The organism is Rhodovulum sp. DZ06 (assembly GCF_050586345.1).
Taxonomy (GTDB): domain Bacteria; phylum Pseudomonadota; class Alphaproteobacteria; order Rhodobacterales; family Rhodobacteraceae; genus JBOCEF01.
Genome location: NZ_JBOCEF010000026.1, coordinates 1 through 56389, shown reverse-complemented (window position 1 = coordinate 56389; position 56389 = coordinate 1). Strand labels below are relative to the sequence as shown.

At 72.8% G+C, this 56389-nt stretch carries 46 protein-coding genes (1 of these 46 cut by a window edge); 18 read left to right on the top strand and 28 right to left on the bottom strand.

What is annotated here, in order from left to right:
- A protein-coding gene (locus ACQ5SO_RS12745) for a lysine--tRNA ligase (RefSeq protein ID WP_430941986.1) crosses the window boundary here: on the bottom strand, positions 1-503 show its 5' portion. 1096 nt of this gene lie to the left of the window's left edge; 503 of the gene's 1599 nt are visible here — the first part of the coding sequence; the start codon lies at positions 501-503; its stop codon lies off the left edge, out of view.
- Between the two features lie 283 nt (positions 504-786).
- Here ACQ5SO_RS12745 and ACQ5SO_RS12740 point away from each other — a divergent pair, with 283 nt between their 5' ends.
- Complete coding sequence (locus tag ACQ5SO_RS12740; RefSeq protein ID WP_430941985.1) at positions 787-1221, top strand: tellurite resistance TerB family protein; 435 nt, start codon at positions 787-789, stop codon at positions 1219-1221.
- 123 nt (positions 1222-1344) lie between these two features.
- On the opposite strand, the gene ACQ5SO_RS12735 is transcribed toward ACQ5SO_RS12740, so the two are convergent.
- The 4 genes from ACQ5SO_RS12735 to ACQ5SO_RS12720 all read right to left on the bottom strand — a co-directional run bounded on the left by ACQ5SO_RS12735 (position 1345) and on the right by ACQ5SO_RS12720 (position 6902).
- On the bottom strand, positions 1345-2043 hold the full coding sequence (locus ACQ5SO_RS12735; protein WP_430941984.1) for a DUF6629 family protein: 699 nt from the start codon (positions 2041-2043) through the stop codon (positions 1345-1347).
- A 254-nt stretch (positions 2044-2297) separates the two neighbouring features.
- Positions 2298-4133, bottom strand: coding sequence for a D-alanyl-D-alanine carboxypeptidase/D-alanyl-D-alanine endopeptidase (gene dacB / locus ACQ5SO_RS12730; RefSeq protein ID WP_430941983.1), 1836 nt, complete (start codon positions 4131-4133; stop codon positions 2298-2300).
- 239 nt (positions 4134-4372) lie between these two features.
- The gene (locus tag ACQ5SO_RS12725; RefSeq protein WP_430941989.1) at positions 4373-5011 is read right to left on the bottom strand and encodes a nicotinate-nucleotide adenylyltransferase; all 639 of its coding nucleotides are present in this window, start codon (positions 5009-5011) and stop codon (positions 4373-4375) included.
- 352 nt (positions 5012-5363) lie between these two features.
- The gene (locus ACQ5SO_RS12720; protein WP_430941982.1) at positions 5364-6902 is read right to left on the bottom strand and encodes a hypothetical protein; all 1539 of its coding nucleotides are present in this window, start codon (positions 6900-6902) and stop codon (positions 5364-5366) included.
- Between the two features lie 237 nt (positions 6903-7139).
- On the opposite strand from ACQ5SO_RS12720, the gene ettA reads away from it, so the two are divergent.
- Entirely contained in the window at positions 7140-8807 is a 1668-nt protein-coding gene (gene ettA / locus ACQ5SO_RS12715) for an energy-dependent translational throttle protein EttA (protein ID WP_430941981.1), read from the top strand.
- Positions 8808-9581: 774 nt separating this feature from the next.
- Here the strand turns inward: ettA and betC are convergent.
- Both betC and betI read right to left on the bottom strand, forming a co-directional pair.
- Entirely contained in the window at positions 9582-11090 is a 1509-nt protein-coding gene (gene betC / locus ACQ5SO_RS12710; RefSeq protein WP_430941980.1) for a choline-sulfatase, read from the bottom strand.
- Positions 11087-11677, bottom strand: coding sequence for a transcriptional regulator BetI (gene betI / locus ACQ5SO_RS12705; protein ID WP_430941979.1), 591 nt, complete (start codon positions 11675-11677; stop codon positions 11087-11089). Before betI ends, betC begins: the two co-directional genes overlap by 4 nt.
- Positions 11678-11863: 186 nt before the next feature.
- Between betI and ACQ5SO_RS12700 the strand changes: the two genes are divergently transcribed.
- The 5 genes from ACQ5SO_RS12700 to ACQ5SO_RS12680 all read left to right on the top strand — a co-directional run bounded on the left by ACQ5SO_RS12700 (position 11864) and on the right by ACQ5SO_RS12680 (position 17128).
- Positions 11864-12829 (top strand): glycine betaine ABC transporter substrate-binding protein, encoded by a 966-nt coding sequence (locus ACQ5SO_RS12700; RefSeq protein ID WP_430941978.1) that lies wholly within the window; start codon positions 11864-11866, stop codon positions 12827-12829.
- Positions 12830-13034: 205 nt separating this feature from the next.
- The gene (locus tag ACQ5SO_RS12695; protein WP_430941977.1) at positions 13035-14090 is read left to right on the top strand and encodes an ABC transporter permease; all 1056 of its coding nucleotides are present in this window, start codon (positions 13035-13037) and stop codon (positions 14088-14090) included.
- A 13-nt stretch (positions 14091-14103) separates the two neighbouring features.
- Entirely contained in the window at positions 14104-15162 is a 1059-nt protein-coding gene (locus ACQ5SO_RS12690) for a quaternary amine ABC transporter ATP-binding protein (RefSeq protein WP_430941976.1), read from the top strand.
- Positions 15163-15175: 13 nt separating this feature from the next.
- The gene (locus ACQ5SO_RS12685; protein WP_430941975.1) at positions 15176-16204 is read left to right on the top strand and encodes an alpha/beta hydrolase fold domain-containing protein; all 1029 of its coding nucleotides are present in this window, start codon (positions 15176-15178) and stop codon (positions 16202-16204) included.
- A gap of 96 nt (positions 16205-16300) precedes the next feature.
- Positions 16301-17128, top strand: a complete 828-nt coding sequence (locus ACQ5SO_RS12680; RefSeq protein ID WP_430941974.1) for a GNAT family N-acetyltransferase — start codon at positions 16301-16303, stop codon at positions 17126-17128.
- A 119-nt stretch (positions 17129-17247) separates the two neighbouring features.
- On the opposite strand, the gene ACQ5SO_RS12675 is transcribed toward ACQ5SO_RS12680, so the two are convergent.
- Entirely contained in the window at positions 17248-18180 is a 933-nt protein-coding gene (locus ACQ5SO_RS12675; RefSeq protein ID WP_430941973.1) for a 3-keto-5-aminohexanoate cleavage protein, read from the bottom strand.
- Positions 18181-18793: 613 nt separating this feature from the next.
- On the opposite strand from ACQ5SO_RS12675, the gene ACQ5SO_RS12670 reads away from it, so the two are divergent.
- From ACQ5SO_RS12670 to ACQ5SO_RS12630, 9 genes are all read left to right on the top strand, one after another.
- On the top strand, positions 18794-19555 hold the full coding sequence (locus tag ACQ5SO_RS12670) for a phosphate/phosphite/phosphonate ABC transporter substrate-binding protein (RefSeq protein WP_430941972.1): 762 nt from the start codon (positions 18794-18796) through the stop codon (positions 19553-19555).
- Positions 19540-21642 (top strand): putative bifunctional diguanylate cyclase/phosphodiesterase, encoded by a 2103-nt coding sequence (locus tag ACQ5SO_RS12665; protein WP_430941971.1) that lies wholly within the window; start codon positions 19540-19542, stop codon positions 21640-21642. The genes ACQ5SO_RS12670 and ACQ5SO_RS12665 overlap by 16 nt, the downstream gene beginning before the upstream one ends.
- Before the next feature lie 364 nt (positions 21643-22006).
- Positions 22007-23317, top strand: coding sequence for a histidinol dehydrogenase (gene hisD / locus ACQ5SO_RS12660; RefSeq protein ID WP_430941970.1), 1311 nt, complete (start codon positions 22007-22009; stop codon positions 23315-23317).
- Entirely contained in the window at positions 23314-24078 is a 765-nt protein-coding gene (locus tag ACQ5SO_RS12655) for an SDR family NAD(P)-dependent oxidoreductase (protein WP_430941969.1), read from the top strand. The genes hisD and ACQ5SO_RS12655 overlap by 4 nt, the downstream gene beginning before the upstream one ends.
- A gap of 144 nt (positions 24079-24222) precedes the next feature.
- On the top strand, positions 24223-25074 hold the full coding sequence (gene sseA, locus ACQ5SO_RS12650; protein ID WP_430941968.1) for a 3-mercaptopyruvate sulfurtransferase: 852 nt from the start codon (positions 24223-24225) through the stop codon (positions 25072-25074).
- On the top strand, positions 25071-25643 hold the full coding sequence (locus ACQ5SO_RS12645; RefSeq protein ID WP_430941967.1) for a GNAT family N-acetyltransferase: 573 nt from the start codon (positions 25071-25073) through the stop codon (positions 25641-25643). The genes sseA and ACQ5SO_RS12645 overlap by 4 nt, the downstream gene beginning before the upstream one ends.
- Before the next feature lie 16 nt (positions 25644-25659).
- Positions 25660-26433 (top strand): sulfite exporter TauE/SafE family protein, encoded by a 774-nt coding sequence (locus tag ACQ5SO_RS12640; RefSeq protein ID WP_430941966.1) that lies wholly within the window; start codon positions 25660-25662, stop codon positions 26431-26433.
- Positions 26434-26835: 402 nt separating this feature from the next.
- The gene (locus tag ACQ5SO_RS12635) at positions 26836-30510 is read left to right on the top strand and encodes a vitamin B12-dependent ribonucleotide reductase (RefSeq protein WP_430941965.1); all 3675 of its coding nucleotides are present in this window, start codon (positions 26836-26838) and stop codon (positions 30508-30510) included.
- Between the two features lie 357 nt (positions 30511-30867).
- Positions 30868-31197: a hypothetical protein gene (locus ACQ5SO_RS12630; protein WP_430941964.1), complete on the top strand. Its 330-nt coding sequence runs from the start codon at positions 30868-30870 to the stop codon at positions 31195-31197.
- Between the two features lie 41 nt (positions 31198-31238).
- Here the strand turns inward: ACQ5SO_RS12630 and ACQ5SO_RS12625 are convergent, their stop codons facing one another.
- The 5 genes from ACQ5SO_RS12625 to ACQ5SO_RS12605 all read right to left on the bottom strand — a co-directional run bounded on the left by ACQ5SO_RS12625 (position 31239) and on the right by ACQ5SO_RS12605 (position 38694).
- Complete coding sequence (locus ACQ5SO_RS12625; protein WP_430941963.1) at positions 31239-32360, bottom strand: ABC transporter permease; 1122 nt, start codon at positions 32358-32360, stop codon at positions 31239-31241.
- Between the two features lies 1 nt (position 32361).
- Entirely contained in the window at positions 32362-35166 is a 2805-nt protein-coding gene (gene rbbA / locus ACQ5SO_RS12620; RefSeq protein WP_430941962.1) for a ribosome-associated ATPase/putative transporter RbbA, read from the bottom strand.
- Positions 35156-36244 (bottom strand): HlyD family secretion protein, encoded by a 1089-nt coding sequence (locus tag ACQ5SO_RS12615; protein ID WP_430941961.1) that lies wholly within the window; start codon positions 36242-36244, stop codon positions 35156-35158. Before ACQ5SO_RS12615 ends, rbbA begins: the two co-directional genes overlap by 11 nt.
- Before the next feature lie 386 nt (positions 36245-36630).
- The gene (locus ACQ5SO_RS12610; RefSeq protein WP_430941960.1) at positions 36631-37866 is read right to left on the bottom strand and encodes a glycosyltransferase family 4 protein; all 1236 of its coding nucleotides are present in this window, start codon (positions 37864-37866) and stop codon (positions 36631-36633) included.
- 111 nt (positions 37867-37977) lie between these two features.
- The gene (locus ACQ5SO_RS12605) at positions 37978-38694 is read right to left on the bottom strand and encodes a hypothetical protein (RefSeq protein ID WP_430941959.1); all 717 of its coding nucleotides are present in this window, start codon (positions 38692-38694) and stop codon (positions 37978-37980) included.
- Between the two features lie 269 nt (positions 38695-38963).
- Between ACQ5SO_RS12605 and ACQ5SO_RS12600 the strand changes: the two genes are divergently transcribed.
- The gene (locus ACQ5SO_RS12600) at positions 38964-39926 is read left to right on the top strand and encodes an alpha/beta fold hydrolase (RefSeq protein ID WP_430941958.1); all 963 of its coding nucleotides are present in this window, start codon (positions 38964-38966) and stop codon (positions 39924-39926) included.
- Positions 39927-39953: 27 nt separating this feature from the next.
- Here the strand turns inward: ACQ5SO_RS12600 and ACQ5SO_RS12595 are convergent, their stop codons facing one another.
- The 12 genes from ACQ5SO_RS12595 to ACQ5SO_RS12540 all read right to left on the bottom strand — a co-directional run bounded on the left by ACQ5SO_RS12595 (position 39954) and on the right by ACQ5SO_RS12540 (position 52265).
- Entirely contained in the window at positions 39954-40367 is a 414-nt protein-coding gene (locus ACQ5SO_RS12595; RefSeq protein ID WP_430941957.1) for a response regulator, read from the bottom strand.
- Complete coding sequence (locus tag ACQ5SO_RS12590) at positions 40342-42606, bottom strand: ATP-binding protein (protein ID WP_430941956.1); 2265 nt, start codon at positions 42604-42606, stop codon at positions 40342-40344. Before ACQ5SO_RS12590 ends, ACQ5SO_RS12595 begins: the two co-directional genes overlap by 26 nt.
- An 84-nt stretch (positions 42607-42690) precedes the next feature.
- Entirely contained in the window at positions 42691-43083 is a 393-nt protein-coding gene (locus tag ACQ5SO_RS12585; RefSeq protein WP_430941955.1) for a response regulator, read from the bottom strand.
- Between the two features lie 6 nt (positions 43084-43089).
- The gene (locus ACQ5SO_RS12580) at positions 43090-44802 is read right to left on the bottom strand and encodes a methyl-accepting chemotaxis protein (protein ID WP_430941954.1); all 1713 of its coding nucleotides are present in this window, start codon (positions 44800-44802) and stop codon (positions 43090-43092) included.
- A complete protein-coding gene (locus tag ACQ5SO_RS12575; RefSeq protein ID WP_430941953.1) occupies positions 44799-45098 on the bottom strand; it encodes a hypothetical protein in 300 nt (99 codons plus the stop codon). Before ACQ5SO_RS12575 ends, ACQ5SO_RS12580 begins: the two co-directional genes overlap by 4 nt.
- Positions 45099-45174: 76 nt before the next feature.
- Positions 45175-46131, bottom strand: a complete 957-nt coding sequence (locus ACQ5SO_RS12570) for an AEC family transporter (protein ID WP_430941952.1) — start codon at positions 46129-46131, stop codon at positions 45175-45177.
- Positions 46128-46955: an MBL fold metallo-hydrolase gene (locus ACQ5SO_RS12565; RefSeq protein WP_430941951.1), complete on the bottom strand. Its 828-nt coding sequence runs from the start codon at positions 46953-46955 to the stop codon at positions 46128-46130. The genes ACQ5SO_RS12570 and ACQ5SO_RS12565 overlap by 4 nt, the downstream gene beginning before the upstream one ends.
- Entirely contained in the window at positions 46952-47770 is an 819-nt protein-coding gene (locus tag ACQ5SO_RS12560; protein WP_430941950.1) for a TatD family hydrolase, read from the bottom strand. The genes ACQ5SO_RS12565 and ACQ5SO_RS12560 overlap by 4 nt, the downstream gene beginning before the upstream one ends.
- Before the next feature lie 72 nt (positions 47771-47842).
- Positions 47843-49000 (bottom strand): DNA polymerase III subunit delta', encoded by a 1158-nt coding sequence (locus ACQ5SO_RS12555; protein ID WP_430941949.1) that lies wholly within the window; start codon positions 48998-49000, stop codon positions 47843-47845.
- 3 nt (positions 49001-49003) lie between these two features.
- Positions 49004-49672, bottom strand: coding sequence for a dTMP kinase (tmk, locus tag ACQ5SO_RS12550; protein WP_430941948.1), 669 nt, complete (start codon positions 49670-49672; stop codon positions 49004-49006).
- Positions 49673-49701: 29 nt separating this feature from the next.
- Positions 49702-50976, bottom strand: coding sequence for a D-alanyl-D-alanine carboxypeptidase family protein (locus ACQ5SO_RS12545; RefSeq protein WP_430941947.1), 1275 nt, complete (start codon positions 50974-50976; stop codon positions 49702-49704).
- A 113-nt stretch (positions 50977-51089) separates the two neighbouring features.
- Complete coding sequence (locus ACQ5SO_RS12540; protein WP_430941946.1) at positions 51090-52265, bottom strand: SPOR domain-containing protein; 1176 nt, start codon at positions 52263-52265, stop codon at positions 51090-51092.
- A gap of 433 nt (positions 52266-52698) precedes the next feature.
- Between ACQ5SO_RS12540 and ACQ5SO_RS12535 the strand changes: the two genes are divergently transcribed.
- Positions 52699-54345 (top strand): CTP synthase, encoded by a 1647-nt coding sequence (locus ACQ5SO_RS12535; protein ID WP_430941945.1) that lies wholly within the window; start codon positions 52699-52701, stop codon positions 54343-54345.
- Between the two features lie 129 nt (positions 54346-54474).
- Here ACQ5SO_RS12535 and ACQ5SO_RS12530 read toward each other — a convergent pair whose 3' ends face one another.
- The 3 genes from ACQ5SO_RS12530 to ACQ5SO_RS12520 form a co-directional block, all read right to left on the bottom strand.
- Positions 54475-55017: a PEP-CTERM sorting domain-containing protein gene (locus tag ACQ5SO_RS12530; RefSeq protein WP_430941944.1), complete on the bottom strand. Its 543-nt coding sequence runs from the start codon at positions 55015-55017 to the stop codon at positions 54475-54477.
- 138 nt (positions 55018-55155) lie between these two features.
- Entirely contained in the window at positions 55156-55914 is a 759-nt protein-coding gene (locus ACQ5SO_RS12525; protein ID WP_430941943.1) for a ribonuclease T2 family protein, read from the bottom strand.
- A gap of 367 nt (positions 55915-56281) precedes the next feature.
- Positions 56282-56377 carry a hypothetical protein gene (locus ACQ5SO_RS12520; protein WP_430941988.1) on the bottom strand — a complete coding sequence of 32 codons (96 nt, stop codon included), beginning with the start codon at positions 56375-56377 and terminating at the stop codon, positions 56282-56284.
- Positions 56378-56389: the final 12 nt, after the last annotated feature.

Below are 56389 nucleotides of genomic sequence, written 5' to 3'. Positions count from 1 at the left end.
ATGATCGCGTCGTAGCGCTCGGCCGCGCGCAGCAGGATGTCGTCCATCTTGCCGGACTTGTAGTACTCGGTCGCGCTCGCGAACTCGTACTCGAACCCGAAGGTGTCGAGGAACCGGCGCAGCTCGGCGTTGTTGTGATGCCCGAAGCTCTCATGCGTGCCGAACGGGTCGGGGACGACCGTCAGCGGCTCCTGCAGGTGCTGCTTCAGAAGCTCCTGCTGCGGCACGTTCTCGGGCACCTTGCGCATCCCGTCCATGTCGTCCGAGAACACCAGCAGCTTGGTGGGGATGTCGGAGATCAGCTCGAACGCGCGGCGGATCATGGTGGTGCGCGCCACCTCGCCGAAGGTGCCGATATGCGGCAGGCCCGAGGGGCCGTAGCCGGTCTCGAACAGGACGTGCCCCTTCTCGGGCGCCTTTTTCGCGTAACGTTTGACGAGCTTCTTCGCCTCCTCGAACGGCCAGGCCTTGGCGGAGAGGGCGGCGTCGGACAGCTCGGTCATCGCTATCGCTCCATGCGTAGTGCGGCGCGGCAAGCGCGCGGGGCAGGGGAAACACGAAAGGCGCGCCCCCCGCCTGTCGGGCGGGCCGGGCGCGCGCGTCTCGGCGGCGGGGCCGGTCCCCGCCACCCGCGGTTCCATATTGCGGCGCGGCGCGGCGGTCAATATGGTCGCGCTTCGCGCGCGCGGCAGGCGCCATTGCAGCCCAGCCGCGGGACAGGCCCCGGCCCCCGTTCCGGGGGCTGCGCGCGCAGGCAGGATGCCGGACAGGCAGGGAGGCGACGACATGCCCATTCTCAACGCGCAGGACGCCCTTGTGGCGATCATGGTCACCACCTCGGCCGCGGATGCGAGCGTGAGCGAGCGCGAGATGAAGTCCATCAAGCGGATCGTCGGCGCCATGCCCGCCTTCGACGATTACGACCATGACCGGATCGGCCCGATCGGCTCGGCCATGATGGACATGCTGGCCGAAGAGGACGGGCTGGACGCCATCCTCGGGCTGGTGAAGGAGGCGCTGCCCCCGCACCTGAACGAAACCGCCTACGCGATGGCCTGCGACGTGGCCGCCGCCGACGGCGCGGTCAAGCTGGCCGAGCTGCGGTTCCTCGAGATGGTGCGCCATGACCTCGGGGTCGGGCGCCTCGCCGCCGCGGCGATCGAGCGGGGGGCGCGGGCGCGCCACCAGAAGCTGACCCCGCCCGCCAACCCGGCGGCCTGATCCCGCCGCGGCCCGCGGCCCGGGTCGACGGCGCGGCACGAAAAAGCGGCGCGAAGGTCCCCCTTCGCGCCGCTTTGCCTTGCGCCTTTGCGCCGGGCCCTGCCGCGCCCCTCGCCCCGCCCGTCAGGCCGGGGCGGCGCCCGCCGGGCCCGCGGGCCCCGCATCCGCGTTGCGCTCGGGCCGCTGGAAGGCCAGCAGCACGAGCGAGCACCAGGCCGCGAAGAAGCACCAGACCGAGGCGAGCACCGCCGCCTGGTAGAGCATCAGCGTGGCGATGAAGGACGCGGCCAGCACCAGGCCGAACACCTTGGTCATCCGGTCCGACGAGCCCACCAGCGCCGCCGAGGCGGTGACGAAATAGACGTATTCCGTCCCGTGCGGGATCTTGAGATGCGCCAGGTACACGAGGTGGCCCTGGTATTTCTCGAGCGAGACCGGCGCCAGCGGGTCCATCACCGCCGCCGCGAACAGCACCCCCGCCACCGCGAAGCCCGCCGCCACGAAGGGCAGGAACAGCTTCTTGCGCCGCGGCTTCGTCTCGATCATCCAGCCCGCGAGCGGCCCCGCCGCGGGCCAGAACCCGACCGCGAAGAACAGGAACCCCATCGTCGCCGGCAAGTGCCATGACACCGGGACCGCGCCGTTGATGGCGAGCCAGACCAGCCCCTCGAACCCCTGCTGGATGCCGAAGAACAGCGGGAAGGCCGAGAGGAACGTCTTGCCCGCGCCGAAGCCGAGGCGCCGCGCGCGCACGATGGAGACCGTCCCCATCACCGTCAGCACCCCGAAGGCGGTGAAGCTCGCTTCCGCGGAAAAACACATGTCTCGATACCCCTGGCCTGTGCCGCGCGCATCCTGCGCGCCGCGGGCAGAATGACGTGGACGGGAGGCGAGGTGAAGGAAAAGCGGCGCCGCCCGCCCCGCTCCGGGCGCGGTTTCCCGCCGGGGTTGCACGCAAGCCGCCGCCGCCCCGTCCCACCGCGCGCGGCCGTGGCCGTGGCCGTCGCCGGGCCTGGGGACGGGAAGGGGCCTTGGCCGGGGCCGGGGCCGGGGAGGAGGCGCGCCGCGGCGCCGCCTCAGAGCCGCCGCGCCCAGGCGTTCAGCAGCCGCCGCTCCAGCGCCTGCGCGCGCTTGCGCCAGGTGGTCGAGCCGCGCGCGCGGTCGAGATCCTCCGCCGCCGCGCGCCGCGCGAGGTCCTCGGAGAAGATCGCGAAGGCGAAGCGGCGCCCCGACGCGGCGTCGAGATAGCCCGCCAGCCCGCGCACGAACAGCAGCGTGCCGGTCTTGGCCCGCGCCTCGACCCCCGGGGGCGGCGCGTCGGCGCCCGAGCCGAGCGGGACCGGCCGCAGCAGGTCATGGAGCGCGCCGCGCGGCAGCCCCGCCGGGTCGGCCCCCGCCGCGGCCGCCCCCGCGGCGACGCCGGGCGTGCGCGCCGCGCCGTCCGCGGCGCCGGGGACCGGCGCGGGCGGCGCCGCCGTCACCCCCGCGGCGCGGGCGGCGGCGGTCAGCATCCCGTCATCCCCCATCACCGCCGCGGCGCGCAGCGCGCGGGCCATCTGCAGCGGCGTGATGCGGCTCTGCGCGCTCAGCCCCGAATGGTTCTGCAGCGCGAGACCCTCCAGGTCCTCCAGCGCCGCGCGGCGCATCAGCCAGCGCGACATGGCGGCGGCCGATGGGGCCAGCCCCCCGGGCCGCGCCCCGCGGGCCCCCGAGGCGGCGAGGCCCAGCGCCTCGGCCGTCAGGTTGGTCGAGTAGCGCAGCATCCCGCGCAGGATCCAGTCCAGCGGCCGGCTTTCGTGCCGCGCCACCAGCGCGGCCCCCGCGGGCGCGGGCCCCTCGGTCGGGGCGGGCAGGGCGATGCCGCGCGCATCGGCCAGCGCCCGGAAGGCGTCGGCGGCGTAGATCGCCGGGCGGCGCACCGGCAGCCAGCGCCGCCCCTCCCGGCCCAGCGCATCGGGCGAGACGATCCAGGTCTCGGCCCCGCCCTGCAGCCCCGTCGCCTCCAGCGCCCCGCCGCCGGTGGCGCCGATGGCGGCGGCGACGGCGTTCACCTCGGCCTCGGTCCGGTCGGCGGCGGCCAGCATCGACAGCGCGTGCCCGTCGCCCGAGCGGGTCCAGCTCAGCGCCACGCGGTTGTAGTTGAGGTTCAGCCCCCCCACGGCGGGGTTGTAGGCGGCGTCCTCGGATTGCTCGGCGTCGATCCGGTCCATCTGCGCCAGCGCCGCGCCGTCGGCCAGGAACGGGCCCGCGGCCCGGCGCAGCCCCGCCGCGCGCGCCGCGTCGGCGAGGGCGGCGAGATCGTCGGTGTCGAAGCTCGGGTCCCCGCCGCCGACCAGCGCCACCGGGCCCGCGGCCACGCCGTCCCGCAGCCGCGCGGCGCGCAGCTCGGTCACGAAGCGGTGGTCGGGCCCGAAGGTCTCGAGCGCATAGAGCGCGGTCAGCGCCTTGACGGTCGAGGCGGGCGGGAAGGCCTGGTCGCCGTGGCGGACCTGCAGGACGGCGCCGGTGGCGATGTCGATCAGCGCGAAGCCGGTATGGCCGGTGATCCCGGCGCCGGCGATGAGCGCCTCGGCCCGGGCCTCGGCCTCGGCGAGCAGGCGGGCGGCCTCGGCCTCGGCGTCGAGGACCAGGGCCTCGGCGGCGGGGGAGGCGGCGACGGGCGCGGGCGGGCGCACGAAGCGCGCGCTCTCGCGCACCGAGGAGATCGGGCGGAAGGCGGGGCGCTCGACCGGGACCGGCGACGCGCCGGGCGCCTTCGCGAGGGCCGGGGGCGGCGCGAGGGCGGCGGCGGCGGCCGCGAGCAGCAGCGCCGCGCCGAGGCGCAGCGGGCGGCCGATGCGCAGGCGCGCGGCGCCCGCGCGGCGGATCGGCGGGGCCGGCCGGGGGCTGGACTCGAGGCTGAACTGGGGCATGGGGCGCCCTCCCGGCGGGTCACGCTGCCGCGCGCAGGGCGGCGCACGGCGGATCGGAAAACGAAGGGCACAATGCCTCGCCCGCCCGCGCCGCGCAATCGGGGCGCCGGGGCGGCGGTGAAACGGGGCGCCGCGGGGCGGTGGAGGCGGGGGGCTGTCGGGGGCCGGTTGGCGGCGGGGGCCGGTGGGGGCGGGGCCGGTTGGATGCGGCGGTCGAAGGCCCGGCCCGCGCGGCTTCCTCAGCCGTCCGCCGTGTCCCCGTCTGCGCCGCGCCCCTGCCGCGGCCAGGCGCCGCCCGCGCGGATGTCGGTGGAGGAGGCGGGGTCCATCGGCCCGGTCAGCAGCGTCCAGGCCGGGGCCTCGGCGAAGGGCAGCGCGCGGGCGGCCTCCGCCGGGCGGCGGGCGGCGGCGAAGCGGCGGGCGGTCGGGGACAGGCCCGCCGCGACCTGCGATCCGGGCCGCGCGATCACCGCCATGGGCACGGTGCGGGCGATCGTCTCCCACCTGTCCCAGCGGTGGAAGGAGGCGAGGTTGTCGGCCCCCATCAGCCACACGAAGCGCACCCCGGGATAGATCCGCCGCAGCCTGGCGAGCGTGTCGGCGGTGTAGCGCGCGCCGATCCGCGCCTCGATCCCCGTCACCTCGACCCGCGGGTGATCCATCATCGCCTTCGCCGCCGCGATCCGCGCCTCGAGCGCCGCCGGGCCATGGGGTTTCAGGGGGTTGCCCGGCGTCACCAGCCACCACACCCGGTCCAGCCCCAGCGCGGCCAGCGCCCGGCGGGTGATCAGCGCGTGCCCCCGGTGCGGCGGGTCGAACGAGCCGCCGAGCAGGCCGACGCGCAGGCCGGGCGGGGCGATGGGCAGGCCGGTGCGGATCATGGAACTCCCGGGCAGGACCGGCGCGGAACGGGCGCCTGTCCCAGCCCTAGCGAAGCGGGGGCGGGAAGGGAAGCCGCCCGACGCGGCGCGGCCGGGCGGGGGGGGGGCGGCGCGGGGCCCGGCGCGCCGCGCGCCGCGGGACTGTCCCCGGGCGGCGCCCCCGGCGCCTGCGCGCGGCCGGGCGGGCGAGCGGGGCCTTCAGGCCCCCGAGCCCGGCCGCACCCCCGGGACATCTGCCCGGGACATCTGGATGCACGGCTTCACCGGGGGCGTCCGCCCGCTCGGAGGGGGCGTGCGCCCCCGCCTCGCGGCCGGAGGCGTCGGCGCGGCCGCCGCCATCGCGCACCGGTCAGGCGCCGCGCCGCCGCAGCCCGGCCAGCGCCCCGAGGCCCAGCGCCAGCAGCCCGGCGGCCCCGGGCAGCGGCACGTCCGCCACCGCGGCGAAGGCCAGCGCCGAATAGGTCACCTGCTGCGCCGAAAGCCCCGACAGGTCCACCGCCGTCACCTCCGACACCTCGCCCTCGAACACGTAGGCGGCCTCGAAATCCATCCCCGCGCCGCCATCCTGGCGCGCGAACCACAGCACCGCGTCCTCGTCCGCCATCTCCGCCGCCGCGAGGTACGAGACCAGCGCGTGCTCGAAGCTGTGGAACCCCGCCTTCCATTCCCAGTGCTTGGCGATGGTCGAGATCACGTCGCCGGTGACCGCGTCCACCCGCCCCCAGACGCCGCCATACACCTCGTCCACGAAATGCTCGAGCCAGAAGGCCTGGGTCGCCGCCAGCCGGTCGCGGTCGCTCGCATCCGCCATCGCCAGCGAGGCGGCGAGCTGGTCGAGCTCGGCCGCGATCCACTCGCGCGACGTCGTCTCCGCCACGCCGCCCGAGGTCGCCTCGCTCCAGGACCCGTACTCGGGCAGGTACGCCTGCGCCAGCACCCCCTCGGCCCGGGTCGTGGCCCAAGCCGCCAGCTCGGCGTCGCCGATCTCGGCCGCCGTCTGGGCGATGAACCACAGCGTCTTGGCGTTGTGCCCGAAATCGATCCGCCCGTCGGGGGTGGAGGCGAGCACGTTCAGCAGCCCGCGCTCCTCGTTCCAGTAATTGTCGCGGATGTAATGGGCGATCTGCCCGGACTGCTCCAGGTACCCGGCCCGGTCCGCCTCGGGCGCCATCCGCGCCAGCATGTGGATATAGGTGTTGAGCGGGTCGAGATGCCCGGCGATCCGGTCGGCCGCCACGCCCTCGCCGCCGAAGCGCGAGAAGGCGCCGTCCCCGAGCCAGTAGTTCGACTGGATCGCCTGGTCGGTGGCGCGGATCTGCGCGTAGAGCGCCGGGTCCCCGGTCAGGTAATAGAGGAAGGTCGGCCCGAGCAGCCCGTAGACCTGGGTCTGCACCTCCTGGTCCATCGGCGCGCCCGCGGGCGAGTCATGCCGAACGCTGTAGCCGCGATGGAACATGCCGGTGACCGGGTCGGAATAGGTGTCGAACAGGTTCTGCGTCCCGGCCTGCGCCAGCTCCAGCCATTGCGGATCGCCGGTCATGTGGAAGGCGACGCCATAGGCGAAGACCTGCCGCGACTGCGCGACGAGCCAGCGGTCCGGGCGGTCCACGGTGGAATTGCCGCCGGTGGGGCAGGGCGCGCCCGCCGGGGCCAGCGTGCCGTCGTCGCAGCGCCGCGACGGGAAGGCGCCGACGGGATCGCCCAGCGCGTCGGGGACCGACCAGAACGGCAGCAGGTCGTTCAGCACGTGGTCCTGCCAGTCGGCGGCCGAGGGCAGGGCGACCTGCGCGGCGGCGGGCGCCGGGGCGGCCAGGCCGAGCGAAAGCGCGGCGGCGGAAATGGCGGCGGGACGCGCGGCGGCGCGCAGGAAAGAGCCTTTGAAAAGCATGTCGGCATCCGGCAATGGCGCGTCCCCGGGCGGCTGCGGGGGCGGTCCCGGCCATGATACGGGAATTGAACGGGGGGTGCAGCCCCCCCCTCGCCGGCCCCGGCGCGCGCGCCGCGGCGCCCTCGCCGCCCGCACCCTCGGGCGGCGGGGGCGAAACCGGGGCTTTCACTGGACGGCGCGCTGAGACATAAGTCCCCTTCGCAGAATCCCGAGACCCTCCAGCCCGAAGGATCGACCATGGCCTCCTACCAGTACGTGTACCACATGGACGGCGTGTCCAAGACGTATCCCGGCGGCAAGAAGTGCTTCGAGAACATCCGCCTCTCGTTCCTGCCCGGCGTGAAGATCGGCGTCGTCGGCGTCAACGGCGCCGGCAAGTCCACCCTGCTGCGCATCATGGCCGGCCAGGACAAGGATTTCACCGGCGAGGCCTGGGCCGCCAAGGGCGCCAAGGTCGGCTACCTGCCGCAGGAGCCGCAGCTGGACGAGACCCGCACCGTGCGTGAGAACGTCATGGACGGCGTGGCCGAGAAGAAGGCCCTCGTCGACGCGTTCAACGAAACCTCCATGAAGCTCGCCGAGGATTACACCGACGAGCTGATGGAGAAGATGACCGAGCTGCAGGACCAGATCGAGGCCCAGGACCTGTGGGACCTCGACAGCCAGGTCGACGTGGCCATGGAAGCCCTGCGCTGCCCGCCGGACGACGCCGACGTCTCCAAGCTCTCGGGCGGCGAGAAACGCCGCGTCGCGCTGTGCAAGCTGCTGCTCGAAGCCCCCGACATGCTGCTGCTGGACGAGCCGACCAACCACCTCGACGCCGAGACCATCGCCTGGCTGCAGAAGCACCTGATCGAGTACAAGGGCACGATCCTGATCGTGACCCATGACCGCTACTTCCTCGACGACATCACCTCCTGGATCCTCGAGCTCGACCGCGGGCGGGGCATCCCCTACGAGGGCAACTATTCGTCCTGGCTGGAGCAGAAGGCCAAGCGCCTCGAGCAGGAAGCGCGCGAGGACAAGTCGCGCCAGAAGACCCTGTCGCGCGAGCTCGAGTGGGTCCGCCAGGGCGCCAAGGCCCGCCAGGCCAAGTCCAAGGCCCGCCTGCAGCGCTACGAGGAACTGGCCAACCAGTCCGAGCGCGAGCAGGTCGGCAAGGCGCAGATCATCATCCCGCACGGCCCGCGCCTGGGCGGCAAGGTGATCGAGGTCGACAACATCAAGAAGGCCTTCGGCGAGAACCTGCTGATCGACGGGCTGACCTTCGACCTGCCCCCGGGCGGCATCGTCGGCGTGATCGGCCCCAACGGCGCCGGCAAGTCCACCCTGTTCCGCATGCTGACCGGGCAGGACCAGCCGGACGAGGGCACGATCACCTATGGCGACACGGTCAAGCTCGCCTATGTCGACCAGTCCCGCGACGCGCTCGACCCGAACAAGACGGTGTGGGAGGAGATCTCCGACGGGCTCGACATCATCAAGCTCGGCGAGGCGGAGATGGCCTCCCGCGCCTATTGCGGCGCCTTCAACTTCAAGGGCGGCGACCAGCAGAAGAAGGTCGGGCTGCTCTCGGGCGGTGAGCGCAACCGGGTCCACATGGCCAAGCTGCTGCGCTCGGGCGGCAACGTGCTGCTGCTCGATGAGCCGACCAACGACCTCGACGTCGAGACCCTGCGCGCCCTCGAGGACGCGCTGGAGAACTTCGCGGGCTGCGCGGTGGTGATCTCGCACGATCGCTGGTTCCTCGACCGGATCTGCACCCACATCCTCGCCTTCGAGGGCGACAGCCACGTGGAGTGGTTCCAGGGCGACTTCACCGCCTACGAGGAGGACAAGATCCGCCGCCTCGGCGCCGATGCGGCCGAGCCCAAGCGGATCAAGTACAAGAAGTTCACCCGCTGAGCGCGGGGCCGGGCCCGGGCGGGTCCGGTCGACGGCCTGCCGGAAAACCGAAACGCGCCGCCCGGGGGGATCTCGGGCGGCGCGTTTGCGTTCCGGCGGAAGCGTTCCGGGGGGGGGCGGGGGCGGCCCGGCGGCAGGCGCGGCGATGCGGCGGCGGCGTATCCGCGGGGCGGTCGGCGCCGGGTCATCGGTGCATCGCGTCGTGTCGGGGAGCGGCGGCGAAAGCCGACGGGCAGGGGCCCGCCGCCCGCCCGGCCAATACGCGGCCAGGAGAGGCGACGGGCGCCGGGGGCGCCTCGCGCGCGCGCCCGGTCGTCCGTGGGTCGCGATACGCAGCGACGCCTCGGGAACGTGGGGACATGGGGAAGGCGAACTTTGCAGGCCCCGTTCATCGTTCAGTGGAAAAGTCGCTATTTTTAAGGTGCATGTCACCTGCATTTTTGGGCAGTTCAGGATTTCTCGAAACCACATGCGCCATCGGGCGCCTTATTGAAGAAAATGCAACCAGGGGTTGCGGCCTAATTCAGGTGAATGAATTCGCCTTTCAGGCGAGTTCAAGCGGCTTCCGAACCGCGGAGGGCGGCGCCGAAGGGCGGATGCCCGGAGGGTGGGCCGCGGCCCGAATCGATTCGTCCACGAGATGCGCGGCGCCGGGCGCCCAGCCCCCCCAAAGCACGGGGGCCGGGCGACGCCTCCGCCGCCCGGCCCCCCGCCGTCCGCATCGCCCAAGCCCGCGGGCGCCCGGCCCCCGCCGTCCCGGCCCGCGGCGACGCCTCACTCCCCGCGCGGGAAGCGGGCGTTCTCCTCGACCACGTTGAGGTCCATGTGGTTGCGCATGAACCGCTCGGAGGCCGCCTGCAGGGGCTGGTGATCCCAGGGGTAATAGGCCCCGTTGCGCAGCGCCTCGTAGACGATGTGCCGCCGGGCCTGGCTCTCGCGCACCTCGGCGTCGTAGCGCGCGAGGTCCCAGCGCGCCCGCGCCTCGGCGTCGAACCGCTTCCACACCTCGGCATGGGCGGGGTCGTCGGCGAGGTTCTCCAGCTCGTGCGGGTCGGCCGAGAGGTCGAAGAGCTGGTCGGGATCGAGCGCGCAGCGGGTGAACTTCCACTTGCCCTGGCGCAGCGCGACCAGCGGCGCATAGGACGCCTCGGCCGCGTATTCCATCGCCACCGGGCTGGTGCGGGTCGCGCCCTCGGTCAGCGGCGCCAGGTTCTCGCCGTCGGTGAAGGGCGCCACCTCGCCCAGCGGCACGCCCGCGAGGGCGCAGACCGTGGGCGTCACGTCGATGGTCGAGACCGGCGTCTCGATCAGCCCCGGGGCCACGCCGTCGCCTGCGATCATCAGCGGCACGCGGGAGGAGCCCTCGTAGAAGCTCATCTTGAACCACAGGCCGCGTTCCCCGAGCATGTCGCCATGGTCCGAGACGAAGAGGATCGTCGCCTCCTGCCGGGTCGCCTCCATCGCGTGCAGGATCTCGCCGATCTTGTCGTCGAGATAGGAGATGTTGGCGAAATAGGCGCGGCGGGACCGGCGGATGTTCTCTTCCGTGATCTCGAAATTGCGCCAGTCATTGGCGTCGAAGATCCGCTTCGCATGGGGATCATGCGCGTCGTAATCCATCGCCGGGACCTCGGGCAGCAGGTGCTCGCAGTCCTCGTAGAGGTCCCAGTACTTGCGCCGGGCCACGTAAGGGTCGTGCGGGTGGGTGAAGCTGACCGTCAGCATCCAGGGCCGCGGGTCCTTGCCGCGGCTCAGGTCATAGACCTTGCGCACGGCGTTGTAGGCGACCTCGTCGTCATACTCCATCTGGTTGGAGATTTCGGCCACGCCCGCGCCGGTCACCGAGCCCATGTTGTGATACCACCAGTCGATCCGCTCCCCGGGCTTGCGGTAATCGGGGGTCCAGCCGAAATCGGCCGGGTAGATGTCGGTGGTCAGCCGTTCCTCGAACCCGTGCAGCTGGTCGGGGCCGACGAAATGCATCTTGCCCGACAGCGCCGTCTGCCAGCCCGCCCGGCGCAGGTGATGCGCGTAGGTGGGGATGGCCGAGGAGAATTCGGCCGCGTTGTCATAGACCCCGGTGCGGCGCGGCAGCTGCCCGGACATGAAGCTCGCCCGCCCCGGGGCGCAGAGCGGCGAGGCGGTGTAGGCGTTCTTGAACCGCGCCGATTTCGCCGCCAGCGCCTTGAGGTTCGGCGCGTGCAGCCAGTCGGCCGGGCCGTCCGGGAACAGGGTGCCGTTCAGCTGATCCACCATCAGGATCAGGATGTTGGGGCGCTTCATTGGGGGTCCTTTTTCGCCAGGTGAAGGTCGAGGTAATCAAGTGCGGCGGCCGTGCAGGCCCCGCGCGGCGGCGGCGGGGTCTCCAGCGCGCGGCGGATGTAGAGCCCGTCGATCATGGCCGCGAGGCCGAGCGCGATCGTCTCGGCCCGCGCCCCGGCCAGGGGCCGCAATTCGTTCAGAAGGTTCGAGCGCAGCCGGCGGTGATAGATGTGCAGCAGCCGCGCCACCGATTCCGACTTGCGCGCCCGGACGTAGAAGCTCAGCCACGCGGCCACCGCCTCGGGCGCCAGGTTGATGTCCGCGAAATTGGCGCCGACCACCGCGCGCAGCCGCGCCTCGGGCGTGTCCGCCGCCGCCGCCAGCGCCCGGCGCACCTCGGCCGCGTAGTCGCTCAGCAGGCGGCGCATGGCGGCGAGGAAGATCTGTTCCTTCGAGCCGAAGTAGTGATGGGCCAGCGCCGGCGACATCCCCGCGCGTTTCGCGATCTGGCTGACGGTCACGTCAAGCGAACCGGTGCGCCCGATTTCGCCTATCGCGGCGTCGACCAGCGCTTTTCGGCGCGCAGGCTCCACTCCTTTTCGACCCATGGGGGCGCATCTCCCGACATAATGTTCCGGCGCCGCCAAGCGCAGGGTTGCAAACCGGACTTGAATGCATCCTAATTGAGCCGTCAATCAATGAAATCATTCGGGCCGGGGAACGCGGTCCGGGTGGCAACGACGCGCCCCGCGCGACCAACAATGCGATCAAGCTCGCAGGGAGACTGACCGAAGATGAAGAAGCTCGCCGCCGCCCTCCTGGGCGCCGCCCTCGCCCCCGCCGCCGCTTCCGCCGCCGATTGCGGCTCGGTGGTGATGACCGAGATGAACTGGAAATCCTCCCAGGTCGTCACCTCCGTCGCCAAGTTCGTGCTCGAGCAGGGCTATGGCTGCGAGGTGACCATGGTCGCCTCCTCGACCGTCCCCGCCCTCGCCTCGGTCGCCGAGACCGGCAAGCCCGACATCGTGACCGAGCTGTGGATCAACGGCGCCCCGGCCTATGAGAAGATGGAGGCCTCGGGCAAGATCACCACGCTGACCGACGTGCTGTCCGACGGCGGCGTCGAGGGCTGGTGGATCCCGCAATACCTCGTGGACGCGCATCCCGAGCTGGCCACCCTCGAGGGCGTGCTGGCCAATCCCGAGCTGGTCGGCGGCCGCTTCCACCAGTGCCCCGAGGGCTGGGGCTGCCAGCGCGCCAACGCCTCGAAGGGCGCCGCCGCGGGCCTCGAGGGCGCGGGCATCGAGCTGTTCCAGCACGGCTCGGGCGAGACGCTCGCCGCCTCGATCGCCTCGGCCTTCGAGAACCAGGAGCCCTGGTTCGGCTACTACTGGGGGCCGACCGCGATCCTCGGCAAGTACCCGATGCACAAGATCTCGCTGGGCGAGTACATCCCCGAGGTGCACACCTGCGATTCGGACCCCGAGTGCCCGACCCGCGGCGAGCGGCTGTCCGAGTACCCGGTGTCCCCGGTCAAGACCGTCGTGACCAACACCTTCTCCGAGGAGCAGCCCGAGGCCTCGGCCTTCATGGCCAACCTCTCGTTCACCAACGAGCAGATGAACGGCATCCTGGCCTGGATGGACGACAACGACGCCACCGCCGAGGAAGCGGCCGTCTACTTCCTGACCTCCGAGAAGGACCTGTGGATGGGCTGGCTGGACGACGAGGCGAAGGCCAAGCTGTCCGAGCTGTTCTGATCGGCGCCTGACGCGCTCCGGGAAAGGGCGCCCTCCGACACGCCGGGGGGCGCCCTTTTCCTTTCCAACACGGCCGGCGCGGACACGGCCCGCATCGCAGCCCGGCAGGTCGTGCCGGCCTTCGACGCGGACCCGGAAAACCGGGCGGCATGGCGGGTCCCGAGGGGACGGGACCGGCCGCGGATCCAACAGGGAACGGGTGAAAATGTCTTTCTATTCAGGGGTGTTCGACGGGCTCGGCCTGCGCGAATGGTGTGACGCGGACAAGCAGGAAGGGCCGATGACCATGGCCCAGCTGCTGGCGCGCAAGAAGGCCGCGGCGGGCGGCGGCGGCGAGGAGGTCGACGCGGCCGCCGAGGCCGCGGGGGGCTTTCCGTTCCCCTCGCTCGACAACCTGCATTCGGCCTGCGACGCGATCCCGCGCACGCGCGATTTCACCACCGGGGCCGAGCAGGCCTTCCTCGACGTGAAGGACCCGATGAAGGTGGTGCTGGACCCGATGACCCAGCCGCTGTCCTTCCTGCTCGACTGGGCGCTGGCGCTGTTCGAATGGCTGCCCTGGTTCGTGCTGATCCCGGCGCTGCTGCTGCTGACCTGGTACGCGACCCGCGCCGCGGGCGTGGTGGCGCTGGTGGCGGCGACCTTCCTCGGGATGGCCTTCATCGACCATTACGACGCGGCGGCGCAGACCCTCGCCATCGTCTTCGTCTGCACGATATTCTGCGTCGCGCTGGGCGTGCCGATCGGCATCGGCATGGCGCGCAACGACACGGCGCAGCGGATCCTGATCCCGGTGCTGGACATGCTCCAGACCCTGCCGACCTTCGTCTACCTGATCCCGCTGATCTTCCTGTTCTCGGTGACGGAATCGAAGCTCTACGGCATCGCCATCATCCTCTACGCCATCGTGCCGGTGATCCGCCTGACCAATCTCGGCATCCGGCTGGTGGACAAGGACGTGATCGAGGCCGCGGACGCTTTCGGCATGACCGACAAGCAGAAGCTGTTCGGCGTGCAGATCCCGCTGGCGCTGCCGAACATCATGGCGGGCGTGAACCAGACCATCATGATGTCGCTGGCCATGGTCGTCATCGCCTCGCTGGTCTCGGCCCCGGGCCTCGGCGTCCTCGTGCTGCGCGGCATCCGCAACCTCGAGCTTGGCGTCGGCCTCGTCTCGGGCCTGTGCATCGTGCTGCTGGCCATCGTGCTCGACCGGTCGACCAAGGCCGCGCTGAGCCGCATCGACAAGTCCGAGCGCTGAGGGAGGGACCGACATGACGCAACCCAAGGTTTCCATCCGCGGTCTCTACAAGATCTTCGGCGAGGACCCCCTGGCGGCGCTGACCCATGTCCGCGCCGGCATGGGCAAGCCCGAGCTGCTGGAGACGCATGGCCACGTGCTCGGCCTGCAGGACATCAATGTCGACATGCAGCCGGGCGAGATCACCGTCATCATGGGCCTCTCGGGGTCCGGCAAGTCGACGCTGATCCGGCACCTCAACCGGCTGATCGAGCCGACGGCGGGCGAGATCCTCGTCGACGGCGACGACGTGATGAAGCTCGGGCCGCAGCAGCTGCTGGAGATGCGCAAGACCCGCATGTCCATGGTGTTCCAGAAGTTCGCGCTGTTCCCGCACCGCACGGTGCTGGACAACGCGGGCATGTCCCGGCGCATCCGCGGCGAGGGCGAGGACGTGGCGGACCGCGAGGGCAAGAAGTGGCTCGACCGCGTCGGCCTCTCGGGCTTCGAGGGCAGCTACCCGGCCCAGCTGTCGGGCGGCATGCAGCAGCGCGTCGGCATCGCCCGGGCGCTGGCCTCGGACTCGGACATCATGCTGATGGACGAGGCGTTCTCGGCGCTCGACCCGCTGATCCGCACCGACATGCAGGACCTGCTGCTCGAACTCCAGGCCGAGCTGCACAAGACCATCATCTTCATCACCCATGACCTCGATGAGGCGCTGAAGCTGGCCGATCACCTGGTGATCCTCAAGGACGGCGCCGTGGTCCAGCAGGGCGAGCCGCAGGAGATCCTGCTGCACCCGAACGACCCGTACATCGTCGACTTCATCTCGGACATCAACCGCGCCCGCGTGCTGCGCGTGCGCTCGGTGATGGAGAAGTCGACCGCCGAGCCGGTGAATTGCGCGGGCGAGGTGCAGGCCAACGACAACCTCGAGAGCGTGATCGGCAAGTCCGAGGGCGACACCACCCGCAACTACCGGGTGATGCACGAGGGCGCGCAGGTCGGCATCCTGCACATGACCGACCTGGTGAAGGCGCTGGTGCCCACCGCGGCCTCGGAAGCGGGGCTGCGGGCGGGCGCGGCCTGAGGGGCGCGGGTCGATGACCGGGAAAGACACGGGGGGCGGGGCCGGATCGGCCTCGCCCTCGTCGCCTTCAGGGACGGGCGCCGGGACGGGGGGCGGGGCCGGGCAGGGGCGCGCCGCCCCCGCCGCTCCCGCCGCCGTGCCGCCGCCGCCCTGCGCCCCGAGCCTGCGCGGGCTGCTGCTGTCGCGCCTGCTGCTGCCGGTCGCCATGCGCCGCCGCCGCGCCACGCCGATCTCCGAGCGGATCTCCGCCGACCGCGCCGCGGGTCCCGCGCGCCCCCCGGCCGCCCTCGCCCCGCGGGTGCGCGAGGAGGACGGGCCCGGCGGGCGCCGCTTCGTCCTCTCTCCGCCGACCGGGGCCGCCCCCGCGCCCTGGCGGATCCTCTATTTCCACGGCGGCGGGTATCTCTTCGACCTGATCGACCCGCACTGGACCCTGCTGGCGGGCCTCTCCGCCGCCTCGGGGGCCGAGATCGCCATCCCGCTCTACCCCCTCGCCCCCGAGGCGGAGGTGGAGCAGGGTCTCGAGGCGGCCGAGGCCGCGTGGCACGCCCTGGCGGGCGCCCAGGGCGCGTCCCGCGTGGTCCTGTGCGGCGATTCCGCGGGGGGCGGGCTGGCGCTGTCGCTCGCCTGCCGCCTGCGCGACCGGGGCCTGCCCCTGCCCGCCGCGCTGGCGTTGATCGCGCCCTGGCTCGACGTCGCCGCCGCGGGGCCGGACCAGCGCCGCCTCGCCCGGCGCGACGCGATCCTGACGCCGGGCTTCCTGCGCGAGGCGGGGACCCTCTGGGCCGGGGGGCGGGCGGTCGAGGCGCCCTCGGTCAGCCCGCTCCATGCCGCGCCCGAGGGGCTGCCGCCCACGATGATCGCGGTGGGGGATCGGGACATGCTGCTGTCGGACGCGCGCCGCTGGGCCGCGAAATCCCCCGCCACGCAGCTTCGGGTCTATTCGCAGATGTTCCACGTCTTCCCGGCGGCGGACATCCCCGAGGGGCGCCACGCGCTCGCCGCCCTCGCCGGGTTCTGCGCCGCCCATGCCGGGGGCTGAGGCGGTCCGGGGCGTCCCGGCCCGGCGCGGGTTGCGCGGGCGGGGCGCGGCGCCTTAACTGTTCCGCCCTTGTTCCCTTTGCCGCGGAGCCATTTCATGACCGTCCACATGCGTCCCTTCCGCCCCGCCGACATTCCCGCGGGCAAGGCCCTGTCGGATGCCGAGAACTGGCCGCCCCGGATCGCGGACTGGGAATTCCACCTCGCGCGCTCGGAAGGCGTGGCGCTGGAGGAGGACGGGCGCGTGCTCGCCTGCACCCTGACCACGCCGCTGGGGCCGGACGTCGGCGGCATCTCCAACGTGCTGGTGGACCGCGCGGCCCGGGGCAGGGGCCTCGGGCGCCGGGCGGTGGAGGGGGCGATGGAGCTGGCGGCGGGGCGGGAGCTGCGCCTCTGGGCCACCGCGGAGGGGCGCCCGCTCTATGAAAAGCTCGGCTTCGCGGCGGAGGGGGAGGTGCTGCAGCTGCAGGGCGTGCTCGCGCGCGCGCCCCGGGCGCCTGTGCTCGGCGCCGTCGGGCTCGGCCCCGACGCGCTGGCCGAGATCTGCGCCCTCGACCGCCGCCATTTCCAGGCCGACCGGCGCCAGACCATCGCCGCCTTCCTGGCGAACCCGGAGGCGGAGGCGATCGGGGTCCGCGGCCCGGACGGGCTGACCGCCTGGGCCGCGCGCCGTCCCTTCGGCTTCGGGGAAGAGATCGGCCCGGTGATCGCAGGGGATGCCGAGACCGCCGCGGCGCTGGTCGCAAAGCTGATGCAGGGCCGCGCCGGGCGCTACCTGCGGGTGGATGCGGACGGGGACGGCGCCTTCGCCGCGGCGGTGCAGGGCTTCGGGCTGCCCTGCATGTCGCGGGTCACCTTCATGCGCCGCGGCGCGCGCACCCCGCGCCCGACCGTGTTCGGCCTGTCCGACCAGGGCATCGGCTGAGGGGGATCGGCTGAGGGGGCGTCGGCAGGGGCCGCCGCCGCCGGACCCGGCCTGCGCGCCCGGGGGCGTCCCGGGGCGCCGCCCGCCGGTCCCCCGGCAGGCGCCGCCCCGGCGGGGGCTCAGAAATTCACCCGGTCGCCGCCCTTGAGCTGCAGGATCTCGCGCGCCTCGTCCGGGGTCGCGATCTCGCAGCCCAGCCCCTCGAGGATGCCGCGCACCTTCGTGACCTGCTCGGCATTGCTCTCGGCCAGGCGCCCCTTGCCGAGCCAGAGGCTGTCCTCCAGTCCCACCCGCACGTTGCCGCCCATCGCCGCCGCCTGCGCCGCGATGCGCATCTGCGCAGCCCCCGCGCCCAGCACCGACCAGCGGTAGGCGTCGCCGAACAGCCGGTCGGCGGTGCGCTTCATGTGGGCGACGTCCTCGGGGTGCGGGCCGATCCCGCCCAGGATCCCGAACACCGACTGGACGAAGAAGGGCGGCGTCACCAGCCCGCGGTCGACGAAATGCGCCAGCGTGTAGAGGTGGCCGATATCGTAGCACTCGATCTCGAACCGTGTCTGGTTCTCGGCGCAGGCCGTCAGGATGTTCTCGATGTCCTGGAAGGTGTTTTTGAAGATCCGGTCCTTCGAACCCGCGAGCAGCGGCTCCTCCCAGTCATGCTGGAAGTCCTTGTAGCGGTTCAGCATGGGGTAGAGGCCGAAATTCATCGAGCCCATGTTGAGGCTGGCGACCTCGGGCTTGAATTCGACCACCGGGCGCATGCGTTCCTCGACGCTCATGGTCGGAGAGCCGCCGGTGGTGATGTTGACCACCGCGTTGGTGCGCTGGCGGATGGAGGCGAGGATCGGCGCGAAGGCCTCGGGGCTCTGGTCCGGGCGGCCGTCCTTCGGGTCGCGCGCGTGCAGGTGGACGATGGCCGCCCCCGCCTCGGCCGCGCCGACGGCGGCGTCGGCGATCTCCTCGGGGGTCACCGGCAGGTGCGGGGACATGGACGGGGTGTGGATGGACCCGGTCACCGCGCAGGTGATGATGGTCTTTCCCGCGGTGGTCATGGCGGCTTCTCTCCCTGTTCGCCGGGCGGTTGCTCCGCCCTGTCGCCGGGGCCGTGCGTGATGCGGGCGGCCCCGGGCCAGAGCAAAGCACGTCGCGCGGCGCCGCGCCAAGCGCGCGATTAACTGCATCGCAAGGCAGGCCCCGTATCCCCGGTCCCATGTGCGGTGGGAGCGGATGATGATGACGCAATGGCGGCGCCTTGCGGCCGGGGCGCGAAGACGCGGCGCGCGAGAAGACGCGGCGCAGGGAGACGGCGCGCGTGGCGACGGCGCACGTGGCGACGGCGCACGGGGAGACGCCGCGCGGGGAGACGACGCACGGGGAGACGCCGCGCGGGGAGACGCCGCACGGGGAGACGCCGCGCGGCGATCCCGGGCGCGCCGATCCCGGACGCCGGGTGGACTGGCGCCATGGGCGCGGGGCCCGGGTTGCGCGTCGGTCGGCGCGTGGGCCGCGGGGTGCGCGGCGCGCGCCGCCGCCGCGCCCGCGCGGCCCCGCCGGCGCGTCCTCGCGGCCGCGCTCGGCGCGCTGCTGGCCCTGTGCGGCCTGCCGGCGGCCGCCGCGCCGGGCGGAAGCGCCGCCCCCCTCGCCGCCGCCCCCCTCACCTTCGCCGTGGTGCCGCAGAAAAGCGCCGCCGCCACCCTGCGCGCCTGGACGCCGCTGGCCGAATGGCTCTCGCGCCGCATGGGGGCGCCGGTGCGGCTGGTCACCGCCGCCGACATCCCCGCCTTCGAAAGCTGCCTCGCGCGCGGGGCCTACGACATCGCCTACATGAACCCCTATCACTTCGTGACCTTCAACGCCGATCCCGGCTACCGCGCCGTCGCCCACCGGCGCGGCGACCGGCTGCACGGCGTGCTGGTGGCGAAGCGCGACGGGCCGATCCGCACGCCCGAGGACCTCGAGGGGCGGCCCATCGCCTTTCCCTCGCCCGCCGCCTTCGGCGCCAGCCTGGTGCAGCGGGCCGAGCTGCGGGCCCGCGGCATCGCCTTCATGCCGCGCTACGTGCGCAGCCACGAATCCGTCTACCTCGCCGTCGCGCGCGGCCTGATCCCGGCCGGGGGCGGGGTGATGCGCACCCTGCGCACCATGCCGCTCGAGGTGCAGGACCAGCTGGTGGTGATCCACCAGACCGAGGGCTACACCCCCCATGCCGTGGCCGTCGGGCCGCAGGTGCCGAAGATGGTCCGCGCCCGCCTGCGCATGGCCCTCGCCGACGCCGGGGCGGCGCCGCAGCAGCCGCTCGCGCCGCTCGGATTCACCGCGTTCGAGCTCGCCGACGACGCGGCCTGGGACGACGTGCGCGCGCTCGGCATCCCGCCCCAGGACGCGGGGCTCCAGCTTGCATGGCGGTCGCAATGTCTTTCCGACTGAAGCTCATCCTCGGGGTGCTGGCGCTCCAGGCGGCGTTCCTGGCCGCCTTCATCCTCGGCAACGTCGTCTGGGCGACGCGCATGGCGCGCGAGCAGATGCGGGTCGAGGCGGATTTCGCCTCGGGCATGGGCCGGCGCGCGCTGCTCGACGCCGCCCTGTCCTATGACATCGCCACCGTGGACGCGGTGCTGGACGAGCTGGCCCGGTCCGAGCTGGTCAGCCACGCCTCGCTGCTCGACGCCCACCTGCACATGATGGCCGAGGCGGGCGAGAGCCTGCCGCCGGTCGCCTACTCGGTCCCGCACGCGGATGACGCGCCCGCGCCCCCGGGGGCGGAGCACATGGACGGCTTCTACCTGCACGACCCGTCCGAGGGCGAGGCGACCCCGGCCCAGGGCGAATTCACCTTCCACGAGGATTCGCTCGAGACGCTGCGCTCCGTCGACGGCCCCTCGGGGCATATCGGCTGGCTGCGCCTGCGCATGCCGACCGAGGCGGCGGCGGGCCGGGTGCAGGGGCTGCTCGCCTTCAACCTCGCCGCCGCCGCCGTCGGCCTCGCGGGGCTGCTCGCCGCCGCGCTCTGGTTCTCCGGCCACCTGTCGCGCCGCATCCTGCTGCTGCGCGACGGCGCAGACCGCATCGCCTCGGGCGATGTCGATTTCCGCCTGCCAGAGGACGGGGGGGACGAGATCAGCCGCGCCGCCGCGGGCTTCAACCAGATGAGCGCGGCGCTGCGCGAGGAACGCCGCCGCCTCGACCGCCGCATCGGCTCGGACCACCTGACCGGCGCCGCCAACCGCATCGGCCTGCGCCAGTTCCTCGACCGCTGGCGCGCCGCGCCCGCCGCGCGCGGGCTGGCGCTGCTGCATGTCGATCTCGACCGCTTCAAGCTGGTCAACGACACCAAGGGGCACAAGGCCGGGGACGTGGTGCTGGCCGAGGTCACCCGCCGCCTGCGCGAGCGCACGCCCGAGACCGGGATCGTCGCGCGGATCGGCGGGGACGAGTTCGTGCTGGCCCTTCCCGACGGCCCGGACGCCGAGCTGACGGAGCTGGCCGAGGACCTGATCGGCGCGGTGTGCGAGCCGGTGCCCTTCGCGGGCGAGACGCTCTGCGTCGGGGCCAGCGTCGGCATCGCCCGCCTCTCGCCCGGCGCGACCGAGGGCGAGGCGGAGCTGGCGATGATCAACGCCGACATCGCGCTCTACGCCTCCAAGGAAGGCGGGCGCGGCCGCGTCACCCTGTTCGACGACCGCATGCGCCGCCGGGTGGAGGCCCGCGCCCGCGTGGTCGAGGAGGTCCGCCGCGGCCTCGAGATGGCCGATTTCCTGCCCCTGCTGCAGCCCCAGCTGCGCCTCTGCGACGGGGTGGTGACGGGGGTCGAGACGCTGGCCCGCTGGCGCCACCCCGAGCGCGGCCTCGTCCCCCCCGGCCAGTTCATGGAGGCGGTGGGCGACGGCGACCTGCTGGTGGAGATCGACGACATCGTGCGCGACAAGGCCTGCGCCTGGCTCGCCGCCCGCCGCGCCGCCCGCCCGCGGGAGGCGCCGCTGCGCCTCGGCTTCAACCTGCCCCCCGGGCAGCTGCGGGATGAGCGCACGCCCGAGCGCCTCGCCACCGTGATCTGCCGCCACGGGATCGACGCCGGGGATATCGGTCTCGAGGTCCGCGAGGGCGCGGTGATCGAGGCGCAGGGCGGGCGCGGGGACGAGACCCTCGGGCTGCTGGTCGAATGCGGCTTCCATATCGAGCTGGGCGCCTTCGGGGCGGGCCGCGCCTCGCTGCCCATGCTCTCCGAACGCTCGGTCAGCCGGATCCGCATCGACCGCAGCCTGGTGTCCGGCGTGGATGCCGACCCGCAGAAGCGGCGGCTGGTGGACGCGCTGATCGGCATCGGCCAAGCGCTGGGGATCGAGACCCTGGCCGAGGGGGTGGAGACCGCGGGCGAGCTGCAGGCGCTGCGCGAGGCGGGCTGCGACACGGCGCAGGGCTATGTCATCGCCCACCCGATGCCGCCGGACGAGCTGTCGGACTGGCTCGACGCCCGCGCCGCCGCCACGCCGCTGGACGCCGCCCGCCGGGCCTGAGCGCCGGGACTGGGCGCAGGACCTGGGGGATTGGCCTGGGCGCGGGGCCTGAACGCGGGGCCTGAACGCGCCTGAACGTCGGGTCCGGGCGCCCCGGCCCGCCGCCCCGCGCGCGCCGCCCCCGGCGGCGCCGGGCGGGCGCGCGGGAGGCCCCGTGCCTCCCCAAGCCCGGCCGCACGCCCGCGCCCGCCATCCCGGGCGCCGCCCCTCCCCGCTTCCGCCTGCCGGAAAACCCTTCCGCGCCCGCCCGCGCGCATTGCCGTTCCCCGCGGCGTCATGCGATCCATTCCCCTCGCCCCCGTGCGCGCCCGCCGCGCGCCAAGGGGGGGCGCGATCCACACGCGACGGGAGGGGAGGCCCAGCCATGGCGATCCGAAAACTCAAGGGCGGCAAGCCCGAGGCCGACAAGGCCGAAGACGACCGCAAGGTGCGCGAGACGGTGGAAACCATCCTCGCCGACATCGAGACCCGCGGCGACGCCGCCGTGCGCGAGCTCTCGGCGAAATTCGACGGCTACAGCCCGGGCGCCTTCCGCCTCACCCCCTCCGAGATCGAGGCGGCGATGCAGAAGGTCTCCACCCGCGACATGGAGGACATCCGCTTCGCCCAGGCCCAGATCCGCCGCTTCGCCGAGGCGCAGCGGGCCAGCATGACGGATATCGAGGTCGAGACCGTCCCCGGCGTCATCCTCGGCCACCGCAACATCCCGGTGCAATCCGTCGGCTGCTACGTGCCGGGCGGCAAGTTCCCCATGGTCGCCTCGGCGCACATGTCCGTGCTGACCGCCGCGGTGGCGGGCGTCCCGCGCATCGTCGCCAGCGCCCCGCCGGTGAACGGCGCCCCCCACCCGGCCATCGTCGCGGCGATGCAGATGGGCGGCGCGCACGAGATCCTCTGCCTCGGCGGCATCCAGGCCGTCGGCGCCATGGCGCTGGGCACCGAGACGCTCGACCCCGTCCACATGCTCGTCGGCCCCGGCAACGCCTTCGTGGCCGAGGCCAAGCGGCAGCTCTTCGGCCGGGTCGGGATCGACCTCTTCGCCGGACCCACGGAAACCATGGTCATCGCCGACGACACGGTGGACGCCGAGATGTGCGCCACCGACCTGCTGGGCCAGGCCGAGCATGGCTACAACTCGCCCGCCGTCCTCGTGACCAATTCCGAGGCGCTGGCGACCGCCACCCTGGCCGAGATCGACCGCCTGCTGCAGATCCTGCCGACCGCCGAGACCGCCGCCGCCTCCTGGCGCGATTATGGCGAGGTCTGGCTCTGCGACGCGCACGAGGAGATGCTCGAGGTCGCGAACGACATCGCCTCGGAGCATGTGCAGGTGATGACCGACCGCGACGACTGGTATCTCGAGAACATGACCTCCTACGGGGCGCTGTTCCTCGGGCCGCGCACCAACGTGGCGAATGGCGACAAGGTGATCGGCACCAACCACACGCTGCCCACCAAGAAGGCCGGGCGCTACACGGGCGGGCTCTGGGTCGGCAAGTTCCTGAAAACCCACTCTTACCAGAAGGTCACGACCGACGCGGCCGCGGCCGAGATGGGGGCGTATTGCTCCCGCCTGTGCATGCTCGAGGGCTTCGTCGGCCATGCCGAGCAGGCCAACCTGCGCGTGCGCCGCTATGGCGGCAAGAACGTGCCCTATGGGGAGGCCGCGGAATGATGCTGCCGGACACGCCGAATTTCGACCTGACGGGCCGCCGGGCGCTGGTGGCCGGGGGATCCTCCGGCATCGGGCTGGGCTGCGCCGCGGGGCTGGCCCGCGCCGGGGCGGAAGTGACGGTCGCCGCCCGCCGCATGGGCCCGGTGGAGGAGGCCGTCGAGGCCCTGCGCGCCGAGGGCCACGCCGCCCACGCCATGCAGCTCGACCTCGACGACGTGGAGGGGATGCGCGCCGCCGTCAGCGCGGCGGGCCCGTTCGACATCCTGGTGAACTCGGCCGGCCTCGCGCGCCATTCCAAGGCCGCGGAAACCACGCCCGAGGATTTCGACGCCGTCGCCTCGGGCAATTTCCGCGGGGCCTATTTCCTGGCGCAGGCGGTGGCGAACGGGCTGATCGCCGCCGGGAAACCGGGTTCGATCATCACCGTCTCCTCCCAGATGGGCCATGTCTCGGGGCCGGAACGAGCGCTTTATTCCGCCACCAAGCACGCCGTCGAGGGCTTCACCAAGGGCATGGCGTTGGAATGGGGCGCGCACGGGATCCGGGTCAACACCATCGGCCCGACCTTCATCCGCACCCCGCTGACCGAGCCGACCTTCGCCGACCCGGAAAAACTCGCCTGGGTGCAGTCGAAGATCGCCCTCGGGCGGGTCGGCACGGCGGGCGACATCGCCGGGGCGGCGGTGTTCCTCGCCTCCGACGCCGCGGCGCTGGTCACCGGGACCGCGCTGCTGGTCGATGGCGGCTGGACCGCGGCCTGAGGCGCCGGTCCGGGCCGCCCGGGGGGAGCGACGAAAAACCGGGGGGCGCCGCCGCGTCGCGGCGCCCCCGCGGCTTGATCCCGCGGGCGGGCTCCAATACTCATGAACCTCACCCGACATGTCCCGCCGAAAGGACCGCCGCCCATGTCCCAGAGCGACGCGCAGCAGCTCGTCAGCACCCAGTGGTTGGAAGACCATCTCTCGGCCCCTGACGTGAAGGTGTTCGACGCCTCCTGGCACATGCCGGACACGGGGCGCGACGCGAAGGCGGAGTACGCCGCGGCGCATGTCCCCGGCGCCGTCTTCTTCGACATCGACGAGATCGCCGACACCCGCAGCGCGCTGCCGCACATGGCGCCGCCGGTGGAGAAATTCGTCTCCCGCATGCGCCGCCTCGGCGTCGGCGACGGGCACCGGGTGGTGGTCTATGACCAGGCGGGGCTGTTCAGCGCCGCGCGCGCCTGGTGGATGCTGCGCCTGTTCGGGCACCGGGACGTCGCGGTGCTCGACGGCGGGCTGCCGAAATGGATCGCGGAAGGGCGCCCGACCGAGGACCTGCCGCCGATGCCGCGCGAGCGGCACTTCACCGCCCGCCGCAACGCCTCGCTGGTGCGGGACGTGACGCAGGTGGCGATGGCGGCCAAGCTTGGCGACGAGCAGATCGTCGACGCCCGCGGCCCCGCCCGGTTCCGCGGCGAGGCGCCCGAGCCGCGGCCCGGCCTGCGCTCCGGCCATATCCCCGGCTCGAAGAACGTGCATTACGCGACCCTGATCGGCGAGGACGGCGCCCTGAAGGACGAGGCCGGGCTGCGCGCGGCCTTCGAAGAAGCGGGCGTCGATCTCGGCAAGCCCGTCATCTCCTCCTGCGGGTCGGGCGTGACCGCCTGCATCCTCGACCTCGCGCTGGAACGCCTCGGGCACCGGCAGCACTCGGTCTATGACGGGTCCTGGGCCGAATGGGGCATGTACCCGGACCTCAAGGTCGAAGTCGGATGACCGGCGCGGGGGAGATGCCGGGGCCGGGCGAGGAGGTCGAGGTCATCGTCACCACGCTGGAGATGACCGAGCGGCCCGCGGGCCCGTACCCGCCGATGCCGATGGCCGCGCCGCTGACGCTGGTGCGCTCGGTCGAGCCGCCGCTGCGCTGGTTCTACCACCTCTATGACGTGGTGGGGGAGCAGTACGAGTGGACCGACCGGCATGGCGACGACCCGGAGGAGCTCCAGGCGCTGCTGCACGATGACGACGTCGCGCTTTACGTGCTGATGCATGACGGCTGGCCGGGCGGGTTCTTCATGCTCGACCACCGCGACCGCGGGGTGTGCGAGCTGCTCTATTTCGGCCTCGCGCCCGAACTGCTCGGCCGCGGCTACGGCAAGTGGCTGCTGGGCGAGGCGGTGCGCATGGGCTGGGAGCGGACGGGGGTCGAGAAGATGACCGTCTCGACCAACACGCTCGACCACGCGCGGGCGCTTCCGCTCTACCAGCGCGCCGGGTTCATGCCGGTGGACCGGCGGACCGAGACCCGGGCGCTGACCCGCCCGCTCGCCCCGCGCGCAGACTGACGGCGGGACGGCGGGGATGGAGGCGCTGGCGGCGGCGCTGACGCCCGAGGTCCTCGGCCCCGCCGCGTCGCTGCTGCTGATCGCGGCGAGCTTTTTCACATCGGCGATGACGGCGGGTTTCGGCGTCGGCGGCGGGCTGGCCCTGATGGCGCTGATGGGCGTCTTCCTGCCGGTCGCGGCGCTGATCCCGGTGCATGGCGTGGTGCAGCTCGGCTCCAATGCCGGGCGGGCGGCGCTGTTGCGCGTGCATGTCGACCGCGGCTTCCTGCTGGCCTTCCTGCCGGGCGCCTGCCTCGGCGCGGCGGTCGGAGGCTCGGTTGTGGTGGCGCTGCCCGAGACGCTTCTGAAGATCGTGCTGGCAGGCTTCGTGCTGGCCCTCGTGTGGGGGCCGAAGCCGAGCGCGGGCAGGGGGCTTGCGGGCCCCTGGGGCGCGGCGGGCGGCGGGGCGGTCACCACGGCGCTGACCATGTTCCTCGGGGCTACCGGGCCGCTGGTGGCGGCGCTGATCTCGGTCCAGGGCTTCGGGCGAGAGACGGTCGTGGCGACCAATGCCGGCGCGATGACGGCGCAGCACCTTCTCAAGACGCTCGTGTTCGGGATCGTCGGCTTCGCCTGGGCCGACTGGGCGCCGCTGATCGCGGCCATGGTCTGCACCGGCTATCTCGGGACCCGCGCCGGGGCGGGGCTGCTGCGGCGGATGCCCGAATCGCGGTTCCGCGCCGCCTTCCGGATCGGGCTGACGATTCTCGCCGCGAATCTCGCGTTGCAGGCGATCCGGGGCGCGTCCTGATCCCGTGTCACACGCCGCGGGTTTCGGTTTTCGATTAACTCTTGGTTAACCCCTTGCGGACTGCCCGATCGGTCCACAGCGAGTCTGTGCATAACTCAAGCACAAGATGTGGGCTATCTGTGAGCGTTGCTAATTCGTTCTCCTAGGGGTGGTGGGCGGCCGGGGGTCAACAACGAAATCTGGATCGGGTGTGTAAAAACTGTCTTGATGCCCGGGCAGGCTCGTCTATCCTTCGGGGCACAGGGCGAGACGGAGCGCTACATCTAGTGTCCCAACCCCCTCGCCCCGGGGTCCGTGACCCCCCAAGACCACAATATGCTGAGCATGCGCCCGCAAGCGGCGCCAGGCGCGCCCCCTCGCCCCGGGGCGCGTCCGCGGAAACACCGAGCCAGGGACAGCCCCATGCAGATCCACCGTCGCTTCACCCAGGAAGGCGCCTCGCCCTACGCCGCGATCGAGTTTCGCAAAGCCTCGTCGGAGATTCGCAATCCCGACGGCTCGGTCGTGTTCAAGCTGTCGGACATGGATGTGCCCGCGGACTGGTCCCAGGTGGCCGCCGACGTGCTGGCGCAGAAATACTTCCGCAAGGCGGGCGTGCCTACCGCGATGGTGAAGGTGGAAGAAGAGGGCGTGCCCGAGTGGCTGCAGCGCTCGATCCCCGACGAGGAGCGCCTCAAGCGCCTCGCCAAGGATCGCCGCACCACCGGCGAGACCTCGGCCACCCAGGTCTTCGACCGCCTGGCGGGCGCCTGGACCTACTGGGGCTGGAAGGGCGGCTACTTCACCGCCGAGGAAGACGCGCGCGCCTATTACGACGAGATGCGCTTCATGCTGGCCGCCCAGATGGGCGCGCCGAACAGCCCGCAGTGGTTCAACACCGGCCTGCACTGGGCCTACGGCATCGACGGCCCGTCCCAGGGCCACTACTACGTCGATTTCGAGACCGGCGAGCTGGTGAAATCCAAGACCGCCTATGAGCATCCGCAGCCCCATGCCTGCTTCATCCAGTCCGTCTCCGACGACCTGGTGAATGACGGCGGCATCATGGACCTGTGGACCCGCGAGGCGCGGCTGTTCAAATACGGCTCCGGCACCGGCACCAACTTCTCCAGCCTGCGCGGCGAGGGCGAGCCGCTGGCCGGCGGCGGGCGGTCCTCGGGCCTGATGTCCTTCCTCAAGATCGGCGACCGCGCCGCGGGCGCCATCAAGTCGGGCGGCACCACGCGCCGCGCGGCGAAGATGGTGATCTGCGATATGGATCACCCGGATATCGAGGAATTCATCAACTGGAAGGTGCGTGAAGAGCAGAAGGTGGCCTCGCTCGTCGCCGGCTCCCGCATGCACGAAGAGCGTCTGAACGAGATCTTCGAAGCGGTCCGCACCTGGGACGGCGAGGAAGAGGCGGCGTTCGACCCCAAGAAGAACCACGCCCTGAAGATGGCGATCAAGGGCGCCCGCCGCGCCCATATCCCCGAGACCTATGTCGGCCGCGTGCTCCAGTACGCCCGCCAGGGCTACGCCTCGATCGAGTTCCCGACCTACGACACCGACTGGGACTCCGAGGCCTACGTCACCGTCTCGGGCCAGAACTCCAACAACTCGGTCCGCGTCACCGACGCCTTCCTCGAGGCCGTGCGCAACGATGACGACTGGGAGCTGATCCGCCGCACCGACGGCCAGATCGCCCGCACCGTCAAGGCGCGCGACCTGTGGGAGCAGATCGGCCACGCCGCCTGGTCCTGCGCCGATCCGGGCATCCAGTACCACGACACGATCAACGCCTGGCACACCTGCCCGAATGACGGCCAGATCCGCGGCTCGAACCCGTGCTCGGAATACATGTTCCTCGACGACACCGCCTGCAACCTGGCGTCGATGAACCTGCTGACCTTCTACAACGAGGGCGTGGTCGACCTCGAAAGCTATGAGCACGCGGTCCGCATCTGGACCCTGACGCTGGAAATCTCGGTGCTGATGGCGCAGTTCCCGTCGCCCGAGATCGCCCAGCGCTCCTACGACTACCGCACGCTCGGCCTCGGCTTCGCCAATATCGGCGGGCTGCTGATGAACATGGGCCTGCCCTACGACTCGGCCGCCGGCCGCGCCGTCTGCGGCGCCCTGTCCGCGATCATGACCGGCGTCGCCTACGAGACCTCGGCCGAGATCGCCTCCGAGGTCGGCGCCTTCCCGGGCTATGCCCGCAACGCCGACGCCATGCTGCGGGTGATGCGCAACCATCGCCGCGCCGCGATGGGCGAGACCGAGGGCTACGAGGGCCTCGCGGTGAAGCCGGTGCCGCTCGACCACGTGTCCTGCCCGGACCCGGAGATGATCACCCGCGCCCGCGCCGCCTGGGACCGCGCGCTCGAGCTCGGCCAGAAGCACGGCTACCGCAACGCCCAGACCTCGGTCGTGGCCCCCACCGGGACCATCGGCCTGGTGATGGACTGCGACACCACCGGGATCGAGCCGGACTTCGCGCTGGTGAAGTTCAAGAAGCTCGCCGGCGGCGGCTACTTCAAGATCATCAACCGCTCGGTGCCCGCCGCGCTCGACGCGCTCGGCTATTCCCCGGCGCAGATCGAGGACATCATCCGCCACGCCGTCGGCTACGGCACCCTCGCCGGCTCCCCGGCGCTGGGGCACGAGGCGCTGGCCAAGCGCGGCTTCGGCCCGGAAGAGCTGCAGAAGGTCGAAGAGGCCCTGCCGACCGCCTTCGACATCGGTTTCGTGTTCAACCAGTGGACCCTCGGGGCCGATTTCTGCCGCGACGCGCTGGGCGTGACCGATGCGCAGATGAACGACCCGGAGTTCAGCCTGCTCAAGCACATGGGCTTCTCGAAGGACGAGATCGACGCGGCCAACCTGCATGTCTGCGGAACCATGACCCTCGAGGGGGCGCCGCATCTTGAAGACGCGCACCTGCCGGTCTTCGACTGCGCCAACCCCTGCGGCAAGACCGGCAAGCGCTACCTGTCGGTGAACAGCCATATCGACATGATGGCCGCGTCCCAGAGCTTCATCTCGGGCGCCATCTCCAAGACCATCAACATGCCCGGCGACGCCACCATCGAGGACTGCCTCGAAGCCTATGAGCGCTCCTGGCGCATGGGCGTGAAGGCCAACGCCCTCTACCGCGACGGCTCCAAGCTCTCGCAGCCGCTGGCCACCAAGCTGCTGGAGGACGAGGACGCGGCCGAGGACCTGGTCGAGGAGATGGCCGCCGCCGCCCCGGCCGAGCGCGCCAGCCTGATCGCCGAGAAGATCGTCGAGAAGGTGGTGATCCGCGAGGCCGCCCGCGAGGCCGCCGCGCGCGAGAAGCTGCCCGAGCGCCGCAAGGGCTACACCCAGAAGGCCATCGTCGGCGGGCACAAGGTCTATCTGCGCACGGGCGAATACAAGGACGGCCGCCTGGGCGAGATCTTCATCGACATGCACAAGGAAGGCGCCGCCTTCCGCGCGATGATGAACAACTTCGCCATCGCGATCTCGGTCGGCCTGCAGTACGGCGTCCCGCTCGAGGAGTTCGTCGAGGCCTTCACCTTCACCCGCTTCGAACCCGCGGGCATGGTGCAGGGCAACGACAGCATCAAGAACGCGACCTCGATCCTCGACTACATCTTCCGCGAGCTGGCGGTGAGCTATCTCGACCGCACCGACCTCGCCCATGTGCAGCCCGAAGGGACGCGCTGGGACGAGATGGGCCGCGGCGAGGAAGAGGGGAAGGCCAACGTCACCCCCGCCGAGAAGACCGTCTCGGACGCCGCCGTCGCCATGCTGCGCGAGGTCTCCTCGCCCGGCTACCTGCGCAAGCGCCTGCCCGAGGGCATCTCGGGGCTGCGCACCACCGGCGCGGTGTCCGGCGGCTCCGGCGGCTCGGCCGTCGCGGCGATGGAGACGATGGCCGTGGCCGCCGCTGTGGCCGAGGCCGTCGCCCCGGCGATGGACGACCGCGCCAAGGCCCGGATGCAGGGCTATGAGGGCGACCCGTGCGGCGAGTGCGGGAACTTCACCCTGGTGCGCAACGGCACCTGCCTGAAGTGCAACACCTGCGGCGGCACCAGCGGCTGCAGCTGAGGATAACCGCGAGGTCCGACGAGGGACGCACGCGACCCCGCGCAGGGGACGGGCAGGCCGCCCCCCGCGCCATCGACCGAACAGGCCGCAGGCGGGAACCGCGAGCAGCAGAAGAAGCCTGGAACGACCGACACAAGCCCGGCCAACGGGCGCATGCCTTCGGGGCGGATCGGATGAGGGGCCGATCCGCCCCTTTTTCATGCGCGCCGGCCCCGGCCCCGGCCCCGGCCCCGGCTCCGCCCCGGCGCATTTTACTTAATTTTCACCGTTAACGCTGTTCCCGGCGGCGTCCTCCCGCCCTCCGCGCTAGGCTTTATGAAGATTTGATTTAAAGCCGACAGGCCCAAGGAGGGGATTATGGTCAGGCGCCGGACGGATGTGCGCGTGAAGCTGCGCAACTGGGTGATCTTCCCGCTGCTGCTGGGCCTCTGGAGCGCGGTCGAGGCGTTCGGCGGCCTCGCCGGGTTCCTGGTGTTCATCCTGGTCTGCGCCGGGCTGCGCGCGCCGCTTAAGGCCGTGTTGCGCCGGATGCCGCCCGCCCGCCAGGACGGCGCCTGGGCGGGCGCGACCCTGGCCGCGCTGCTCTGCATTCCGCAGTTCGGCGCCGGGACCGCGGCCGCGGTCTACGCCATCCTCTACGTGCTGTGGCTGTCGCTGCACACGAAGGTGGTCATCCACCGCGCCTGACCGGGCAGGGGGGAGTGGGGCCAGAGGGGCCCTCCCCCCCCTCAGCCCATCTCGCCGATCGAGGCCCGCATCCGCGCCAGCGCCGCGCCCAGCAGCGCCGCTCCCAGCGCCGCCAGCGCCGCGAAATGCGGCCAGACCACGTCCAGCCCCGCGCCGCGGAACAGGATCGCCTGCGCCAGCGCCACGAAATGGGTGTTGGGCGTCAGCGACATCAGCGCCCGAAGCTCCGCCGGCATGCTTTCGAACGGCGTCATCCCGCCCGACAGCATCTGCAGCGGCAGCACGATCATCATCATCAACAGCCCGAATTGCGGCATCGAGCGCGCGGCGGTCCCCAGCAGGATCCCCATCGCGCAGGCGGCGAAGACATGCAGCCCCGCCCCCGCCAGGAACAGCGGGATCGAGCCCGCCACCTGCACCCCCAGCAGCCCCTCGCAGACCAGCGTCAGCGACAGCGCGCAGGCGCCCAGCACCACCGCGCCCATGGCCAGGAGCTTGGCGGCCATGATCTCGGCCGGGGTGACCGGCATCGCCAGCAGGTGCTCCACCGTGCCGTGCTCCCGCTCCCGGATCAGCGCCGCGCCGGTCAGCACGATGGCGAGGATGGTGACGTTGTTGATCAGCTCCATCACCCCCGAGAACCAGGTCTGGTCCAGCCCCGGGTTGAACCGCGCGCGCAGCGCCAGCGCCACCGGCTCGGTCGCCTCGACCCCGTGCCCGGCCAGGAAATCGGCCGTCTCCTGCATCGCGATGGCCTCGATATACCCCGCCCCGGCGAAGGCCTGCGCCACTCGGGTCGCGTCCACGTCCACGGCGATGGCCGGGGACCGGCCCGCCAGCACGTCGCGCTGGAAATGCGGGGGGATCGACACGGCGAAGGTGTCGATCCCGGCATCCATCCGCTTGTCCACCGCGTCCGGCGCGATGTCCTGCGGCGGGGTGAACAGGGGCGGGCGCAGCCCCGTCACGATCCGCTGCGACAGGCCCGAGCGGTCGAGGTCGGCCACCGCGACCGGCGCCCGGTGCAGCGTGTCGGGCATCGACGTCGCCGCCGCGTAGATCGCCAGCGAAAACGCCCAGACGATCAGCCCGATCATCACCGGGTCGCGGGCCAGCGCCCGCAGCTCCTTCACCCCAAGGTGCAGCACGTTGGACCAGCGCATCCTATGCCTCCTGCTTGCGCAGCGCCGCGGCGGCGAGGCCGAGCAGCGCCGGGATCGCCGCCAGCAGCCACGGGTAGGCGGCCCAGAGATCCGCGACCCCCAGCGCCTTGGTGAAGGTCCCCCGCGCGATGTCGAGGAAATGCGTGGTGGGATAGATCGCCCCGATCACCCGCCCCGCCCCCTCGAGCGAGGAAACCGGGTCCACGAAGCCCGAGAAGCTGACCGCGGGCAGCACCGTGCCGATGGTGGTTCCGAAGATCGCCGCGATCTGGCTGCGCATGAAGGTCGAGAACAGCAGCCCCATCGCCGTCGCCGCGAAGACATAGAGCGCGGCGCCCAGCGACAGCGCCGCGAGGCTGCCGGTCAGCGGCACGTCGAGGACCAGCGCGGTGAAGGCGGTCATCGCGAAGAAGCTGAGCATAGACAGCCCCGCATAGGGCAGCTGCTTGCCGACGAGGAAATCGAGCCGCGTGGTCGGCGTCACGTAGAAATTGGTGATCGCGCCCAGCTCCTTCTCGCGCACCACCGAGAGGGCGGCGAGCATCGCCGGGATCATCATCAGCAGCAGCGGGATGGTCGACGGCGCCATCGCCACCAGCGAGCGGACGTCGGGATTGTAGCGAAAGCGCGTCTCGATGCGGATCGGCGCGGCGGCGGCGGCCTCTCCCGCCGCGCGCGCCCGCTCCGCCAGCCAGCCCGCATGCATCCCCTGCACGTAGCCCGAGGCGGTCTCGGCCCGGGTCGGCATCGCGGCGTCGAGCCAGGCGGCGATCTCCACCGCCCGTCCGCGGGCGATGTCCGCGGCGAAGCCCTCGGGGATCTCGAGGGCCAGCGTCAGGTCCCCCGCCTCCATCCGCCGGTCGATCTCGGCATGGCTGTAGAGGGGGGCGCGTTCCTCGAAATAGCGCGAGCCGGAGAGGTCCTGCGCATAGGCGCGGCTGAGCGCGGTGTCGTCGCGGTCGAGCACGGCGAAGCTGAGCCCGTCCACGTCCATGTTCATCCCCACCCCCATGACCCAGAGCAGCACCACCGAGCCGAGCAGCGCCATGGCGAGCTGGAACGGGTCGCGCATCAGCTCCTTGGTCTCGCGCAGCGCCCAGGTCAGGGCGCGGCCCGGGTCGAACAGGCGGCGCAGCGCGCCCCGCTCGGCCGGGTGGGCGCCGGGCAGGTGCACGGGGGCGGGGGGCGCGGGCGGCGTTTCGGGCGCGGCGCCCGCGGACGAGGCGGCTTCCTCGCGCGCCAGCACCTCGATGAAGGCGTCTTCCAGCGTGCCGCCGCCATGGGCCGCGCGGATCTCCTCCGGCGCGCCGGTGGCGAGGACGCGGCCCGCATGCATCAGGCTGACGCGGTCGCAGCGCTCGGCCTCGTTCATGAAATGGGTGGAGATGAAGATCGTCACCCCGTCGCGGCGGCTGATCTCGCCCAGCAATTGCCAGAACCCGTCCCGGGCCACCGGGTCGACGCCCGAGGTCGGCTCGTCGAGGATCAGCATCTGCGGCGCATGGACCATGGCGACGGCGAGCGACAGGCGCTGGCGCAGCCCGAGCGGCAGCGACTCCGGCAGCGCGTCGAGCACGTCCCCGAGGCCGAAGCGCGCGGCCATCTCGGCGCAGCGCGGCTCGATCGCCGCGGCCTCCATCCCGAACAGGCGGGCGTGCAGCACCAGGTTCTGCCGCACCGTCAGCTCCGAGTAGAGCGAGAAGCCCTGGGACATGTAGCCGGTGCGCGCCCGCGTCTCCATGTCCCCCGCCGCGACGTCGCGGCCGAACAGGCGCGCGGACCCGGCGCTGGGCGCCAGCAGCCCGGTGAGCATCTTCATCGTGGTGGTCTTGCCGCAGCCGTTGGAGCCGAGGAAGCCGAAGATCTGGCCGCGCGGAATGCTCAGGTCCACGCCGTCGACGGCGGTGAAATCGCCGAAGACCCGCGTCAGCCCCTCGGCCTCGATGGCCGGGGGGCCGTCCGAGGCGGGCGCGGGCGGGATCTCGGGGCGGCGATGCCCGCGGCGCTGCGCCTCGGGCAGCAGCGCGATGAAGGCGTCTTCCAGGGTCGCGGCGCCGGTGCGGGCGAGCAATTCGGCGGGGGCGCCCTCGGCCAGGATCCGCCCCCCCTGCATGGCGGTCAGGCGGTCGAACCGCGCGGCTTCTTCCATGTAAGACGTCGCGACCAGCACGCTCATCCCCGGGCGCTGGGCGCGGATGCGGTCCACCAGGTCCCAGAACTGGCGGCGCGAGAACGGATCGACGCCCGTCGTCGGCTCATCGAGGATCAAGAGCGACGGGTCGTGGATCAGCGCGCAGCACAGGCCGAGCTTCTGCTTCATCCCGCCCGAAAGCTTGCCCGCGGGGCGCTCCAGGAACGGGGCGAGGCCGGTGGCGCGGGTCAGCTCCTCGATCCGCCTTGCGCGCTCGGCCCGACCATGGCCGAAGAGGCGGGCGAAGAAGTCGATATTCTCGCGCACCGTCAGCGTGGCGTAGAGGTTCCGCCCGAGCCCCTGGGGCATGTAGGCGATGCGCGGGCAGACCCGGCGCCGGTCGCCGGGCCGGCGCATGTCGCCGCCGAGGGTGGTCACCTCGCCCTTCTGGATCGCGCGCGCCCCGGCGATCAGGGCGAGGAGCGAGGATTTGCCGACCCCGTCCGGGCCGATCACCCCGGCGATGGTCCCGGGCGCGAGGTCGAAATCCACGCCGTCGAGCGCGATGGTCTTGCGGTAGCGCAGCCGCGCGCCGCGCACGCGGGCGGGCGCGGGGCCGGGCGGGACGGGGGCGACGGGCGCGGCGGGCGCGGCGGAGGGCGCCTCAGCGGGCATCGCCGGCCTCCGGCGCGGGCAGGGCCAGCTCCGTGGGCCAGGGGGCCGAGGGATCCTCGCGCAGCCAGACCATGCCGGGCAGGCCGGTCTTCACCTGGGTCTCGTGCCGGGCCAGCAGCTCCGGGTCGATCCGGGCCTTGAGGCGGAACATCAGCTTGGCGCGCTCATCCGCCGTCTCCACCGTGCGCGGCGTGAACTGGGCGACGTCGGCGACATAGGTGATGCGGGCCGGGATCGGGCGGTCCGGCGCGGCGTCGAGCACGATCCGCGCCTCGGTCCCCAGCGCCACGCGCCCCGCCTGCGCCGTCGGCAGGAAGAAGGTGACGTGCAGGTCCGTGAGGTCCACGAGGTTGACGATGGGCGCGCCCGCGGCGGTCACCTCGCCCGGCTGGGCGACGCGGTACTGGACCCGGCCGTCGCGCGGCGCGCGCAGGACGGCGTCGGCCAGCTCGGCCTCGATCCTCTCGGTGGTGGCGCGGGCCGAGACGACGCCCGCCTCGGCCGAGACCACCTGGGCGCGCGCGGCGTCCACCCCCGCATCCGCCGCCGCGCGCTGGGCCTTCGCGGCGGCGAGCGCAGCGCGGGCGCCGAGCCAGGCGGCCTCGGCATCCTCGGCGGTGCTTTCGGGCGCGGCCCCGCGGGCGGCGAGGGCGGCGGCGCGGTCCGATTGCTTCTTCGCGACGTCGAGCGCGGCCTGGCGCTGGTCGACCACGGCCTGGGCGGCCTCGCGCTCCGCCTCGGCCTGGATCGCGGCGCTTTTTGCGGCGCCGACGGCGATCAGGGCCATGTCCTGCGCGGCGCGGGCCTGGTGAAGCTGGGCGTCGAGCGTCGCGGTGTCCATGCGCACGACCACGTCGCCCTCCGCCACCATGTCGCCCTCGTCGACCAGGATCGCGTCGATGCGGCCGGGGGACTTGGCGGCGATGTCGATCTCCACCGCCTCGGTGCGGCCATTGCCGCCGAACAGGCCCTCGGCCTCGTCCGGGGCGCCGTAGCGGGCCCAGGCGAGCCAGGCGATGGCGAAGATGATCAGCGCGGCGACGGCGCGGCGCAGCAGCAGGCGGGCGGCTTCGGGCATGTCGGCCCTCCGGGGAGCGGCGGCGCGCGAGAGGGGGCGCGCGCGGTTTGCGGACCGGGGCAGGATGCGCGCTTGTTGCGGCGCGGTAAATGCGCTGGATCAAGGTGAGGCGGGGGCTTTCGCCCCCGGACCCCCAACCAGGGGGGCGGCGCCCCCCTGGAACCCCCCGACGCGCGTCTGCTGCGCCCGGGGTGGCGGGCGGCGGCGTGGGCAGGGCGTCGGGGAAGATTGCTGGAGAAGCGCCTGAGGGAGCGGGGCTCCCGTCAGGTCGCTTGTCCCAGCGTGGGTCGGGCTACGGCCGCGTCAAGGACAAGCCGCCTGCGGCGGTGGCCTGCGGCCATCCTTGACCCGGCCTGCGCCCTCCACGGGGCGTCAGGCGCCGGACTTCAGGCTCCGGGGCGCAGGCCCTCGGGCAGGGTGCCCTCGGCGGCGCCGCGCAGCAGCTCGGCCAGCCAGGCCGTCTCCTTGTCGAGGTCGAACTCCGCGGCCACCTTGGCGCGCCCCGAAGCGCCCATGCGCGCGCGCAGGTCCGCATCCCCCAGAAGGGTCGCCATCGCCTCGCCATAGCCCTCGACATCCCCGGCATGCACCAGGAAGCCGTTCTCGCCATGGTCGATCAGCTCGGCCTCGCCCGCCACCCGGCTGCCGATCACCGGCAGCCCCGAGGCCATCGCCTCCATCAGCGTCACCGGCACGCCCTCGGCGAAGCTCGGCAGGATCAACAGGTCCGCCGCCTGCATCGCGTCGCGGACCTCGGTCTGCGTCCTGTACCCGTCGAACTGCACCGCCCCGCCGATGCCGAGATCCACCGCCTTGGCCTTGAGCATCTCGCGCTGCTCGCCATCGCCGATGATGCGCAGCGTGGCATGGGGGTGCGCGGCGCGCGCCTTCGCGAAGGCGTCGAGCAGCACCGGCCCGCCCTTGATCTGGCTGAGCCGCCCGACGAACAGCACCTCGCCCCGGCCGCGCCCCGCGCCCTCCCCGGCATAGAAGGCCGGGCGCACGCCGCAATGGACGATGCGCAGCCGGTCCCAGGCCTCGACCGGCGCGAAGATCATGCACTGGCTGCGGCAGAAATGGCTGATGCAGCTCAGGAACGCCGCGTGCTCGATCTTCATCCCCAGGCTGTTGCTCTCGGGGTCGAAGAACTCGTCCGGGCCGTGCACGGTGAAGGAGTAGGACGGCCCCCCCAGCGCCCGGCACAGCATCGCCGCCGCCGCCGCGTTGGTCGAGAAATGCGCGTGCAGATGCGCGACCGGGTCCTTGCGGAAGCGGCGGCGCAGGGCGATGGCCTCGAGCAGGTAGGCCGCGTGCCGCACCGGCCCGGCGCGGGCGTTGAGCAGCAGTTTGATCCACAGTTTCAGCGCCTTCGCCACGCCGCCCGGGTTCTGCGCCAGCTCGGCGAAGAAGCCCTTCACCAGCGCCGCGCCGCCGTCCTCGAGGATGTAATCGGTCTTGCCCGCCTCCTCGATATCGGTCGGATCGGTCAGCGCGCCCTCGTCCCAGCGGCGCATGGCGAAGCGTGGAACCTCGACCCCCTGCGCCTCGAGCCCCGCGATCTCGCGCCCGATGAAGGTGGTGGACACCCGCGGGTAGGAATTCATCAGGTAGCCGATCTTCATCGCCTCGGGCCCCTCGTCGTCTGGAATGCGTGGCAGCTTTGGAAATCGCCGCGACCATCGCCGAAGCGGCCCGGCGGGGCCACGGACATGTGGACGCAGAACCGGGACGGATCAGCCCGCGGCCATGGCCTGGATGGCGGCGAGGCGCGCGCGCAGATCCCCCACGGCCCCCGCGAAGGCGTCGTCGAGCGCGGCGGTGCCGACGGTGAAGCCCGCCGCCCCCGCCGCCTTCGCCGCCGCCACCCGCTCGGGCCGGTCGATGGAGCCGGCGACCACCACCGGTTTGCCCGCCGCCGCGCGCACCACCCCGGCGATCAGCGCGGGCACGTCCCCGTCGAAGCGCCAGGCCAGCAGGTCGAGCCCGCCCACCCCGGGCCGGGCCGCGATCTCGGCCGCCGAGGCCACGATGTCCCCTTGCGGGCCGTGCAGCACGCTGGGGCTGCCGGTGACCCGGCCGGGGAAGGGCATGTAGAGCGGCGCCGAGGGGGCTCCGGCGATCAGCGCCTCGGCCGCCCGGGGCGACGTGCCGCCCAGGATCCGGTTCACCCCGATCTCCAGCCCCGCGCGGACCGAGCGGAGTTCCGCCGCCGGGTCCTCGGACACCACTTCGAGCACGCTGATCGCGCCCGCCGCCTTGATCCGGCGGTGGAGGGCGGCGAGCCGCGGGATCGGCAGGCCGACATCCTTGAAGCCGATGCAGGTGAGGCCCGCGGCGAGGGCGTCCTCGAGCCGCGCCTCGGCGTCCTCGACCGTGCGGTCGTCGCGGGTGAGCATGAAGATGAATTGCAGCGCCTGGTCCCCCGTCGTGAGCCGCCCCGGACGCGCCATCCTAGCGCCGCCGCGCGCGCGGGGCGCGGGCCCCGACGTCGCGGCGCCCGCCCGCCCGTCCCGCGCGCGTTTCCGCGGCGCAATCCCCCGGATCGGGGATGCGCGCCCCGCCGCGACGCGGCATGACGTCTTGCAGGGTGGCCTTCGGCGTCCTCCGGGCCGCGTTGCGTCGATTCCCGGAAACGTTCTCCGAACTGACCGCCATCCTGTTGCCGAATGGAAATAAAACAGATAGCCATCGGCCGCTGTGTGAGGTGAGGAAGGCGTAGATGCCGATCGTTTCCGCCAATGGATTGAAGATCTGCGTCGAACAATACGGGGCTCGCCGGGGCGCGCCCCTGGTCCTCATCAATGCGCTGGGCATGCAGCTGACCAGCTGGCCCACGTCTTTTCTCGACCACCTCGCGGAACGCGGCTTTCGCCTGATCGTCTTCGACCCGCGCGACGCGGGCCTGTCCGAGGGGGCCGAGGCCGCCGGGCGGCCGGGCATGGCCGGGGTGCTGGCCGCGCGCCTGCTCGGGCTGCGCAGCCCAGCGCCCTACACCCTGTCGGACATGGCCGCCGACGTCGCCGCGCTGATCGGGGCGATGGGGCTGGAGAGCGCGCACGTGCTCGGCGTGTCGATGGGCGGGACCATCGCGCAGCTGCTGGCGATCGAGCACCCGGCGCGGGTGCGCTCGCTCACCATCATCTCCTCGACCTCGGGGCGGCTGACCCTGCCGCGGGCCAGCCGCGCGGCGCGGGCGGCGCTGGCCGTGCCGCTGCCGGACCCGGCGGCGGACATGCAGAGCTATCTCGACGCCGTGGTGCGGCTGCTGGTCTCGCTCGGCTCGCCCGGCTGGACGCCGGATCCCGAGGAGCTGCGCGCCCGCATCCGCGCGGACATGCAGCGGGCCTGGCGCCCGGACGGCGTGGCCCGGCAGCGCGCGGCGATGCTGGCCGCCCCGGGGCGCGAGCGGCAGCTGGCGCGGCTGCGCCTGCCGGTGACGGTGATCCACGGGCGGCAGGATCCGCTGCACCGGATCGAGGCCGGGCGCGCGGTCGCCGCCGCCATTCCGGGCGCCGAGATGGTGGAGATCGACGGCATGGGCCATGACCTGCCCGAGCCGGTCCTGGGCGAGATCGCGGGCATCGTCGCGCGCACCGCGGCGCGGGCGGGGGCGCGGCTTCTGCCCGGGGCGCCGCTGGACGCGGGCGCGCCGCCCCCCGTGGCGCCCTGTCCGGGCGCCTGACGCGCGGCCGGTCGCCCTTGCGCGCCATCAGGCGTCGGGGGCGGGCGGCGGGTCGCCGTCGCCGGGCGGCTTGAGGGCCATCAGCCCCTCGAGCTTCGCGCACAGCTCCACCGGGTCGAACGGCTTCACGATCACCCCCAGCGCGCCTTCGTCGAGATAGGCCGCCTGTTCGTGCAGCTGGGCCTTCGCGGTGAGGAACACCACCGGCGGCGCGTTCGCGCCGTCGCGCGCCCGCAGCGCGCGATAGGTGGCGACGCCGTCGATGCCGGGCATCATCACGTCGAACAGGCACAGGTCCGGCTTGAAACGCTCGGCCTCGGCCAGCGCCGCGGCGCCGCGGTCGCAGTGGCGCAGCTCGTAGCCGCCGATCATCTCGAGCGCCATGGCGGTGACTTCGGCGATGTCGGGCTCGTCCTCAAGATACAGTACGCGCGTGGTCAACTGACGACTCCTTGTCTGGAACGCGCCCGCCGTGCAGGGGCAGGTCGATGTGGAAAGCTGCGCCCGCGCCCTCGCGCGAATCGAAGCTCAGCTCGCCGCCGAAGGCGCGGATCAGGCTGCGCGCGATGCTCAGTCCCAGGCCGCTGCCGCCGCCGTGGTTCTCGGCCTGGGCGAAGCGTTCGAACACCTTGTCGCGGAACGCCTCGGGGATGCCCGGCCCGTGGTCGCGCACCGTCACCCGCAGGCCGCGGCCGGCCGTGCGCCGGGCGCTGACCTCGACCTTCGCGCCGACGGGCGAGTGGCGCAGCGCGTTGGACAGAAGGTTCGAGAGCGCCTGCGAGAAGCGCAGCGGGTCCACCGTGGCCGGGCAGGGGGCCGCGTCCAGCTCCAGCGACAGGACCAGGCGCTTCTCGTCGGCCAGCGCGCGCATCCGGTCCACCGTCTCGCGCGTCAGCTCGCGCAGGTCGGCCACCTCGCGCTTGAATTCCAGCCGCCCCTCCCGGACCCGCTCGATGTCGAGCATGTCGTTGACGATCCGCATCAGCCGCTCGCAGCCCTTGCGCGCCAGTTCCAGCAGCCGCGCGGAGCGGGTGTCGAGCGCCTCGCCCGCGGATTGCTCCAGCATCGCCAGCGAGGCGTTGACCGACGTCAGCGGCGTGCGCAGCTCGTGGTTCAGGGTGGAGATGAATTCGTCGGTGCGCTTGCGGTCGCGCTTGTCCGAGGCGTCGCGGATCACGGCCGAGTACATGCGGCGCGAGCCGACGCGGATCTCGCTGACCGCGATGTCGACGGGGAAGGGCGCGCCATCGCGATGGGCGGCCAGCACCTCGCGCCGGTTGCCGATCAGGTGGCGCTTGCCGGTCTGCCGGTAGGTCTCCAGCGCCGCGTCATGGGCCTCGCGGTCGACCTGGGGCATCAGGATGTTGACGCTGGCGCCGATCGCCTCCTGCTCGGAATAGCCGAACAGGCGCTCGGCGGCGCGGCTGAATTCCTCGATAATGCCCCGCTCGTCGATCACCACCACCGCGTCCATCAGGTCGCCGAGCACGGCCTGGGCCTTCATCTCGGTGGTCGAGAGGCGGCGCAGCAGGCTGTTGAAGGCGCGGATCAGCTCGCCCGTCTCGTCGTTCGGGATCTCGGGGACGTCGAGGGTGGGGCGGCCGAGCGCATGGCCGCGCACGGCGACGGCGAGGTTGCGCAGCCCGTCGGTCATGCGCGAGGCGGCGACGCCGCCGACCAGGGTGGCGAGCCCGGCGAAGACGAGGGCGACGAGGGTCGAATCGATCACCGCGGCGCGGGCCGTCCCGACCATCTCGTCGATCCGTTCCCAGGCCACCGCGCGGGTCCGGGCGCCGGGGCCGCGGGGCACGGTGTAGACGCCGTGCAGCTCGTCGCCCACGACGTACCACGGCTCCGTTCCATGGGTGTCGAGCAGCGCCAGCGCGGCGGGGGGCGCGCGGTCTTCGTCGACATGGCCGACATCGATGGCGTTGAACCGCCGCGAGGCGTGGCTGACCCCGTAATCGCCGTCGCCATAGACGATCAGCACGTTGTGGACCGGGTCGATCCGGCGCAGCGCATCGCGCAGCAGCAGGTGCTGGTCGGCGTTGATGATCAGGAAGGCGAAGGGTTCGCCGTCGGGGGTGTAGATCGGGGTGTAGAACCGCACCGCGCGGATGTTGCGCGGGTCGCGCACGCCGTTCTCGCGGTTGTAGGAAGTCTCGCCCACCGCGACCTCGCCGTTCTGAAGCGCCAGCGCGCGTTGGAAATAGGCCTCGGAGGCCTTCTCCTGCAGCGCGTCCTCGGGGGTGCGGACGAGCGCGCCGTCGATGCGCTCCACCCGCACGATCTCCCGCCCTTCGCCCTGGAGCGAGACGAGGCGGGCCTGGAAATAGGCGTCATGGGTGCGCAGCAGCGCCTTGAAGATGTCGGCGAGCCGGTCCTTCCACTGGCTGGCATAGGAGCCGTCGCGCGGATCGATCCCGGCATTGTCGGCCGCGCGCATCAGGCCGGGGATCGGCGGGGTTCCGGCGAGCAGGGCGATGTCGCGGCGCGGCAGCTCCAGGTTGTCCTGCACGCGCATGGCGACCAGCCTGGCCTCGTCGCTCAGCAGCGTGGCGGCGCGGGCGATGGTTTCCTTCTGCGCGTGGCGCGCGGTGATCAGGCCGACCGACAGCACGGCGCAGAGCCCCGAGACGAGGGCGATCAACAGGATGATCTTGAGGCGCAGCGAAACCATGCGCGTCTCCGGCTCGGGACAGGGACGGGAATGGTCATCCTGCGGCGGCAGGGTTGAGAAAGTATTGCGACGGTAAAGGGCGGATCATTCGCCCGCGGCGGCCCGGCGCCGTTCGAGGCAGGCGGCCGCGCGCTCGGGGATCCGGTCGAGCGGCGCCGGCTTGACCAGCACCTCGTCCGCCCCGGCCCCGAGGAGGTCGTCGTGGAAGGCCGCCTCGGCGCGGCCGGTGCAGAACAGCACCGCCATGCGGTCGTGGCCCGGGTCGGCGCGCAGGCGGCGGACCACCTCGGGGCCGCTCAGCCCCGGCAGGCCCGCGTCGATCACCAGCGCGTCGAAGGGGGCGTCGGCGGCGGCGAGGGCGTCGAGCGCGGCCTCGCCGGAGCCGACCATGGTCACCGACAGGTCGGGCCGGCCGTCGAGGACCAGCGCGGTCAGCTCGCGCAGGTCCTCGTCATCCTCGACATAGAGCAGCCGCATCGCGGATCAGGCCGCGTCGCGGGACCGGCCGCCGCGCGCGGGCAGGCGGAAGGCGGCGGTCACCTGTTCCAGCGCCTCGATCCGGTCGCGCAGGCTGGCGGCGGCGCGGGCGGTGCGGTCGGCGGTGGCGGAGTTCGCCTGGGTCATCTGGTCGACATGGGAGACGGACTTGTTGACCTCGGACACGCCCTCGGTCTGCTCCCGGCTCGCCTCGACCACCGCGCCGATGCCGTGCTCGAGCTCCCCGATCGCCTCGCGGATGCCGCCCAGCGCCTCGCCGGTGCGGCGCACCAGGGCGGCGCCGGCGGCGACGCTCTCGGTGCTCTCGTTGATCAACCCGGCGATGTCGCGCGCGGCCTCGGAGCTGCGCTGCGCCAGGGTGCGCACCTCGGCGGCGACGACGGCGAATCCCTTGCCGGCCTCGCCCGCGCGGGCCGATTCCACGGCGGCGTTCAGCGCCAGCAGGTTGGTCTGGAACGAAATCGCCTCGATGACCGCGATGATCTCGGTGATCCGGGCCGCGCCGCTCTCGATCTTCTCGACCGCGGCGACGGCCTCGCGCACCGTGCCCTCGCCCTCCTCGGTCCGGCGGCTCACCTCGCGCGCGCGGTCCTCGGCCTGGTTCAGGCGCTCGTGGTTGGTCCGGCCGGAGCGGGCCATCTCCTCCATCGAGGCGGCGACTTCCTCGAGCGAGGCGGCCTGGCTCTCGGAACGCTTGGCCAGCTCTCCCGCGTCGCCGTCGAGGGTCTGGGAGACCTCCATCACCTCGCCCAGCAGGCCCTGGATCTCGGTCATCACCTCGCTCAGCCGCTCGCCGGCCGCATTCGCGTCCGCGCGGATGCGGGCGAAGGCGCCGCCGCTCGTGCCCTCGAGGCGCACGGTCAGGTCGCTGTCGGCATAGGCGCCGAGGGCGCGGCCGACCTCGGAGAACTGGGCCTCCGCCGTCTCCAGCAGCCCGTTGACGGAACTCACCAGCTCATCCAGCGCGGGTTCGTCGTAGCGGCTGTCGACGCGGGCGGCGAGGTCGCCGTCGCGCGCCCGACCCACCGCGGCGCCGACGCCGCTGCGCAGCCCCTCCAGCATCCCGGCGCGGGCGTCGTCGGCGAGGCGGGTGGAATTGTCGAGCTCCTCCCGCGCGCGGGCGGCGGCGTCGGCGGCGGCGCGGGCCTCGGCCAGCGTCTCCTCGACCTGGCGCTGCTCGGCCTGGCGCAGCGCGATGATCCAGCACAGCGCGATGGTCTCGGCCACCACCACCGCGGCATGGACCATGGTGCGCACGAGATCGCTCCCGTCATGATGGAACAGCAGCTCGGGCGCGAGGAAGACCAGCGACAGGTGGTGCACCGCGATGCCCCCGGCGGCCACCAGCTGCACCTTGATCGAGTTCAGCACGCTGAGCATCGCCAGCAGGCCGAAGATCCAGAAATGCGCCTCCACCTGCCAGGGGTGGCCCTTCATCGCCGCGATCAGCAGCCCCACCTGCATCATCAGCGCCAGCCCGTAGGTCGACCGCGCCCGCAGGTTGTCGCGGATGCGGTCAAGCTCGGCCAGCGCGTTCATCAGCAGCGACAGCCCCAGGATCCAGAGCGCGGGGTTGCCGTTCGCCCAGGCGATGCCCGCCACGATGGGCGAATGCGCCCAGGCGAGGTTCAGAAGCATTCGGCCGGGGCGCAGGTTGGTCAGCTTTCCGGCGAAGGGAATGGCGGTTTCGTCGGTCATGGACTGGGCTCGCACAGGATGAGGGCAAGGTCGGCGGGCAGCACCGCGATGGCCCCGGCGCGGCGCAGGGCGTCCGCGTGGTCGGGGTCGGGCGCGTAGCTCATCGCCACGGCGGGAATGCGCCCCTGGCGGAGCACCAGGCCCCCGGCCGAGGCGGCCAGCGCCGCGGCGTCGCGCCAGGGCGGCGCCACCACGACCATCGCCTCGCCCGCACGCGGTTCCGGCGCCGACGCGATGGCGGTCGCGAGCGGCGCGGCGGCGAGCAGCGCGAAGCAAAGGGCCGAGATCGGCGACATGGGCATGGCACTCCCGTTGGGCGTTCACCAACGGGAATACGGGCCAAACCTTTCGGAAAACTGAGCGGCGGGGCCCCTAGAACCCCGCGTGCGACACCGCGACCAGCCAGGCCGAGACGCTGAGCACCGAGATCGCGGTGGCCAGCAGCACGGCCGAGGCCGCCTCGCCCACCGCGCGGGCGTACATGGCCGCGAAGACATAGGCGTTGACGCCCGGCGGCATCGAGGCGGTGAGGGTGGCCGAGCGGACCATGCCCTCGGGCAGGCCGAACACCCCGGCCGACAGCCCGAAGGTGATCGCCGGGTGGATCATCAACCCGATCCCCGCCACCATCGCCGCCGGGCCGATCCCCTTGCGCAGCGAATAGCGCGTCAGCGCCCCGCCGAGGCCGAACAGCGCCACGGGCAGCGCCGCGCGGGCCAGCATCTCGACCCCGCCTTCAAGCGGCCCGGGCATGCGCAGGCCCAGCAGGTTGAACGCGAGGCCAATGGCGATGCCGATGGTCAGCGCGTTGCGGAACATCGCCGTCACCACCGCGCGCGCGGTGGCCGCGGCCCCGCGGCCGTCGGCGCGGCTCATCTCCATCGCCGTGATGCCGATCATGTAGCAAAGCGGCGCGTGGATCGCGATGATCGCGAAGTTCGGCCCCAGCGCGTCGGTCCCGTAGGCGCGCTCGGTCACCGGCACGCCGAGCAGCAGCGAGTTCGAGAACAGCGCCGCGAAGCCTACCGCCACCGATTCCCCCGGCCGCATCCCGAAGATCTTCCGCGCGCCGAACATGGCGAGGAAAAAGCAGGCGATGGCCCCGGCGTAGAAGCTGACCAGCAGGTCGGCGCGGAACATCTCGCCCAGGTCGAGATTGTACATCCCGAGGAACAGCAGCACCGGCGCCGCGATGGTGGTGGTGAAGGTCAGCAGACCCGTGGTCACGCTGTCGGCCAGCAGGTTCACCCGGCGGCAGAAATACCCCGCCCCGACCACGAAGAAGACCGGCAGGACCGTCTCGAGGACGAAGAGGAGGCTGTCGATCACGCCCGCGCCGCCCAGCCGTCGCCGTCCCGGGCGAAGTCGAGGCGCATCCCGTCATAGGCGGCGATCACGTGGGCGGGGGTCTCGGCCTCGACCGTCGCGTAGTCGAGATCGACATGCATGTTGGTGATCACGCCCCGGCGCACGCCCGATTTCTCGATCCAGCCCAGGGTCTGGTCCAGGTGCGAATGCGTCGGGTGGGGCGTGTAGCGCAGCGCGTCCACCACCCAGGTGTCCGCCCCCTCCAGCGCCGCCCAGCCGTCATCGGACATCTGCGCGACGTCGGGCAGGTACACCAGCGGCCCGATGCGGAAGCCCAGCGCGTCGATGGAGCCGTGATTGACCTCGAAGGGCTGGAACTCGATGGCGCCGCCGACCCCCTCGATCCGCACGGTCCCGTCGATGGTCCGCAGGTCGAGGATCGGCGGGTAGGGCGAGCCCTCGGGCTGCACGAAGGCGTAGCCGAAGCGGTTGAGCAGGCTGCTCTGCGTCGGCCCGTCCGCCCAGACGGGGATGCGTTTGCGCATGTTGAAGACGATCATCCGCAGATCGTCGAGCCCGTGCGTGTGGTCGGCGTGCTCATGGGTGTAGATCACCCCGTCGAGCCGCCCGACATTGGCGTCCAGCAGCTGCGAGCGCATGTCGGGCGAGGTGTCGATCAGCACCGAGGTGACGCCCTCGGGCCCCTCGCGTTCCACGAGCATGGAGCAGCGGCGGCGGGTGTTCTTCGGGTTCTCGGGATCGCAGGCGCCCCAGACGCCGCCGAGGCGCGGCACGCCGCCCGAGGACCCGCAGCCGAGGATGGTGAAGCGCAGCGTGTCGGTCATTCCGCGGCCTCCGAGCCATGCGCCGCGGTCCAGGCCGCGGCCTTGGCGAACAGGCGGTCGAAATTGGCGGTGGTGGCGGCGGCGAACTCGTCCACGGAGATGCCGAACGCCTCGGCGCCCTTGACCGCGGTCAGCGCGGTATAGGCGGGCTCGTTGCGCTTGCCGCGATGGGGCGGGGGCGCGAGATAGGGGCTGTCGGTCTCCACCAGGATGCGGTCCAGCGGCGCGGCGGCGAAGATCTCCCGCAGGGCGGTGGATTTCGGGAAGGCCGCGATGCCGGACATCGACAGGTAGAAGCCGAGGTCGAGCGCCGCGCGCCCCAGCGCCTCGGAGCTGGAGAAGCAGTGCATCACGCAAGAATAGGCCCCGGCGGCGTGCTCTTCCGCCAGGATCCGGGCCATGTCGTCATCGGCGTCGCGGCTGTGGATGATCAGGGGCAGGCCGGTGCGCCGCGCGGCCTCGATATGCAGGCGCAGGCTCTCCTGCTGCACCGCCATGCTCTCGGCCGTGTAGTGATAATCGAGGCCCGTCTCGCCGATCCCGACCATCTTCGGGTGCGCGGCGATCTCGCAGAGCTGCTCGACCGTCGCCATCGGCTCCTTGTCCACGGACATCGGGTGGGTGCCGGCGGCGAAGAAGACCTCGTCGTGCGCCTCGGCGATGGCGCGGACCTGCGGTTCCTGCCGCAGCCGGGTGCAGATGGTGACCATGCGCGCGACGCCCGCGGCTTTCGCCCGGGCCACCACGTCCGGCAGCTCCCCTTCGAAATCGGGGAAATCGAGATGACAATGGCTGTCCACGAGGATCGGCGGCATCGGGAAGGCTCCGGCAAGGCGGGTCAGGCAGGCGCGGCGCGCGGCGGATAGGCGTGCGGCGGGCGGGGGGCGTCAGGCCCGTTCGGGGACGGACGCGGCCCGCCCGGCGGCGGCGTCGAGCGCGAGCAACGTATCAAGGAACGCCTGGCCTGGGTCAAGATTGACGCCGAGCGCGCGGTCAAGACGCGCCTCCCAGGACGCCGCCGCCTCGGCCCAGATGCGGGCCTGCGCGTCCGTGGCGGCAAGGCGGGCCATCATCCGCGCTTCCCCGGGCCCCGCCTCGGCCCGCGGCGGGCCCATGGCGGCGGCGCGGGCCATGCGCTGGGCGAAGACGGCGCCGAGGCGGGCCAGCATCTCCCGCGCGCCCTCCGTCCCCGGCCCGGCGGCGCTTTCGGCCAGGCGATGCGCGGCGTCGCGGTCCATCCCCGGCGCGTTGCGCAGAAGCTGCAGCAGCTCGGCGTAGATGTCCGTGCCGTCGGCCGCGGCCAGCCGCAGCGCCTCGCCCACCGAGCCGCCCGCCAGTTCCGCCAGCGCCTCGGACGGGGGCGGCAGGTCGGGCGCCGCTTCCGAGGCCGCGCGCACCAGCGCCCCCTCGTCGAGCGGGCGCAGCGCCAGCGTCCGGCAGCGCGAGCGGATGGTGGGCAGCAGCCGCGCGGGCGCGTGGCTGACCAGCAGGAAGATGCAGCGCGCGGGCGGTTCCTCGAGCATCTTCAGGATGGCGTTGGCGGCGGCGGGGTTCATCTCCTCGGCCGGGTCGACGATCACCGCGCGCCAGCCGCCATCGGCGGCGGACAGCCCGGTGAAGTCGCGCAGCGTGCGCACGTCGTCCACCACGATCTGGGTGCGCATCCGCTTGGTCTTGGGGTCCGGCGTGCGGCGGATCAGCTTCAGCCGCGGCTCGGACAGCGCGGCGCAGCGGCGGAACACCGGCGCCTCCGGGTCCATCGCCAGGCTTTCCACCGGGGCGGGGGCGAACAGCGCGTCCATGCTGTCCTGCGGCGCGCCATGGGCGATCAGGTGGCGCGCGATGCGCCAGGCCAGCGTCGCCTTGCCCACGCCCCGCGGCCCGGTCAGCAGCCAGCCGTGATGCATGCGCCCGCCGGTCAGGGCGGTGAGGAACTCGGCCTCCGCCGCGCGCTGGCCGTAAAGGGCCGCGACCTCGCGCGGGTGGGGGGCGTTCGGCGCGCGGTCGGGTTCCGGGATCAGCGCGTCGTCGTCATCGGCGGCCATGGGTCAGGCGTCCTCGCGCGACAGTTCGGGCAGCAGGGGCAGGGCGGCGGCGCGGATGCGGCCCTGCACCTCCTCCGGGGCGCCCGAGGCGTCCACGAGGCGGCAGCGCGCCGGGTGGGCGGCGGCCAGCGCCCGGAACCCGTCGCGCACGCGGGACTGGAAATCGGCGCCGAAGCGTTCGAACCGGCTCTCGGCGCCGCCTTGCGCGGCCGAGGCCCCGGCCATGCGCGCCTCGGCCCGCGCGAGGGCTTCCTCGGGCGGCAATTCGAGGATCAGCGTCAGGTCGGGCTCCAGCCCGATCACCAGCGCGTGCAGCGCCTCGACCATCTCCGGCGGGGCGCCTTCGCCGCTGTCGCGGCCAAGACCCTGGTAGACGCGGGTGCTGTCGGCGAAGCGGTCGCACAGCACCACGGCGCCGCGGGCGAGGGCGGGGCGGATGGTCCGCTCCAGGTGCTCGCGCCGCGCGGCGTTGAAGAGCAGCAGTTCCGAGACGGCGGACCAGCGGCCCGGCGCGCCCTCGAGCACGAGGCGGCGGATCTCCTCGGCCCCCGGGGCGCCGCCCGGCTCGCGCGTCGCCACCACCTCGCGGCCGGCGCCGCGCAGGGCGTCGGCCAGCAGGCGCAATTGCGTGGTCTTGCCGCCGCCGTCGCCGCCCTCGAAGCTGATGAACACGCCGGGCGTGGAAGGATCCGCCGCCGCGCTCACCCCTCGGCCCCCGCTTCCGCCGGCGCGGGGGCGTCGCCGCCCCCGGTCGCCGCGCCCATCACGTCGCGCAGCAGCAGCCCCGCGGCGGCCTTGAGGCGAGTGATGTACCCGCCCCGGCCCACGCTCTCGGCGGCCACAACCGGCGCGGTGATCGGCTCGATCCCCGGCGCGGCCAGGGTCAGCGTGGCGATCGGCTGGCCCTTGGCCACCGGCGCCTCGATCGGCCCTTCCCAGTTGAGCTTGGCCACCAGCTTCTCGCGGATCCCGACGGGCAGGGTGACCAGCAGGTCCTCGGCCACCGTCAGCGCCACCTGCGGCCGGTCGCCGATCCAGACATCGGCCACCCCCAGCAGGTCCCCGGCCTTGTAGAGGCGTTCATTCGAGAACTGCCGGAACGCCCAGGAGGCGATGCGCTCGGCCTCCTCGGCCCGCTCGGCCTTGCTGTCGAGCCCGCCGAACATGAACACGATCCGCCGCCCGTCGCGGGCGACCGAGCCGACGAGGCCGTAGCCCGCTTCCTCGGTATGGCCGGTCTTCATCCCGTCGGCTCCCTCGACCACGCCCAGCAGCGGGTTGCGGTTGGGCTGGCGCACGCCGTCCCATTCGAACGCGGTCTCGGAGAAGTAGTGATAGTGCTGTGGGAAGTCGTTGATGATGTGCATCCCGAGGGTCACGAGGTCCCGCGGGGTCATGTAATGCTCGGGATGCGGCAGGCCGTGGGAATTGGCGAAATGGCTGCCGGTCAGGCCCAGCTCCTCGGCGCGCACGTTCATGGCGGCGGCGAAGGCGGCCTCGGTCCCGGCGATGCCCTCGGCCAGCGCCACGCAGGCGTCGTTGCCGCTCTGCACGATCACCCCGCGCAGCAGGTCCTCGACCCGCACCCGGTCCTTCTCGCGCAGGTACATGGTCGAGCCTTCCTTGCGGAAGGCGGCGGCCGAGACGCGGAACTCGTCGTCCAGCGTCAGCCGGTCTTCCTCCAGCGCCTCGAACACCATGTTGAGCGTCATCAGCTTGGACATGGAGGCGGGCGGAATCCGCATGTCGGCGTTCTTGTCGAGCAGCGTCGCCCCGGTGGTGGCGTCGACCACCAGGGCGGCGCGGGCGCGGGTCTCGAGCGGGGCGGCCTGCGCGTCGGCCCGGGTCGCGGGCAGGGCGGCGAGCAGGGCCGCGGCCAGCGCCAGCGCCGGGGCGGCGAGGCGGGCGAGGGGGCGGCGCGGGTTGGGGCGCGGGTTGGGGCGCGGATTGGGAGCGGTCATGGCGATGCTGGTCACGGGCGAGGGGCCTCCGTGGCGGATGGCGCCGCTTGCCGCGGGGGAAGGCGCGGGCGGCGGCGCGGGGGGAAGGTCGCGGGCGGGCCGCTGGGGGCGCGTCCGGGTTCGGGGCGTCATCTTGCGGCGAGATAGGCGTCGCGGAAGCCCGCCGCCACCGCGGCGCTGCGGGCGGTCTCGGCTTCGGAGAGGGTGGCGAAGGGGCCGAGCAGCACCCGCTCGAGCCGCCCGGCGGGGACGACGCGGGCGTCGAAGCCGAGGGCGCGGAAGGCGGCGGCGGCGCGCGCGGCGTTGCCGGGCTGGCCGAAGGCGCCGATCTGGACGAAGGGCGCGGCGGGGGGGGCGGCGGGCCGGGCCTGCGCCTGCGCCTGTGCGGGGGCAGCGGCGGGGGCCGCCGCCTGCGCGGGTTTCGGGGCGGGTCCGGCGGTGATCGGGCGATGCGCGGGCCGCGCGGTCGGGGCGCGGGCCTCGGCCGGGGCGGCGGTCGGCGCCTCGGTCTGGGCCTGCGGCGGCGTCTCGGGCGCCTCGGCGAGGGCGGCGGCTACGGCCTGTTCCAGCGGTTTCGGCTGCGCCGGGGCCGGGGCTTGCGGGGCGGGCTGCGCCGCCGCCTCGGCCTCGGCCTTGCGCTTCAGGTCCGGGCGGATCGCGGGCTCGGGGCGTCGCGCCCCGGCCGCCGCCTGCGCCTCCTCCTGCGCCTCTCGCTCGGTCTCCAGCGCCTGTTCGATCCGGTGCGCCGGGGTCTCGCGCACGGGCGTCGGCGTCGCGGCGGCGGGGGCAGGCGCGGCGGCGAGGTCGAACCGCTCCACCCCGCCCGTCGGCGCGGCGGGCAGCACTGGGCGGCTGACGTCGCGCAGGGCGGTCAGGCGGATGCGCGCGGGCGTGCCGGGGGTCATCCCCAGCGCCTGCGCCGCATCGCCCGAAAGCTGGATCTGCGGGCGGCCCGGCTTGTCGATCAGCCGCAGCGCCGGAAGGCGGATGGCGCGGCCGGTCTCGAGGTTGCGGGCCTCGACCATCATCTGACCGGCGACGCCGGGATGCGCGGCCCAGGCCCCGCCGAGCGAGGGCAGCCCGTCCCAGAGCGTCACGCCCTCGGCCATGAACCGGGCCGGGTCGGGGATGAAGCCATGTTCGCGCTGGGGCACCGGGGCGGCGTCGGCCGCGGCGCCGCGGGGGCCGCCCGGCTGCGGCCCGGCGCAGGCGGCCGCCAGCGCGGCGCAGGCCAGCAGCGCCGCGGCGCGGAAGGCGGGCGGGACGGCGGCGCGCGGCGCCGGCGCCGCGCCCGGCGGCTGCATCAGATGGGGTCGCCCCGTCACGGTCCTCGTCACGTTCCTCGCCTCGCCCGACATCGCTTCGGGGGCCCGTTCGCCGGGCCTCTCTCGTCGCGCCTCGCCTGGGGGCGCAGGCTATCGCAAGGCGGCGGGGAAGAAAACCGCCGCCGCGCGCCGCGCGCGCCGGGCGGGCGCCACAGGGACCAGCGACCGGACCGCCGACCGGACCGCCGACCGGACCGGCGACGGGAGCGCCGACCGGGCCGCCGCCGGGGACCGCGCCGACGGCGCCCGAGGCGGGTTGCCGGGGGCCGCCGAATCCCGTACTTCGTGACTCCCGTGCAGGGGGCGTCCCGCAGCGCCGGTCCGACAGGGCCGGGCGTCATGCGTAAGGGCGCCCTTCACCCATTTCCCGGACCATTCCTCCGGGACCAAAGAATAACGGGGTTCGAGCGACATGGCGCGGTTCGTTTTCATCACGGGCGGAGTGGTCTCCAGCCTGGGCAAGGGTCTTGCTTCGGCCGCGCTGGGCGCGCTGCTGCAGGCCCGCGGCTACTCGGTCCGGCTGCGCAAGCTCGACCCCTACCTGAACGTCGACCCGGGCACGATGTCCCCGTTCGAGCATGGCGAGGTCTTCGTCACCGATGACGGGGCCGAGACCGATCTCGACCTCGGCCATTACGAACGCTTCACGGGCGTCGCGGCCCGCAAGACCGATTCCATCTCCTCGGGCCGGATCTATTCCAACGTGCTCGAGAAGGAGCGCCGCGGCGACTACCTTGGCAAGACCATCCAGGTGATCCCGCACGTCACCAATGAAATCAAGGACTTCATCGCCATCGGCGAGGATGAGGTCGACTTCATGCTGTGCGAGATCGGCGGCACCGTCGGCGATATCGAGGGCCTGCCCTTCTTCGAGGCGATCCGCCAGTTCTCGCTCGACAAACCGGCGGGGCAGTGCGTGTTCATGCACCTCACCCTGCTGCCCTGGATCGCCGCCTCGGGCGAGCTGAAGACCAAGCCGACCCAGCACTCGGTGAAGGAGCTGCGCTCCATCGGCCTCGCCCCCGACGTGCTCGTCTGCCGCGCCGAGGGCCCGATCCCGGACAAGGAGCGCGCCAAGCTCGCCATGTTCTGCTCGGTCCGCCCCGAGCGCGTGATCGCCGCCAACGACCTCAAGTCGATCTACGAAGCCCCGATCGCCTATCACCAGAACGGGCTCGACCAGGCCGTGCTCGACGCTTTCGGCATCTCCCCCGCGCCGCGCCCCGACCTGTCGCCCTGGCGCGACGTGGTGGACGCGATCCACGACCCGGACGGCGAGGTGCGCATCGCCATCGTCGGCAAGTACACGCAGCTCGAGGACGCCTACAAGTCGATCTCCGAGGCGCTGACCCATGGCGGCATCGCCAACCGGGTGAAGGTGAAGGTCGAATGGCTCGATTCCGAGGTGTTCGAGCATGGCGACCCGGCCCCGAACCTCGAGGGCTTCCACGGCATCCTCGTGCCCGGCGGCTTCGGCGAGCGCGGCACCGAGGGCAAGATCAACGCCGCCCGGTTCGCGCGTGAGCGCAAGGTGCCTTATCTCGGCATCTGCCTCGGCATGCAGATGGCGGTGATCGAGGCGGCGCGGAACCTCGCGGGCATCGAGAAGGCGGGCTCGGAAGAGTTCGACCACGAGGCGGGCGCCACCCGGTTCGAGCCGGTCGTCTACCACATGAAGGAATGGATGGACGGCTCGGGCCGCGTCGAGACCCGCGAGGCGGGCGACGACAAGGGCGGGACCATGCGCCTCGGGGCCTATCGCGCGTCCCTCACGCCGGACTCGAAGGTCGCCGCGATCTACGGGACCGAGCAGATCGAGGAGCGTCACCGCCACCGCTACGAGGTCGCGCTGACCTATCGCGAGCAGCTCGAGGCGCACGGGCTGCGCTTCTCGGGCATGTCGCCCGACGGCAAGCTGCCCGAGATCATGGAGATCGAGGACCACCCCTGGTTCGTCGGCGTGCAGTACCACCCGGAGCTGAAGTCCAAGCCCCTCGACCCGCACCCGCTGTTCCGCAGCTTCGTGCGCGCGGCGATCGAGCAGTCGCGGCTGGTCTGATCCCGCCGCCGCGGGGGCCTGCGGGCCGCCGCGGGACCGCATGACGCGAAAGGCCCCGCCGGGCGACCGGCGGGGCCTTTTCGTCTTCGGGGCGGGGCGCGGGCGGGGCGCGCGGCCCCCCGGGGGCGCTCAGCCCCGGCGGCGGCCGATCACGCCCAGCGCGGCCAGTCCCAGCAGCGCCAGCGGCGCGGCGGCGGGCAGGGGCACGTCGGCGGGCGCCTCGGTCGCGGCGAAGGAGAACTGCAGCTCGTTCAGCACGCCATGCGTCGCGGCGACCAGGTCCACGACCTCGATGGTGATGCTGTCGGCGGTGAAGCTCTGCCCCGAGACGATCGCGGCATCGCCCGACACCAGCGTCAGCGCCGAGACCGCGGCCGCCGGGGTGAAGTCGAGGCCGGTGAAGGTCCAGGTCGACGTCCCGCCGGTGGTGGGGAAGGTTCCGAGGTCGAAGAACAGGTCGATCACGCCGTCGGAGATCGTGGCGGAGATGGTGGCGTCGCCGGGCGTGAAGGTCGCGGTCACGCTGGGCGAGACCGCCGCGGTGTTGGCGGCGAACTCGGAGCCCCCGGCGGTCAGGGTCGCCGTCACCACGTCGCCGGTCAGCGAGGCGGCCATGACCGGCGTGGACAGGAGCGCAAGGGCGGCGGCGGCGGGCAGCAGGGAAAGGCGCATGACGTTCGACCCGTGAATTGGAAATGTATTCCCAACCGGTCGCACTGATCGCGAGTCGTTTCCGTCACTCCGTGGGCGCCCCGGTTGCGGCAGCGAAAAATTCGGTCGCGGCAGCTAAGAAGTCCGGCGGTCGCCGCCTTACTGCTCGCCCTGCGCGTCGACGATGCCGCTGCTGCAGCCCTTCTTGCGCGGGTGGGCGTCATGCAGCAACTGGCCGAAATCGCTGTAGGGCGAGATCTTGCCGTTCAGCGACAGCCGGATCTCGCGCACCAGCACCCGCTCGCCCTTCTCCTCGCGCTCGCAGATCATCTGCAGGCGCGCGCCCGCCCCGGCGCCGTAGGTCTCGTCCAGCGCGGCGCGCAGCTCGTCCACGTGCACCCGCCCGCCGACCCGCTCGCGCATCAGCGCCGCGATGCCCGAGCGGTTGACCGCACGCAGCGCGAACAGCGCGTCCTCGAAATACTCCGCCGCGCCGCCGGGGGCCCGGTGGCAGGTGCCGTGCTTGGTCCATTCGTGCCGGTGCAAATCGCTCAGCGCCCCCGGCATGGCGCGCAGGATCTCGGTGCGCAGGGTCTTGCCCATGGGCGGCATCGGCAGCCGGTTCCAGGCGCCCTTCTTGTCGAGGAACCGGATCCTGTCCTCGACCCCGCAATACTCGCCCCCGTTGGGCCAGAGCCCGTGCAGGGTGAAGCGCCCGGTCCAGACCGGCAGGTCGCGGCCGTCGAGCATGGCGCATTCCCGCGGCCGGGTGCGGCGGGTTTCGCAGAAGGCGGGGGCCCAGGTCAGCGCGAGGGTGGCCGAGGTGGATTCCGCCGCCGCCGCCGCCGGGCGCAGGGCGGCCGGAAGCGCGGCCGGCAGGGCGGCGAAAAGGGCGAAGGCGATCAGCGCGGCGCGCATCGGCAGGCTCTCCCGGTCGGGATCGGGTCGGCGGAATACATGCGCATAGCGTCGCCCGTCGCCGCCGGGCGCGCAAGGCCGCGGGCGTGAACGGGGCGATAAATTAACCGTTGATGGATCGCGTCCGGTCCGCCCGGCCGCGGGGCGCGCCGCCTCCCTGTCCCCCGCCGGGGCGGGACGGGCGGGGGTCCGCGTCGGGGCGAGACGTGCGGAGGCCCGCGAAGGGGCGGGACGGGCGGGGGCCCGCGCCGGGGGAGACAGGCGCCCATGAAAAGACCGCCGCGGGGCGTGCCCGCGGCGGTCCATCCGAGCCGTCGACGCGGCGGGGGCCTTGTTCCGCGCGGCCCGCCCCGCGCGTCGCCCGGCCTCAGCGCCCGCCGTCGCCCACCAGCACGAAGGCGGCCCAGTAGAACGGGTCCGAGGTGGCCGGGTCGGCGCGCACCGCCCGCTGCGCCGCGCTCAGCGCCTCGGTATA

What these genes read in the sequence shown, in the direction of transcription:
- ACQ5SO_RS12740 (WP_430941985.1), top strand. Translation starts at nt 787, where the DNA reads ATGCCCATTCTCAACGCGCAGGACGCCCTTGTGGCGATCATGGTCACC.
- ACQ5SO_RS12735 (WP_430941984.1), bottom strand. Translation starts at nt 2,043, where the DNA reads ATGTGTTTTTCCGCGGAAGCGAGCTTCACCGCCTTCGGGGTGCTGACG.
- dacB (WP_430941983.1), bottom strand. Translation starts at nt 4,133, where the DNA reads ATGCCCCAGTTCAGCCTCGAGTCCAGCCCCCGGCCGGCCCCGCCGATC.
- ACQ5SO_RS12720 (WP_430941982.1), bottom strand. Translation starts at nt 6,902, where the DNA reads ATGCTTTTCAAAGGCTCTTTCCTGCGCGCCGCCGCGCGTCCCGCCGCC.
- ettA (WP_430941981.1), top strand. Translation starts at nt 7,140, where the DNA reads ATGGCCTCCTACCAGTACGTGTACCACATGGACGGCGTGTCCAAGACG.
- betC (WP_430941980.1), bottom strand. Translation starts at nt 11,090, where the DNA reads ATGAAGCGCCCCAACATCCTGATCCTGATGGTGGATCAGCTGAACGGC.
- betI (WP_430941979.1), bottom strand. Translation starts at nt 11,677, where the DNA reads ATGGGTCGAAAAGGAGTGGAGCCTGCGCGCCGAAAAGCGCTGGTCGAC.
- ACQ5SO_RS12700 (WP_430941978.1), top strand. Translation starts at nt 11,864, where the DNA reads ATGAAGAAGCTCGCCGCCGCCCTCCTGGGCGCCGCCCTCGCCCCCGCC.
- ACQ5SO_RS12695 (WP_430941977.1), top strand. Translation starts at nt 13,035, where the DNA reads ATGTCTTTCTATTCAGGGGTGTTCGACGGGCTCGGCCTGCGCGAATGG.
- ACQ5SO_RS12690 (WP_430941976.1), top strand. Translation starts at nt 14,104, where the DNA reads ATGACGCAACCCAAGGTTTCCATCCGCGGTCTCTACAAGATCTTCGGC.
- ACQ5SO_RS12685 (WP_430941975.1), top strand. Translation starts at nt 15,176, where the DNA reads ATGACCGGGAAAGACACGGGGGGCGGGGCCGGATCGGCCTCGCCCTCG.
- ACQ5SO_RS12680 (WP_430941974.1), top strand. Translation starts at nt 16,301, where the DNA reads ATGACCGTCCACATGCGTCCCTTCCGCCCCGCCGACATTCCCGCGGGC.
- ACQ5SO_RS12675 (WP_430941973.1), bottom strand. Translation starts at nt 18,180, where the DNA reads ATGACCACCGCGGGAAAGACCATCATCACCTGCGCGGTGACCGGGTCC.
- ACQ5SO_RS12665 (WP_430941971.1), top strand. Translation starts at nt 19,540, where the DNA reads ATGTCTTTCCGACTGAAGCTCATCCTCGGGGTGCTGGCGCTCCAGGCG.
- hisD (WP_430941970.1), top strand. Translation starts at nt 22,007, where the DNA reads ATGGCGATCCGAAAACTCAAGGGCGGCAAGCCCGAGGCCGACAAGGCC.
- ACQ5SO_RS12655 (WP_430941969.1), top strand. Translation starts at nt 23,314, where the DNA reads ATGATGCTGCCGGACACGCCGAATTTCGACCTGACGGGCCGCCGGGCG.
- sseA (WP_430941968.1), top strand. Translation starts at nt 24,223, where the DNA reads ATGTCCCAGAGCGACGCGCAGCAGCTCGTCAGCACCCAGTGGTTGGAA.
- ACQ5SO_RS12645 (WP_430941967.1), top strand. Translation starts at nt 25,071, where the DNA reads ATGACCGGCGCGGGGGAGATGCCGGGGCCGGGCGAGGAGGTCGAGGTC.
- ACQ5SO_RS12640 (WP_430941966.1), top strand. Translation starts at nt 25,660, where the DNA reads ATGGAGGCGCTGGCGGCGGCGCTGACGCCCGAGGTCCTCGGCCCCGCC.
- ACQ5SO_RS12635 (WP_430941965.1), top strand. Translation starts at nt 26,836, where the DNA reads ATGCAGATCCACCGTCGCTTCACCCAGGAAGGCGCCTCGCCCTACGCC.
- ACQ5SO_RS12630 (WP_430941964.1), top strand. Translation starts at nt 30,868, where the DNA reads ATGGTCAGGCGCCGGACGGATGTGCGCGTGAAGCTGCGCAACTGGGTG.
- ACQ5SO_RS12625 (WP_430941963.1), bottom strand. Translation starts at nt 32,360, where the DNA reads ATGCGCTGGTCCAACGTGCTGCACCTTGGGGTGAAGGAGCTGCGGGCG.
- rbbA (WP_430941962.1), bottom strand. Translation starts at nt 35,166, where the DNA reads ATGCCCGCTGAGGCGCCCTCCGCCGCGCCCGCCGCGCCCGTCGCCCCC.
- ACQ5SO_RS12615 (WP_430941961.1), bottom strand. Translation starts at nt 36,244, where the DNA reads ATGCCCGAAGCCGCCCGCCTGCTGCTGCGCCGCGCCGTCGCCGCGCTG.
- ACQ5SO_RS12610 (WP_430941960.1), bottom strand. Translation starts at nt 37,866, where the DNA reads ATGAAGATCGGCTACCTGATGAATTCCTACCCGCGGGTGTCCACCACC.
- ACQ5SO_RS12605 (WP_430941959.1), bottom strand. Translation starts at nt 38,694, where the DNA reads ATGGCGCGTCCGGGGCGGCTCACGACGGGGGACCAGGCGCTGCAATTC.
- ACQ5SO_RS12600 (WP_430941958.1), top strand. Translation starts at nt 38,964, where the DNA reads ATGCCGATCGTTTCCGCCAATGGATTGAAGATCTGCGTCGAACAATAC.
- ACQ5SO_RS12590 (WP_430941956.1), bottom strand. Translation starts at nt 42,606, where the DNA reads ATGGTTTCGCTGCGCCTCAAGATCATCCTGTTGATCGCCCTCGTCTCG.
- ACQ5SO_RS12585 (WP_430941955.1), bottom strand. Translation starts at nt 43,083, where the DNA reads ATGCGGCTGCTCTATGTCGAGGATGACGAGGACCTGCGCGAGCTGACC.
- ACQ5SO_RS12580 (WP_430941954.1), bottom strand. Translation starts at nt 44,802, where the DNA reads ATGACCGACGAAACCGCCATTCCCTTCGCCGGAAAGCTGACCAACCTG.
- ACQ5SO_RS12575 (WP_430941953.1), bottom strand. Translation starts at nt 45,098, where the DNA reads ATGTCGCCGATCTCGGCCCTTTGCTTCGCGCTGCTCGCCGCCGCGCCG.
- ACQ5SO_RS12565 (WP_430941951.1), bottom strand. Translation starts at nt 46,955, where the DNA reads ATGACCGACACGCTGCGCTTCACCATCCTCGGCTGCGGGTCCTCGGGC.
- ACQ5SO_RS12560 (WP_430941950.1), bottom strand. Translation starts at nt 47,770, where the DNA reads ATGCCGCCGATCCTCGTGGACAGCCATTGTCATCTCGATTTCCCCGAT.
- ACQ5SO_RS12555 (WP_430941949.1), bottom strand. Translation starts at nt 49,000, where the DNA reads ATGGCCGCCGATGACGACGACGCGCTGATCCCGGAACCCGACCGCGCG.
- ACQ5SO_RS12540 (WP_430941946.1), bottom strand. Translation starts at nt 52,265, where the DNA reads ATGCAGCCGCCGGGCGCGGCGCCGGCGCCGCGCGCCGCCGTCCCGCCC.
- ACQ5SO_RS12535 (WP_430941945.1), top strand. Translation starts at nt 52,699, where the DNA reads ATGGCGCGGTTCGTTTTCATCACGGGCGGAGTGGTCTCCAGCCTGGGC.
- ACQ5SO_RS12530 (WP_430941944.1), bottom strand. Translation starts at nt 55,017, where the DNA reads ATGCGCCTTTCCCTGCTGCCCGCCGCCGCCGCCCTTGCGCTCCTGTCC.
- ACQ5SO_RS12525 (WP_430941943.1), bottom strand. Translation starts at nt 55,914, where the DNA reads ATGCGCGCCGCGCTGATCGCCTTCGCCCTTTTCGCCGCCCTGCCGGCC.